At 36.6% G+C, this 57,671-nt stretch carries 50 protein-coding genes and 1 pseudogene (1 of these 51 running past the window's edge); 34 read left to right on the forward strand and 17 right to left on the reverse strand.

What is annotated here, in order from left to right:
- Positions 1-134 precede the first annotated feature (134 nt).
- The 8 genes from NSA47_RS07950 to NSA47_RS07985 all read left to right on the forward strand — a co-directional run bounded on the left by NSA47_RS07950 (position 135) and on the right by NSA47_RS07985 (position 7,938).
- Positions 135-647: a flavin reductase family protein gene (locus NSA47_RS07950; protein WP_257530727.1), complete on the forward strand. Its 513-nt coding sequence runs from the start codon at positions 135-137 to the stop codon at positions 645-647.
- A 128-nt stretch (positions 648-775) separates the two neighbouring features.
- Entirely contained in the window at positions 776-1,492 is a 717-nt protein-coding gene (locus NSA47_RS07955; RefSeq protein WP_257530729.1) for a lantibiotic protection ABC transporter ATP-binding protein, read from the forward strand.
- On the forward strand, positions 1,485-2,243 hold the full coding sequence (locus NSA47_RS07960) for a lantibiotic immunity ABC transporter MutE/EpiE family permease subunit (RefSeq protein ID WP_257530731.1): 759 nt from the start codon (positions 1,485-1,487) through the stop codon (positions 2,241-2,243). Before NSA47_RS07955 ends, NSA47_RS07960 begins: the two co-directional genes overlap by 8 nt.
- The gene (locus NSA47_RS07965; RefSeq protein ID WP_257530733.1) at positions 2,236-2,997 is read left to right on the forward strand and encodes an ABC-2 family transporter permease; all 762 of its coding nucleotides are present in this window, start codon (positions 2,236-2,238) and stop codon (positions 2,995-2,997) included. Before NSA47_RS07960 ends, NSA47_RS07965 begins: the two co-directional genes overlap by 8 nt.
- Position 2,998: 1 nt before the next feature.
- Complete coding sequence (locus NSA47_RS07970; protein WP_257530735.1) at positions 2,999-3,670, forward strand: response regulator transcription factor; 672 nt, start codon at positions 2,999-3,001, stop codon at positions 3,668-3,670.
- Complete coding sequence (locus NSA47_RS07975; protein WP_257530737.1) at positions 3,652-5,007, forward strand: sensor histidine kinase; 1,356 nt, start codon at positions 3,652-3,654, stop codon at positions 5,005-5,007. Before NSA47_RS07970 ends, NSA47_RS07975 begins: the two co-directional genes overlap by 19 nt.
- Before the next feature lie 209 nt (positions 5,008-5,216).
- On the forward strand, positions 5,217-5,984 hold the full coding sequence (locus tag NSA47_RS07980) for an ABC transporter ATP-binding protein (RefSeq protein ID WP_257530739.1): 768 nt from the start codon (positions 5,217-5,219) through the stop codon (positions 5,982-5,984).
- Positions 5,977-7,938: an ABC transporter permease gene (locus NSA47_RS07985; protein WP_257530741.1), complete on the forward strand. Its 1,962-nt coding sequence runs from the start codon at positions 5,977-5,979 to the stop codon at positions 7,936-7,938. The genes NSA47_RS07980 and NSA47_RS07985 overlap by 8 nt, the downstream gene beginning before the upstream one ends.
- Positions 7,939-8,160: 222 nt before the next feature.
- Here the strand turns inward: NSA47_RS07985 and NSA47_RS07990 are convergent, their stop codons facing one another.
- Positions 8,161-8,742, reverse strand: a complete 582-nt coding sequence (locus tag NSA47_RS07990) for a TetR/AcrR family transcriptional regulator (protein WP_257530742.1) — start codon at positions 8,740-8,742, stop codon at positions 8,161-8,163.
- Positions 8,743-8,945: 203 nt separating this feature from the next.
- On the opposite strand from NSA47_RS07990, the gene ppsA reads away from it, so the two are divergent.
- Together ppsA and NSA47_RS08000 are read left to right on the forward strand one after the other, a co-directional pair.
- On the forward strand, positions 8,946-11,573 hold the full coding sequence (gene ppsA, locus NSA47_RS07995) for a phosphoenolpyruvate synthase (protein ID WP_257530744.1): 2,628 nt from the start codon (positions 8,946-8,948) through the stop codon (positions 11,571-11,573).
- 273 nt (positions 11,574-11,846) lie between these two features.
- The gene (locus tag NSA47_RS08000; protein WP_257530746.1) at positions 11,847-12,527 is read left to right on the forward strand and encodes a uracil-DNA glycosylase; all 681 of its coding nucleotides are present in this window, start codon (positions 11,847-11,849) and stop codon (positions 12,525-12,527) included.
- A 97-nt stretch (positions 12,528-12,624) separates the two neighbouring features.
- Here the strand turns inward: NSA47_RS08000 and NSA47_RS08005 are convergent, their stop codons facing one another.
- The 3 genes from NSA47_RS08005 to NSA47_RS08015 form a co-directional block, all read right to left on the reverse strand.
- Positions 12,625-14,511, reverse strand: a complete 1,887-nt coding sequence (locus NSA47_RS08005) for an ABC transporter permease (protein WP_257530748.1) — start codon at positions 14,509-14,511, stop codon at positions 12,625-12,627.
- Positions 14,498-15,250 carry an ABC transporter ATP-binding protein gene (locus NSA47_RS08010; protein ID WP_257530751.1) on the reverse strand — a complete coding sequence of 251 codons (753 nt, stop codon included), beginning with the start codon at positions 15,248-15,250 and terminating at the stop codon, positions 14,498-14,500. The genes NSA47_RS08005 and NSA47_RS08010 overlap by 14 nt, the downstream gene beginning before the upstream one ends.
- A gap of 330 nt (positions 15,251-15,580) precedes the next feature.
- Positions 15,581-15,793, reverse strand: a complete 213-nt coding sequence (locus NSA47_RS08015; protein WP_257530753.1) for a hypothetical protein — start codon at positions 15,791-15,793, stop codon at positions 15,581-15,583.
- Positions 15,794-16,245: 452 nt separating this feature from the next.
- On the opposite strand from NSA47_RS08015, the gene NSA47_RS08020 reads away from it, so the two are divergent.
- The 6 genes from NSA47_RS08020 to NSA47_RS08045 all read left to right on the forward strand — a co-directional run bounded on the left by NSA47_RS08020 (position 16,246) and on the right by NSA47_RS08045 (position 23,944).
- Positions 16,246-17,532, forward strand: coding sequence for an MFS transporter (locus NSA47_RS08020; RefSeq protein WP_257530755.1), 1,287 nt, complete (start codon positions 16,246-16,248; stop codon positions 17,530-17,532).
- A gap of 43 nt (positions 17,533-17,575) precedes the next feature.
- Positions 17,576-18,370 (forward strand): glycerophosphodiester phosphodiesterase family protein, encoded by a 795-nt coding sequence (locus NSA47_RS08025; protein ID WP_257530757.1) that lies wholly within the window; start codon positions 17,576-17,578, stop codon positions 18,368-18,370.
- 192 nt (positions 18,371-18,562) lie between these two features.
- On the forward strand, positions 18,563-19,510 hold the full coding sequence (locus tag NSA47_RS08030) for a rhodanese-like domain-containing protein (protein WP_257530759.1): 948 nt from the start codon (positions 18,563-18,565) through the stop codon (positions 19,508-19,510).
- 90 nt (positions 19,511-19,600) lie between these two features.
- A complete protein-coding gene (locus NSA47_RS08035; RefSeq protein WP_257530761.1) occupies positions 19,601-20,866 on the forward strand; it encodes a YeeE/YedE family protein in 1,266 nt (421 codons plus the stop codon).
- Positions 20,867-20,893: 27 nt separating this feature from the next.
- On the forward strand, positions 20,894-22,594 hold the full coding sequence (locus NSA47_RS08040; RefSeq protein ID WP_257530763.1) for an FAD-dependent oxidoreductase: 1,701 nt from the start codon (positions 20,894-20,896) through the stop codon (positions 22,592-22,594).
- A gap of 15 nt (positions 22,595-22,609) precedes the next feature.
- Positions 22,610-23,944: an APC family permease gene (locus NSA47_RS08045; RefSeq protein WP_257530765.1), complete on the forward strand. Its 1,335-nt coding sequence runs from the start codon at positions 22,610-22,612 to the stop codon at positions 23,942-23,944.
- A 61-nt stretch (positions 23,945-24,005) separates the two neighbouring features.
- Here the strand turns inward: NSA47_RS08045 and NSA47_RS08050 are convergent.
- Positions 24,006-25,205 (reverse strand): annotated as a pseudogene (locus tag NSA47_RS08050) (YeeE/YedE family protein).
- A gap of 281 nt (positions 25,206-25,486) precedes the next feature.
- On the opposite strand from NSA47_RS08050, the gene NSA47_RS08055 reads away from it, so the two are divergent.
- Positions 25,487-26,383 (forward strand): LysR family transcriptional regulator, encoded by an 897-nt coding sequence (locus NSA47_RS08055; protein WP_257530767.1) that lies wholly within the window; start codon positions 25,487-25,489, stop codon positions 26,381-26,383.
- 42 nt (positions 26,384-26,425) lie between these two features.
- Here NSA47_RS08055 and NSA47_RS08060 read toward each other — a convergent pair whose 3' ends face one another.
- Positions 26,426-26,641 (reverse strand): sulfurtransferase TusA family protein, encoded by a 216-nt coding sequence (locus NSA47_RS08060; RefSeq protein WP_257530768.1) that lies wholly within the window; start codon positions 26,639-26,641, stop codon positions 26,426-26,428.
- Positions 26,642-26,980: 339 nt separating this feature from the next.
- Between NSA47_RS08060 and NSA47_RS08065 the strand changes: the two genes are divergently transcribed.
- A complete protein-coding gene (locus NSA47_RS08065; protein WP_257531032.1) occupies positions 26,981-28,390 on the forward strand; it encodes an ArnT family glycosyltransferase in 1,410 nt (469 codons plus the stop codon).
- A gap of 300 nt (positions 28,391-28,690) precedes the next feature.
- Here the strand turns inward: NSA47_RS08065 and NSA47_RS08070 are convergent, their stop codons facing one another.
- Genes NSA47_RS08070 through rffA form a run of 6 tightly spaced genes read right to left on the reverse strand, consistent with a single transcriptional unit; the run spans position 28,691 to position 34,269 of the window.
- Positions 28,691-29,392: an ABC transporter ATP-binding protein gene (locus NSA47_RS08070; RefSeq protein ID WP_257530770.1), complete on the reverse strand. Its 702-nt coding sequence runs from the start codon at positions 29,390-29,392 to the stop codon at positions 28,691-28,693.
- A 5-nt stretch (positions 29,393-29,397) separates the two neighbouring features.
- Positions 29,398-30,183, reverse strand: coding sequence for an ABC transporter permease (locus NSA47_RS08075; protein ID WP_257530771.1), 786 nt, complete (start codon positions 30,181-30,183; stop codon positions 29,398-29,400).
- Positions 30,173-31,135: an ABC transporter substrate-binding protein gene (locus NSA47_RS08080; protein WP_257530773.1), complete on the reverse strand. Its 963-nt coding sequence runs from the start codon at positions 31,133-31,135 to the stop codon at positions 30,173-30,175. Before NSA47_RS08080 ends, NSA47_RS08075 begins: the two co-directional genes overlap by 11 nt.
- 17 nt (positions 31,136-31,152) lie before the next feature.
- Positions 31,153-32,385 carry an ATP-grasp domain-containing protein gene (locus NSA47_RS08085; protein WP_257530775.1) on the reverse strand — a complete coding sequence of 411 codons (1,233 nt, stop codon included), beginning with the start codon at positions 32,383-32,385 and terminating at the stop codon, positions 31,153-31,155.
- A 25-nt stretch (positions 32,386-32,410) separates the two neighbouring features.
- Positions 32,411-33,115 (reverse strand): glycosyltransferase family 2 protein, encoded by a 705-nt coding sequence (locus tag NSA47_RS08090; RefSeq protein ID WP_257531034.1) that lies wholly within the window; start codon positions 33,113-33,115, stop codon positions 32,411-32,413.
- Positions 33,116-33,120: 5 nt separating this feature from the next.
- Positions 33,121-34,269, reverse strand: coding sequence for a dTDP-4-amino-4,6-dideoxygalactose transaminase (rffA, locus tag NSA47_RS08095; protein WP_257530777.1), 1,149 nt, complete (start codon positions 34,267-34,269; stop codon positions 33,121-33,123).
- Between the two features lie 571 nt (positions 34,270-34,840).
- Here rffA and rfbA point away from each other — a divergent pair.
- A complete protein-coding gene (rfbA, locus tag NSA47_RS08100; protein WP_257531036.1) occupies positions 34,841-35,728 on the forward strand; it encodes a glucose-1-phosphate thymidylyltransferase RfbA in 888 nt (295 codons plus the stop codon).
- A complete protein-coding gene (rfbB, locus tag NSA47_RS08105) occupies positions 35,725-36,726 on the forward strand; it encodes a dTDP-glucose 4,6-dehydratase (protein WP_257530779.1) in 1,002 nt (333 codons plus the stop codon). The genes rfbA and rfbB overlap by 4 nt, the downstream gene beginning before the upstream one ends.
- Positions 36,727-36,754: 28 nt before the next feature.
- On the opposite strand, the gene NSA47_RS08110 is transcribed toward rfbB, so the two are convergent.
- Complete coding sequence (locus tag NSA47_RS08110; protein WP_257530781.1) at positions 36,755-37,981, reverse strand: dicarboxylate/amino acid:cation symporter; 1,227 nt, start codon at positions 37,979-37,981, stop codon at positions 36,755-36,757.
- A 133-nt stretch (positions 37,982-38,114) separates the two neighbouring features.
- A complete protein-coding gene (gene phnD, locus NSA47_RS08115) occupies positions 38,115-40,016 on the reverse strand; it encodes a phosphate/phosphite/phosphonate ABC transporter substrate-binding protein (protein WP_257530783.1) in 1,902 nt (633 codons plus the stop codon).
- A gap of 529 nt (positions 40,017-40,545) precedes the next feature.
- Here phnD and NSA47_RS08120 point away from each other — a divergent pair.
- From NSA47_RS08120 to NSA47_RS08150, 7 genes are all read left to right on the forward strand, one after another.
- Positions 40,546-40,920: a Lin0368 family putative glycerol transporter subunit gene (locus NSA47_RS08120; RefSeq protein WP_257530785.1), complete on the forward strand. Its 375-nt coding sequence runs from the start codon at positions 40,546-40,548 to the stop codon at positions 40,918-40,920.
- 38 nt (positions 40,921-40,958) lie between these two features.
- Positions 40,959-41,291 (forward strand): Lin0368 family putative glycerol transporter subunit, encoded by a 333-nt coding sequence (locus tag NSA47_RS08125; protein ID WP_257530787.1) that lies wholly within the window; start codon positions 40,959-40,961, stop codon positions 41,289-41,291.
- 139 nt (positions 41,292-41,430) lie between these two features.
- Positions 41,431-42,972, forward strand: coding sequence for a glycerol kinase GlpK (gene glpK, locus NSA47_RS08130; protein WP_257530789.1), 1,542 nt, complete (start codon positions 41,431-41,433; stop codon positions 42,970-42,972).
- 294 nt (positions 42,973-43,266) lie between these two features.
- A complete protein-coding gene (locus NSA47_RS08135; protein ID WP_257530791.1) occupies positions 43,267-44,751 on the forward strand; it encodes an NAD(P)/FAD-dependent oxidoreductase in 1,485 nt (494 codons plus the stop codon).
- A 12-nt stretch (positions 44,752-44,763) separates the two neighbouring features.
- Entirely contained in the window at positions 44,764-46,029 is a 1,266-nt protein-coding gene (locus tag NSA47_RS08140) for an NAD(P)/FAD-dependent oxidoreductase (protein WP_257530793.1), read from the forward strand.
- Positions 46,029-46,382 carry a DUF1667 domain-containing protein gene (locus NSA47_RS08145; RefSeq protein ID WP_257530795.1) on the forward strand — a complete coding sequence of 118 codons (354 nt, stop codon included), beginning with the start codon at positions 46,029-46,031 and terminating at the stop codon, positions 46,380-46,382. Before NSA47_RS08140 ends, NSA47_RS08145 begins: the two co-directional genes overlap by 1 nt.
- A gap of 20 nt (positions 46,383-46,402) precedes the next feature.
- Complete coding sequence (locus NSA47_RS08150; RefSeq protein WP_257530797.1) at positions 46,403-47,824, forward strand: sigma-54 interaction domain-containing protein; 1,422 nt, start codon at positions 46,403-46,405, stop codon at positions 47,822-47,824.
- A gap of 86 nt (positions 47,825-47,910) precedes the next feature.
- On the opposite strand, the gene NSA47_RS08155 is transcribed toward NSA47_RS08150, so the two are convergent.
- Positions 47,911-48,285, reverse strand: a complete 375-nt coding sequence (locus NSA47_RS08155) for a class II SORL domain-containing protein (RefSeq protein ID WP_257530799.1) — start codon at positions 48,283-48,285, stop codon at positions 47,911-47,913.
- A 146-nt stretch (positions 48,286-48,431) separates the two neighbouring features.
- Between NSA47_RS08155 and NSA47_RS08160 the strand changes: the two genes are divergently transcribed.
- Both NSA47_RS08160 and msrC read left to right on the forward strand, forming a co-directional pair.
- Positions 48,432-48,929 (forward strand): SEC-C metal-binding domain-containing protein, encoded by a 498-nt coding sequence (locus tag NSA47_RS08160; protein ID WP_257530801.1) that lies wholly within the window; start codon positions 48,432-48,434, stop codon positions 48,927-48,929.
- Positions 48,930-48,991: 62 nt separating this feature from the next.
- On the forward strand, positions 48,992-49,474 hold the full coding sequence (gene msrC / locus NSA47_RS08165; protein WP_257530803.1) for a free L-methionine (R)-S-oxide reductase MsrC: 483 nt from the start codon (positions 48,992-48,994) through the stop codon (positions 49,472-49,474).
- A gap of 270 nt (positions 49,475-49,744) precedes the next feature.
- Here the strand turns inward: msrC and feoB are convergent, their stop codons facing one another.
- Together feoB and NSA47_RS08175 are read right to left on the reverse strand one after the other, a co-directional pair.
- The gene (gene feoB, locus NSA47_RS08170; protein ID WP_257530805.1) at positions 49,745-51,892 is read right to left on the reverse strand and encodes a ferrous iron transport protein B; all 2,148 of its coding nucleotides are present in this window, start codon (positions 51,890-51,892) and stop codon (positions 49,745-49,747) included.
- Positions 51,893-51,910: 18 nt separating this feature from the next.
- Positions 51,911-52,156 carry a FeoA family protein gene (locus NSA47_RS08175; RefSeq protein ID WP_257530807.1) on the reverse strand — a complete coding sequence of 82 codons (246 nt, stop codon included), beginning with the start codon at positions 52,154-52,156 and terminating at the stop codon, positions 51,911-51,913.
- 149 nt (positions 52,157-52,305) lie between these two features.
- Here NSA47_RS08175 and NSA47_RS08180 point away from each other — a divergent pair, with 149 nt between their 5' ends.
- The 5 genes from NSA47_RS08180 to abc-f form a co-directional block, all read left to right on the forward strand.
- Positions 52,306-52,809, forward strand: coding sequence for a metal-dependent transcriptional regulator (locus NSA47_RS08180; protein ID WP_257530809.1), 504 nt, complete (start codon positions 52,306-52,308; stop codon positions 52,807-52,809).
- 126 nt (positions 52,810-52,935) lie between these two features.
- Positions 52,936-53,550: an MntP/YtaF family protein gene (locus tag NSA47_RS08185; protein ID WP_257530811.1), complete on the forward strand. Its 615-nt coding sequence runs from the start codon at positions 52,936-52,938 to the stop codon at positions 53,548-53,550.
- 222 nt (positions 53,551-53,772) lie between these two features.
- Positions 53,773-54,903, forward strand: a complete 1,131-nt coding sequence (locus NSA47_RS08190) for an ABC transporter ATP-binding protein (RefSeq protein WP_257530813.1) — start codon at positions 53,773-53,775, stop codon at positions 54,901-54,903.
- Positions 54,904-56,487 (forward strand): ABC transporter permease/substrate-binding protein, encoded by a 1,584-nt coding sequence (locus NSA47_RS08195; protein WP_257530815.1) that lies wholly within the window; start codon positions 54,904-54,906, stop codon positions 56,485-56,487.
- A gap of 461 nt (positions 56,488-56,948) precedes the next feature.
- Positions 56,949-57,671, forward strand: partial view of a ribosomal protection-like ABC-F family protein gene (abc-f, locus tag NSA47_RS08200; protein WP_257530817.1) — the 5' end (the start) only. The gene runs 924 nt beyond the window's last position; 723 of the gene's 1,647 nt are visible here — the first part of the coding sequence; the start codon lies at positions 56,949-56,951; its stop codon lies beyond the right edge, outside the window.

Here is a 57,671-nt window from a genome sequence, read left to right on the forward strand (position 1 = left end):
TTGCAAGGAGAAAAAGCTCAAACCTTCGCTAATGTCCTATAAGGTTATTTTAGCATTAGGGTATTCTTAATAAAAATAAATAAGTTTATAGCTACGATTATTAGCTACAAACTTATTATACGAGGAGATAGTTTATGAAAAGAAAAGCAATCAAGTTTAATGAATATTCACCAGAGGCATTAGAGCAGCTAAGGAGAGGTGCATTTTTAACTGTAAAAGATGGAGATGAAGTAAATACCATGACAATTGGTTGGGGGAGTATTAGCGTAATTTGGAACAAACCCATATTTATGGTTGCCGTTAGATATTCAAGACATACTTATAATTTAATTGAGAATGCTAAGGAATTCACCGTAAGCATTCCCTTGAACAATGATTTGAAGAAGGAATTGGCTTACTGTGGAACAAAGTCGGGAAGAGATGTAAATAAGTTTGAAGAATGCAATCTAAGTTTGGAAGAAGGACAAAAGATATCTACTCCTGTAATTGGCCAATGTGAACTTCATTATGAATGTAAAGTTGTTTATCAACAGGCTATGGAACCAGCTACACTAGATGAAAAAATAAAGGATGGTTTCTATTCAAATAATGACTACCATGTATTTTATTTTGGAGAGATATTGGATTCTTATTTGTTAGAGAACTAAATGAGGAACAGTAGCCTTACTATTTTAGAGTGATTTGCTTTTAAAGCGAGTCACTCTTTTTTATCTTGCAGTAATTATATTTTAATTATATTTCTTCTTTATACTTTAGCTATAGGAGGAATGAAAAAATGAAAAATATTATTGAAACAAGCAATTTAACCAAAATATTTAAAAATGAAAAAGCAATTAATGGAGTATCCATTCATGTCAAAGAAAATTCTGTCTACGGTTTATTAGGACCCAATGGGGCAGGAAAGTCTACGTTATTAAAGATGCTCACAGGAGTTTTGCATCCCACAGAGGGAAAAATTCTTCTCCATGGACGGGAATGGAGAAGAAAAGATCTACAAAGAATTGGTTCTATGATTGAAGGGCCGGCGATCTATGAAAATTTAACCGCTTATGAGAATTTAGAAGTGTTGGCTTTATTACTGAAAATTCCAAAACAACGAATCCATGAGGTCTTACAGATCGTTGGATTAGCAAAAACGGGAAAAAAAGTTACAAAGAAGTTTTCATTAGGAATGAAACAGCGTCTGGGAATTGGGATGGCATTATTAAATCAGCCTAAAATCTTGATTTTGGACGAACCAACCAATGGATTAGACCCCATAGGCATTCAGGAACTTCGGGAATTGATTCGAAGCTTTCCTAAAAAAGGGATTACAGTCATCTTATCTAGTCACATGTTATCCGAAGTGCAGCAAGTGGCTGATGACATTGGCATCATCTCCCACGGTTATTTAGGCTTTGAAGGGAAAAATGATCAAAGTAAGTATGATTTAGAGGAACAGTTTATTGACATCGTTGGAAAAACCAATCGGGAGGTGGGGTTACGTGATTAATTTAATTCAAGCAGAATGGTTGAAAGAAAAACGTTCAGCCAATAAAAAACTTTTATTTGTCATACCCATTATCTTTATATTCTACAGTTTATTATTATCCTATCTTATGGGAGGATCTGAAAATGCAAAACTGTATTTGGTGACCACTGCTTATAACTGGTATCCTTTAATGATTTTACCAATATTTATCAGTCTATTGTCTTGTAATAGTTTGGCAAAAGAGAGAAAACATAAGAATGATCTATTTTATCAATCCTTAAATATTTCATCGGGTAAAGTCTATCTAGCTAAAGTCATTGTTGTAACTGTCGAATTCATACTGATTATGGCCGTTTCTTTTGCTCTATTATGGTTTATTGATAAAGGTTTCTTTCGTAATCCAATGGATTATAGGGAAGTTTTCTTAGCAACAATTTATTTAGTGGTTGGTAGCTTGCCACTGCTTGCTATTAGCTTTTTTATCTATCGATTGAGCAATCATTTTGTAGTTATCTTAGGAAATTTCTTACTCAGTATTATTGCTGCTGTTGTAGCCATTCAGCCTTATTGGATTATCTTTCCATGGAGTTATAGTTTACGCATGATGGCACCAGCATTAGGAATTCATCCCAACGGTACCTTTGTGGAAGCGGGCAGTTACCTATTAAATGGGAAGGCTATTCCTATAGGTTTAGGGGTAGCTGTGGGGGTGTTTTTGGTCATGAGTGCTTTGACTTATTATTTAATAGAAAGACGTGAGAAAAATGTTTAATTTACTTCATGCCCATTGGAAGAAAACAAAGAGAACCTTTCTGCGACCGATGTTGGTATTCCTTCCAGTGATTTATAGCTTAATGATTTTTACCTATTTTTTCGTTTCAAAGAATAGGACTGTTTACGCTGAAAATGAATATGCGATGTTCTTTTTATTGTTAGCTTTGAGCATTCAGTTTGTGTCGGGAACTCTCATTGTTTTATTTGTCAATCTGGATAAACAGGCTGGAAATTTTGGGAATGAGTTAACTATCGGTGTTCCTAGATCTAAGTTATTGCTATCCAAATGCCTATTTCTTTTCCTATTGTTATTAGGCGTTGAATTCATTGCCACAACTACATTTATCCTTGCTCAAATTATGGTGAGAGGAAGTTGGATTGGATTTTCCCAGCTTGGCAGCTACTTATTTTTTATTCCACTATTGATGCTTCCCCAATTGTTCATCTATTTATGGGTATCCTATCCATTCCATATGACTGGAACATTAATTGTAAGTAGCCTGTCTTTTCTAACAGCAGTATTGATGGGAACAACAGATTTAGGCACAGGTATTTGGATTTTTATTCCCCCCGTTTGGTTAACTCGAGTTGTTTTTGGCCTTATTCCTGTGACTTCAGAACTTACACAAAGTTATCAAGAAATTTCCTTACTGAAAATGATTCCCACAGCATTGATTGTGTCTTGCATCCTCTTTTTAGGCCTGTATTTTTGGTACAATAATTGGGAAGGGCAAGGTAGATTGGAGGAATAAAATGAATACTATTTTAGTCATTGATGATGATATAGACTTATTGAACTTGATCCGAAGAGCCTTGGAAAAAGACCATTATCACGTAAAGACGAGAGCAGTATTATCTGAAGTAAGTCAAAAGGATTTATCCAGTTGTGACTTATTACTGCTTGATGTCATGATGCCGGAAAAAGATGGCTTTACTTTTTTAAGAGAACATCGAGGGATAATTGATGCGCCTGTACTTTTTTTAACGGCGAAAGATTTTGAGCAAGACAAATTGGAAGGCTTTGCCTCTGGTGGAGATGATTATATTACAAAGCCTTTTTCCATAAAGGAATTGCGGGCACGGGTATCTGCTCATTTGAGACGAGAAAAAAGAGAAAAACGCATACGTTTAGTAGATGGAGCTATTAGTTGTGATTTGATCCAAAAGAACTTTTATGTAGAAGATGAGCAAATACCTTTAACAGCAAGTGAATTTGAAATTTGCTTGCTGCTTTTAAAAAATAAAGGACAAGTATTTACGAAAGAAGATATTTATGTTGCTGTATATGGGTACGATGCTATGGGAGATAGTCAATCAACTATTACAGAACGGGTAAAACAAATCCGCAAGAAATTTAAAGAAGTGGAGTTCAATCCAATACAGACGGTTTGGGGGATCGGATATAAATGGGCAGTCGAACATTAAAAGGGCTATTAACTCGATTTGTTATTACAGAATTGTTTTATAGTATTATAGTTGTATTTTTAATCCTTTTTGGGATAGCCTATTCCATTGGTACAGGTTTTACTTATCCAGCAGACTATCCAGAAAAACAATTCCCTCTTATGGAAGAAAGAGTACGGCAAGGAGAAGTTACCCTTGATGATTTTCCCAGCTTTTACGGTGTGCAAATTGAGGATAAAAACGGGGAAATTTTATCCTCAACTATGGAGACAAAAGATAGAGAATATGTCAAGAATGCTAAGGAAGAAGGAAGTGCTCAGTCTGCACATCTCTTCGCCTCTAAACAATTTATGTATTTACAAAATGAGGGACAGAACATTATTCTGAGCTATCGAATTGGTAGTGACTTTATGTCACCAGTTTTGAGAAAGTATTTGCCCAATGCAGAAGTCTTACTTTTGATTGTTTCTTTTGCACTATGGGTCCTTGGATTTTTGTTAATCCTTGGCTATTTTACCCGAGGGATATATAAAGAATTAATTAAAATCAGTGAAACTAATGATGAAATTCGCCAGATGAACCTTGATTTTCCAGTTCCCAAGAGCAAAGTAAAAGAAATCAACCAAGTCTTAACTTCACTGGATATGATGAGGCAAGAACTAGCCAGTTCTCTAAAAAAACAATGGCAAGTACAAAAAAGCCAAAGGGATACATTACAGGCCCTAACACATGATATTCGTACCCCGATCACTTTGATTAATGGAAATCTTGAGTTGATACAAGAAACCCAGCCCAGCCCAGAACAGTCTGAGTTACTTATGAACTTAGAGAAAGGGGTGACCCGTTTAAATCAATATATCCAAGAATTGAAGGAGCTCTCAGGTATCTCTAGCCACAAAGAAGAGAAGTCACCTATAACAAAACAACTGATTTCTGATTGGTGTTCCTTTGCCAAAAGTATGGCAATGAAGAATAAAATAAATATTAAAATTATCCATAAACAATCTTCTAAGCTGCTTATCCAGTCAGAAGAGCTAAGTAAAGCATTCCAAAACGTCTTACAAAATGCGGTGGATTATTCTCCGGAAGGTTCAGATATCACCCTTTCTTTTGAGGACCACCCAGAAGAATATCGCATTACGGTTATGGATTCAGGGCAAGGGTTTAGTGAAGAAGCATTGAAACAGGGAACCAGGCGTTTTTATACCTCTTCAGCAGAACGAAGCGGACATATAGGCCTGGGGCTAACAATCGTTCATGAGATTATGATGAAAAATCGGGGAAGGGTAACTTTATCCAATGAGAAAGTAAAGGATGAAATAATTGGTGGAAAAGTAATCTTAACTTTGAAGAAATAAGTAGGCGTTCTGTCTATTTGCTACCAAATCAGTTCCTATATTTTTAAATTGAGTAATACAATGTTTTATCTACAGTGTAAATTGAAATTTTAATCATTAAACTTACAAAAATGTAAGGCTAGAGGGGGAAATGTAAGCCAAAGAAATGGCGGGGGCATTTTCCTTTTTTATATAATAATGAACAGGAAGAAAAAATTGGAGGAATGAATATGACACTATTAGAAGTGAGAAATTTAAAGAAAACATATCGTACAAGATTTGGTGGCGCTCCTGTTCACGCTCTCACAAATGTTGCATTTTCTGTGGAAGAAGGAGAATATATCGCTATCATGGGTGAGTCAGGATCAGGTAAGACCACCTTGTTAAACATATTAGCTGCACTTGACAAGCCCACAAAGGGAGAAGTTTTGTTAAATGGCAAGAGTATATCGGCCATAAAGGAGAAGGAGATTTCAGCATTTAGAAGGGATAATCTAGGCTTTGTATTTCAAGATTTTAATTTGTTGGATAATTTCTCCATAGAGGATAATATCTATCTTCCCCTTGTTTTATCTGGGAAGACCTATGAAGAAATGAATCAAAGATTAAAACCCATAGCCAAGAAGTTAGAGATTGATGATCTATTGAAGAAATTTCCCTATGAGGTTTCAGGGGGACAAAAACAAAGAACGGCAATTGCTAGGGCGCTTATTACCAACCCAGAAATAATTCTTGCAGATGAGCCTACAGGGGCTCTTGATTCCAGGTCTTCAGAAGGATTGTTAAAGATTTTTTCTAATATTAATAACGAGGGGCAGACCATTGTCATGGTCACTCATAGTACAAAGGCTGCCAGCCATGCCAAGAGGGTTTTATTCATTCGAGATGGAGAGGTATTTCATCAACTTTACAAAGCATCCCAGACCAATGAACAAATGTATCAGAAAATATCCGATACCCTTACGACGATCGCAACAGGTGGTGCAAGAGATGAGTAAATCATTCTACATTAAACTTGCATGGAATAATATAAAGAAGAATTCTAAGAGTTATATCCCTTATATATTAACCTGTATAGGTATGATTATCATGTTTTATAATATGTGTTATTTACTAATTGCTAAGGAAATAGGATATGATGATGCAAGCTTAAGGAGCATCTTGGGTTTTGGGACGATCGTTACAGGTGTATTTGCCTTTATATTCCTGTCCTATACCAATAGATTCTTAATTCGACAAAGGAAGAAGGAATTTGGATTATTTAACATACTGGGTATGGAGAAAAGACATATCTCAAGGGTTATGTTATTGGAAACTTTGATGATATCGACCATTAGCCTTGTAATAGGGGTTCTGGGCGGAATAGCCATTAGTAAACTTTTAGCGCTATTGCTTTTAAGAATTATAAACTTTGATGTGGTATTTGGATTTGAGATTCCTATAAATGCCGTTTTAATTACCATGGGCGTATTTATCTTAACCTTTACAATTAACCTGATATACAACATCCTTCAGGTACATCTATCAAAACCTATTGAGTTGTTGAGGGGTGGTAATGTAGGGGAAAAGGAACCAAAGACAAAATGGCTTTCAGCAATTATTGGTGTAATAAGTTTAGGGATTGGGTACTATTTGGCTTTGACCATAGAGTCTCCCCTGGCGGCATTGAGTAGGTTTTTTATTGCCGTAATACTTGTGATTTTAGGAACACATAATCTATTTAAAGCAGGCAGTATTGCCCTATTAAAATCCCTTAGGAAAAATAAAAACTATTATTACAAGACAAATCACTTTATATCGGTATCGGGTATGATCTATCGTATGAAACAAAATGCAGCAGGTCTTGCAAATATTTGTATATTATCCACTGCAGTCATTCTTACACTGTCCACTACAGTGTCATTATATGTCGGGGTTGAGGACGTCTTACGTGCCAGATATCCTAGAAATATAACCATAAGCGGTGATAATATTTCCAATAAGGATATTCAAGAAATAGAGGATATCATCAACCAACAAGTAGCAAAGGCCAATCTTACAAAGGAAGACGTATATAGCCAGAGAAATATGAGTTTTCTAACATCCCAAGAAGGTGAAAAATTTAATATTGCTAAGGAGTATGCAGGGGAGAATTTAGCCTTATTGGTATTTCTCACTGTAGATAATTATAATGAGATAGAAGATCAAGATGTGTCCTTAGAAGAAGGAGAGGCTTTCGTATACGAGCTAAATGGTAAAATTCCTGGGGATAAAATTGTTTTAAATAATTTTGAGCTGAATATAAAGGAAAGATTGGATTCCTTTGAATATGAGGGAGAGAGTACAGCAATTATCGCGGATAGTCATTATATCGTTGTGGATAGTTTGGAAACCATCGAAAAAATCTATCGTTCATTGGAAGACAGTGAAGATGTTCCGGAACTCTCCTATTATCATGGATTCGATATTAATGCTGACAGTGAAACGCAAATAAATTTAACCGCATCATTGAAAAGTGCGTTAGATAATACGGAGTTTGATTTATTAGTAGAAGATGTGGAAGGCTCAAGAACAGGTTTTTATTCCACTTACGGCGGGCTACTTTTCTTAGGGATATTTATAGGTCTATTGTTTATACTTGCAACGGTGCTTATCATCTACTATAAGCAAATTGCAGAAGGCTTTGATGACAAGGATCGGTTTGAAATCATGCAGAAGGTTGGAATGAGCCACAGAGAGATTAAAAAAGCAATCCACAGTCAGATATTGACGGTATTTTTTCTCCCCCTTGTGACGGCAGTAATTCATATAGCTATTGCTTTCCCTATGGTAACGAAATTACTATTGTTATTTGGTTTGACCAATACACCTTTATTTGCAATCTGCACCGCTGCAACAATTATAGTTTTCGTTTTCTTCTATACAATAATATATTCTATGACAGCTAGAACCTATTACAAGATAGTTCAGTAGATTGAACGAGATTATACTTTTAAGAAAAATATCAATAGCTTCCTGTATATTTATTTACAGGAGGCTATTTTTACGTCTTCTAAATATTTAATCGATATTCACAGAGGATCTTTAAGAGTTTTTTCCTTTACATTCATTGCTTTTATATTCGTTAGTTTTATAGAAGACTATTGTATCAGAGGTTTTCGTGGCTCCCCAAGGGGATAAAGTAAAGCATTCTATTCATTCTTTTCCCAATAAGCCATAAAAAAACAATCTTAATATTCCGTTCTTGTATTCAGGGCTGGTTTTAAGATAATCAGACTGCTCAATAATAGAAACTGACGAAAGAAGAAAGGCCAGAATTGCATCAGTTGGAATACTTTCATCAATAGCTCCTTCTTTTTTACCCAATTCAATAAATTTATTGTACACTGAGATTGCTTTGGAATTGACAGCTTCCTTATATACCTGTTGAAAGGTTTTATCCTCCCATGCGTACTTACTAAAATCTGAGCGGCTGAGCTCATTTGTTACCTTATGTTTTTTATCCATAATGAGGGTAAGCTTTTCAGAAAAAGGAATCTCTCTTTCTAATATTTCATCATACCCTTTAATCGCTTTATCTAAGTAGGAAACAAGTATTTCCTTAGCAAGAGTGTTTTTATCGCCAAAATAATTATAGATAGTAACCTGAGAAACTTTAGCCTTTGAGGCTATTTCACTTATACCAACATCAGTTATGCCTCTCTCAGAAAAAAGTTCCCATGCAGCACGAATAATGGAATCCTTTTTTATTTTTGTTCTTTTTTCATATCCATTCATTTATATCACCGACATCCATTATAACATAGTTTTGAAATTAAATGAATTATATTTCAAAATAATATTGACAATAAAATTCCGTAGATATATTATGAAATATAAGAGGTGATATTACAAAACTAAGCTAAATACTCTTTCTTAGACAGGGATGGAGCATGGAATAACTGAGAGATTAAGGATTATAAAATTTGTGGAGGGATATTATGAAACCATATATTTTAACGTTTAATGAAATAGATAAAATAAAGCTTATGATCGTCGGAGGTAAAGGTGTAAATCTTGGAGAGCTATCAAGAATTGAAGGAATAAGAGTGCCAGATGGCTTTTGTGTAACAACGGAGGCTTATAAAAAGTATATTGAAAACAGTGTTGAGCTTGAAATGCTCATTGAAAAGCTAACAGAATTAAAACCTGATGATAAAGATAAAATTTCGGATATTGGCAAGAAAATACGTTTAGGTATTGAAGGACTAAGCATAGAAAGAGATATTGAAAATGAAATAATAGGTGCCCTTGATTTATATGGTCAAAATGAAGCCTATGCCATACGATCAAGTGCCACAGCAGAGGACCTTCCCCATGCATCCTTTGCAGGACAGCAGGATACGTATTTGAATATCAGGGGAAAAAATGAAGTTATACGACATATAATAAAATGTTGGGCATCACTTTTTACCGATCGTGCAATCACATATCGGATACAAAATGGTTTTGATCATAAAAAAGTATTATTATCTGTAGTAGTACAAAAGATGGTTCTGTCAGAAGCCTCGGGTATAATGTTTACAGCAGATCCAATGACTTCTGATAGAAAGACGCTTACAATAGACGCAGGATTTGGACTTGGTGAAGCATTAGTGTCTGGATTGGTGAACCCAGATATTTATAAGGTAGTAGAGGGCAGGATTGCTAGGAAAGATATAGGAACAAAGGAGATGGAAATTAGGATTGAACAAGATGGAGGGACAAAAGAAAAATGGATTGAAGATAGCAGACAGCAAAAACAGGTGTTAAGTGATGAGCAGATAGAAAAAATTGCTGAAATGGGAAAGAAAATTCAAGACTATTTTGGCTCTCCTCAGGATATAGAATGGTGTTTTGTTGATAACGAGTTTTACATTGTTCAAAGTCGCTCTATTACTACTTTATTTCCCCTTCCAAAGGGAACAGACTCCAAGAAGCCTCGTGTATATATGTCCATTGGTCATACCCAAATGATGACCGATGCCATTAAGCCATTGGGTATGTCATTTTTTGAAATGATTTCTGAAATCTCAATGGAAAAGATAGGAGGTAGGTTTTTCACGGATATTACTCATGATCTGTCATCAACTATAGGACGTAGTCGTTTAGTAATGGCAACTGGGAAGCAGGATCCACTAATACAGAGTGCTATAAAAAATCTTCTGATGGATAAGAAGTTCATGGCATCTATCCCAAAGGGCAAGAGAAATGTACAAGGTGGGATTTTTACCCTAAATTCCATTATGGAGACATTAAAAATAAGCAGAAAAAATGATCCTTCAATTATTGGCAAACTAACCAATGAATTTGAGAAGGAAGTTAGGGATATGGAACAACAACTTTCCAAGCTTTCAGGAGACCAGGTTTTTGATTTCATAGTTAAAGATCGTGAAAAACTATTAGAAATGGCCTACAATCCAAAGATGCTGGGGGCCATAATTGCAGCGATCTTGGCGAACGACTCTCTAAATAAGAAAATTGAAAAATGGTTAGGAGATAAGAACGTAGCGGATACGCTAACTAAGTCTTTGGATCATAATGTTACTACCAATATGGGATTAGCTCTATGTGATGTGGCAGATACTATCCGCAAATATCCAAGGGTGATAGAATATATTTCCCAGAATCCTAGTGATGAGAAGTTTTTTGAAGAGATGGAAAAGATGACTGGAGGAAAAGAGACCAGTGCAGTGTTTAGAGAATTTCTAGATAAGTACGGGATGAGATGTCCTGGAGAGATAGATATTACGCGAGAACGTTTCGAAGAAAAACCTACGCAGCTTATCCCTATGATTCTTAACAATATCCATGTGTTAAAACCAGGTGAACATAGAAGCAAATTCCAAGAGGGAATACAAGAAGCAAAGGAAAAGGAAGAGGACATCATCAGACGCTTAAAGAATCTGGCAGGGGGCAATAGGAAGGCTAAGAATATTAGAAAGAGTATTGATTTACTTCGTAATTTTTCAGGATGTCGTGAAGATCCTAAATATTATATTGTTCGTCGCTACCAAGTTTATAAGAAGGCGCTTATGAGAGAAGTAGATAAGCTTATAGAAAAAGGCATTATTAAAAATGCTGAAGATATATATTATCTATATTTTGATGAACTTCGTAAGCTAGTGAAGACAAATACATTGGACTACTCAATCATTGAAGAAAGAAAAGAGAATTATACTTGGTATGAAAAACTCACACCCCCACGTATATTTACATCCCAGGGTTTTGTACCATCATCTAGTATTACAACAGGCAATATACCAAAGGGAGCAATTACCGGTATTCCTGTTTCCACGGGTATAGTGGAGGGCCGTGCCAGGATAATCTTGTCAGTGGATGAGGCTAATCTAGAAGAAGAGGATATTCTTGTGACGCAGTTTACAGATCCAAGTTGGACTCCGCTATTCGTTACGATAAAGGGATTAGTAACTGAAGTAGGAGGATTTACTACTCACAGTGCGGTTATTACAAGGGAATATGGTCTTCCAGGAGTAGTAGGTGTTGAAAATGCAACAAAGCTTATAAAAGATGGGCAGAGGATTAGAGTAAATGGAACCGAGGGATATGTAGAGATATTAGGAGAATAAGTGTGTTTTTATTAAATAGTTATCCATTTTGGATGGCTATTTTTTATTGACAATAGGACTAAATTTCACAGTGGTGCATACCGTAAAGGCCGCTTAAAATTATAATATTTCCCATTTACATCGAGGACAGCATAATGGGAAATTCTCAAGTTGTATGGCAAAAGGAACCATGCTTGAAGAATTCCTGAATCAAGTATATAATACAGGTGAAATTAGGAAAAAGGTGGTAAAACGACCAGAAAACTAAAGAGTAATCAAGAATAGGAGGAGCTTATGAAAAAGATACTAAAAAATGATTGGGCAGATTTACTAGAGGGTGAATTTGAGAAAGAATATTATTTAAAATTAAGAGCTGCCTTAATTCGAGAATACAAGACGCATACTATATACCCGGATATGCATGATATCTTCAATGCCCTACATATGACAGCTTATAAAGATGTTAAGGTTGTAATACTAGGACAAGACCCCTATCATGGAGAAGGGCAAGCTCATGGGTTGTCCTTTTCAGTAAAACCAGGAGTGAGAACCCCTCCATCTTTATTGAACATATATAAAGAATTAAAGTCAGATTTAGGATATGATATACCAGATAATGGACATTTAATTAAATGGACAGAACAAGGGGTGCTATTACTTAACACCATATTAACCGTAAGAAAATCTACACCAAATTCCCATAGGAAAATTGGATGGCTAAATTTTACAGACAGGGTCATAGAGGTATTAAACTCAAGGGAAAAACCAATTGTTTTTATGTTATGGGGAAGTAATGCTAGAGCTTATAAAAGGTTTATAACCAATGATCGACACTATATAATAGAATCCCCTCACCCAAGTCCTTTTTCAGCTGATAGAGGATTTTTTGGCTCAAAACCTTTTTCAAGGGCAAATAACTTCTTGAAAAAGAACAATATTGAACCTATAGAATGGGCAATCCCAAAATTCAAATGAGTAAATAAGTCAATAAAAAGTAAAATTATAACCGCCGGCTCAGCCGGCGGTTTGTTCTTCTCCTATAAAAGATTGTTAGTGCTTCATGAGTAAAAGTCTACCGCAAGGTCATTTTTATTTGTCTTGTATAGTAAAAACGAACAATGAAGAAATAGATTATTTGAATGACTAAAAAGATACTTAGAACCATCGCGGATTCTTTAAACAGGTTGTAGTAAAATAGGTGGGATAATGCAGTGAGTGCTACTGCACCATGAATCAATGCTACTACAATTGGTGCAAAGAAAAGAAGCAGCGTTTGCCTATTTATGACTTTCTTCAATTCCTTTTCGGTTAATCCTATTTTTGTGATTGCTTGGAATTTTCGCTTATCTTCATCGACATCTGAGTACAATCGGAAATACAGAAAACTTCCTGCTGATACGAAGAAGACAACACCGATAAATAAACCTACAAACAGAATTGGCCCATATGCTTTATTGATTTGATATTCTAGGAAACTAGGAATGATTATTTGGGATTGAGGGAATTCATCAAAGAATGCCTCGGATAACTCCAGTGGAATGGTTTTTCCATTGACCTCCTGCCATGCATAGAAGTTGAATTGATTTACGGCAGCAGGCAAGTTTTCAAAATCACGGTCAGAAACAATATGATATGAAGCTCCACCAGGCAATGCATTAGATTCTACCACTTCTACTGGCTCTATTCTAGTACCGTCTTTTAGTTCGAGTAAAGCATCTTTTAGGATATTCGCTTCATCTTTATTTGGATCTTCACCCATTATTACCGCTTCTCTATTCGCTAATACAGGTTCTCCGTCTCTTATATCAAGGATTTCTCCATTGCTTAATCTTGCAAATCGGTTGTAGTCCGATGCTTTGACAATAAGAACTTCGGAGTCATCCATCCTTTGATAATAGTGTAATAGCATCTCTTCCTTTTCCAATTCCATCGGAATGTCTTGTAATGCTTCTTCTATTTGTGCAGGATGGCCATCATTCTTGTCATCCCATTGGGTATAGGACATTGTATAAGGGGACGACTGTTTCATTCCGGCAGTAATATAGGATTGAAAGCCGTATAAGGTGCCAATTGCACTAAAAGCAACTGTGGAAATAATCGCAACAAGGAAAAAGGTTCTTGCATTATCTTTCATACGGAAAGCAAGGTCTGATAATAAAATCATATTGGTTTTATTCCAGAAAAACCCCTTTCGTTTCTTTAAGCGACGGATAATAAATACACTTAATTGTGTAAATAAGAAGTAGGTGCCAATAATGACTACCAATATAACAGGAACCATCGCTGCAATAACCCCTAAACCATTGACCGTCAATGCAACGCTATATCCTACTCCTAGTAAAACAATAGCCAGTAGGGTTAAAAAGATATTTGCCTTTGGTTCTCCCTTTGATTTTTTATCTCCTTTGATTAAATCAATTAATTTTCGGCTTCTTAAGATATAAGACACGAATAAAGATATCAGGAAAAATAGTACAATAAAGCAGCCAAAGGTCAACAAAATGGCTTGTGTTGGAAAATAGAAGGGTAACCTATTTTTGATAATGAGTACATTCTCAGCAATCAGTAAAATTCCTTTGGCAAAGACTAGACCCAAGCCGATACCGCTAATGGTGGCTAAAAATCCAATAAACATATTTTCCAAGAAAACCATCGAGCGAATTTGTTTCATACTCATTCCCTGCATCATCAACAATCCAAATTCTTTTTTTCGGGATTGGAGAAAAGAACTCATGGAATAGAGTACAAAGAAAAAAGAAAATACATAGATAATTCCCGCTGCAACATTCATTCCAAAACTTACATAGGAATTCATATCATCACCGGTCAATTGCGGGTGAGAAGCAAAAATAGAAAAGGTAAAAAACACCATCACCGTAAAAAGACTAGCCAGGAAATAAGCAGCGTATAATCGTTTGTTCCGAATTACATTGTTAAAGGCAAATTTACGAAAAGTCATTGAAATCCCCTCCCATTAAAGAGAGTGTATCAATAATTTTTTGGAAAAAGGCTTGTCGATTATCTCCTCGATGAATTTCCGAATAAAACTTTCCGTCACGAATAAATACCACGCGATTGCAATAGCTGGCAGCTTGTGGATCGTGGGTTACCAGTAGCATGGTTGTCTGTTCCGTCCGGTTAATGGACTCTAACATTTCCATAACATCTTTTGATGATTTAGAATCCAGATTGCCTGTGGGCTCATCTGCCAGAAGTAATTTAGGAGAATGAATCATTGCTCTTGCAACGGCCGCCCTTTGTGCTTGACCGCCAGAGATTTCATAGGTTCGTTTATTCATAATTTCTGTAATCCCCAGATTTTCGGCAATTTTCTTTGCCTTCTCTTTCATTTCCTTTACTTTCTTTCCATCAAGGGTTAGAGGCAATACCATATTTTCTTCTATCGTTAAAGTGTGCAGTAAATTAAAATCTTGAAAAACAAAGCCTAATTCTCTGCGACGAAATTTTGCCAGATTATCTTTCTTGAGATGATGAGGATTCTTCCCATTGATTAAAATCTCACCTGTCGTCGGCTCATCAATGGTAGCAATCATATTTAGCAATGTGGTTTTTCCACTTCCAGAAGGCCCCATAATACCAACAAATTCATTGTCTTCCACAGTTAAATCAATATCTGACAAAGCACGACAGGCGACTTTCCCTTGGTATATTTTACTTACTTTCTTCACATTTAGCATAACATTACTTCCTTTCCTTTCTTAACATTAAATTTGAGATTAGTATACCACTACCTGCAAGGAAGAAACTATCGAATTATCTTTCAATCACCTTACAACACTGTAAGGTTTTGTGTTTCTGAAAAGATGCTTCAATAATAGGAGAAGTTTAACAGTCTTCCTCAAAATTGATGCAGCACGTAGTTATGGGAAAGGTTGGATAGAAGTTATGGAAGAAGCATTATTGTTTTTAGAGTAGAAAACAACCAGTAGTCTTTAAAAAATCGGATTCATCCGTATAGCATAAAAATATACGAATGAATCCCACTAAATAACTTTAATAGGAATTTCTTATTTCATTGCCCCAAAAAATTCTTCTTTGGTGTCATATGAAACAAAGTTGCCATCGATTAGACCAAAATATTTATCAGCTAATTCAGGATGCCTTGCTCCACACCTTGCTACACAGCCAGTTTTTAACTTGCAATTTATTTGCTGGGTATATTCTTTTAATTCTTTCGTATCAAATCTTGAACATCTTTTACACACTTTTACTTTTTTCATCAACCCTTTTCTCCTTTCATCTGAGAAATTTTGTGGTTATCCATGAGGCTAGCCCTATGATGGGAACAAATTTTATAAGCTTTACTATGAGTTCCATGCCTTTATATTTATTTCAAGAAAAGTTGATATAAAATTAGGCAGAGCAAAAAAAATTATATTCTAATCATCTAAGTAGTATTAAAGGTTATAAAGTATAAAGGGATTGTGTTGGATTGACGAAGAAAGTTTGGATCTATTATAATATATGAACACAATGTAGCAAAGTAGGGAGTTGTTCTTGATGATAGGCCACCCTACTTTGCTATTTCACTGGAGAGGATATAGCCATTTTTGTCAAAAAAAGCACTTATTATATAAGGGAAGTTTTTCCTTTCAAATAAAGACAAAAATAGTATCTGGTGATACAATGGAGGTGCTTTAGCATAAAATGGGTTATAAAGGAGGGAATTAAATTGAAACTAAACTATAAAAGAACCTTTTTGTTAAGTTTGGCATTTTTATCTATTTCGGCTTTTTGGCAATTATACGATAATCTTATTCCTTTGATTTTGAAAAACACTTTTGGCTTAGGAGACACCCTTACAGGAGGTATTATGGCAGTAGATAATGTGCTGGCCTTATTTTTATTGCCCCTATTTGGTGCTTATTCTGACAAGGTAAATACCAGATTGGGTAAGCGCACCCCCTTTATCGTTGTGGGAACTATATTTGCGGTAATTTTCATGATGCTTATTCCCTTGGCTGATCAGATGCAGAGCTTTATCTTGTTTTTCGTTGCCTTAGGGATTACTTTAATTGCCATGGGGACTTACCGATCACCTGCTGTAGCACTAATGCCAGATTTGACACCCAAGCCTTTAAGGAGTAAGGCTAATGCAATCATCAATCTTATGGGAGCGGTAGGGGGTATTTTTGCCCTGGCTATGATTAGTCTACTGATTCCCAAGGGAGAACATCCTAATTATACTTATGTATTTTTGGCTGTGGCTTTATTGATGGTTATTTCTGTTATTGTTCTAGTGATGACCATTAAGGAAAATAAGTTTGCAAAGGAAATCGTAGAGGATGAGGAACCAGCCACAGAAACAGGAAGTTCTTTAGTAGATACTCCAGAAGAAAAAGAGATGTCTAAGGATGTCAAGAGGAGTTTATACTTTATTCTAGCTTCTATATTTTTATGGTTTACTGCCTACAATGCTGTAACTACAGCATTTTCAAGATATGCAACAGAAGTATGGGGACTTCAAGGAGGAAGTTTTGCCAATGCCCTTATGGTAGCCATGGCAGCCGCCATTGTCAGTTTTATTCCTGTGGGTATAATATCCAGTCACATAGGTAGAAAAAAGACTATCCTCATAGGGATTGTACTGATGAGTCTTTCCTATTTTTCAGGATTTTTATTTGTCCACTACTCTCCATGGATTAACTTGGTATTTGTCTTTACAGGCATTGGATGGGCATCCATCAATGTCAACTCCTACCCTATGGTGGTAGAGATAAGTCGTAGCGGAGATGTAGGAAAATATACGGGTCTTTATTATACTTTTTCTATGGCTGCGCAGATATTTACCCCTGTATTTTCTGGATTTTTATTAGAAAATGTATCCTATAGGACGCTTTTCCCCTATGCGGTAATATTTTCTGCTCTATCTTTTTGTACCATGCTTTTTGTAAAACATGGGGACTCTAAACCTCCTAAGAGGGAAAGTGCTTTGGAAAACTTTGACGTAGAAGACTAACGTAAAAGGAGTAATTGTAGTGATAATCTATATAACATTAGGAATGATACTAGGGATAATGGTCCTTTATTTATGGATGATTATGCCTAAGATGATTAATCGTCCTGATATGAGAGCGTTTAAGAAATATTTTGCTCACCGGGGGCTTCATCAGGACAATTCTATATCCCCGGAAAACTCTATGACAGCCTTTGCCTTAGCAGTAGAGAAGGGCTATGGAATTGAGTTAGATGTCCAGTTATCAAAGGATGGTCTACCCGTAGTTTTCCACGATGAGTCTTTAAAAAGGGTTTGTGGAATAGACAAAAAGGTGAAGGATCTTACCTTTCAAGAACTAAGGAAATTATACCTATTGACCTCCCAAGAAACCATTCCTCATCTACAGGAGGTATTGGATTTGGTGGATGGAAAGGTTCCCTTGATTATAGAGTTAAAGGGGCAAACTAGAGATATTTCTCTTTGTACTGTAGTCGCCCACTATTTAGATCAGTACCCGGGCAGATACTGCATAGAATCCTTTAATCCCTTAATGCTTCGATGGTTTAAAAGAAATAGGCCCCAGGTTATACGAGGTCAGTTGTCTAGTGATTTTGTAAAATCCGGGGATACAGGAGGGGATAAGAGACTATACTTTTTACTCAAACATTTGCTATTAAACATTTTATCTAAACCCAATTTCATTGCCTATAATCATTTATACCACCACTTACTTTCTTTTAAAGTATGCCGCGGGTTGTATAAAATTCCTACCGTAGCTTGGACCATAAAATCTGTAAAGGAATTGCAGGAGAGTAAAAAAGACTTTGATCATTTTATCTTTGAAAATTTTATACCCTAAGGGGAACAAAGGGGCAGGACAGTAAGGTTGAATCTAGAATCAATCTTTCTATCCTGCCCCTTATTTATTTTTCAAGATGATCTCCTATCAAAATCTCTTATAAAGCATAATGATCTCTTAGAGTAGGACAAGGGAAATGTTTGTTATAATGAAGACGTTAATTAAATAACAAACATAATAGGGGGTAAGAAAATGTTGAAAAAGAATCGGGTTTTGGTATTGCTTTTAGTATTATTATTTGTTGCATCCTTTGCATTTACTGCTTGTAGTGGTGGAGAGACACCAAGTGCTACAGATGAAGAAAATAAGGGAGCTCAAGAAACAGTAAAACCTGAAGAAAATGTAGTAGAAACTGCTGCCAATAATTATTTTGACACTATGGAAAATAGTCATATGATGAAGGCTGACGAGTTTATCGAGAAAGTAAAAGCTGGGGCAGAGGATGTCCTTATTTTAGATATTAGACGAGCAGAAGATTATGATCAAGGTCATATCAAAGGAGCCGTAAATCTTCCCTTTGGTACCGATGTAAGTGATAATCTTGAAAACATTCCCAAGGATAAACCTCTTTTAGTGTATTGTTATAGTGGTCAAACTGCATCCCAAACCATTGCACTACTTCATGTAGCAGGTTTTGATGCCACCAATATTACTTCAGGATGGAATGGTGGAATTTCTCAAGTAGAGGGCTATGAAGAAGCAGTAGAAACCACTAAAAATGAATTGCCTGAGGCAAAAACAGAGATAGATCCTGAGATCAAAAAGGCTATTGCCGACTATTATGCAGGATTTGAAACGGTACAAGACACCGATTTTGCTATTAATAAAGTAAGTGTAGAAAATACGAAAAAAATGCTGGATGAAAAAGATGAAAGCATATTCTTACTAGACATAAGAGCAGAAGAAGATTATAAAGAAGGACATATAGAAGGGGCTGTAAATATTCCCTATGGAAAGGGAATGCAAGAACAATTCAATACCCTACCCAAGGATAAGACCATTGTAGTCATTTGTTACTCTGGCCAAACAGCAGACCAAACCAATGCTATTCTTCGATTATTAGGTTATAAATCTGTTGGGATGAGTGGCGGAATGAAGGGCGGCTGGGAAGAAGCAGGATATCCAGTTGTAACTGAATAATTTTTTACAAGGCAGGCATGGCTCAGTTATAAACTGGGCTCATGTCAGTTATAAAGGGTAAAGTTGATATTCATAAGGAGGTTTAAAGAAATGCCATCACAGGGAAAAATAAATAAAACCCAATCCATTATTGCCCTGGTTATGTTAGCGGCTATAGGGATATTTGGAGCTTATTTAAGTAAAATCAATAGTCAATCCACATTATTTCTCATTACTGGAGTGGCCTTAGGATATATTTTAACCCGGTCTAGATTTGGGTTTGCAGGGGGGATTAAAAGGATTTATATTACGGGGGAAGGAAGTTTGAGTAAGGCACTTTTGGTGATGTTTTCTATCTCCATTGTAGCATCGGCGGCCATTCATTGGAATGCTGCAGCCAATGGAGCGGCCATCCCTGGGGTGAGTTCAGTACATTTTTTTAATATTTCAACCATCCTAGGTGGATTTTTATTTGGTATTGGAATGATGATTGCTGGAGGCTGTGCTTCAGGAACTTTGAGTGATTTAGGAGAAGGGGCTGTAAGGGCCGCGATTGTACTGATATTTTTTATTTTTGGCTCCATTCCAGCTTTACCTGTAAAAGCCATAATGGATAATTCAGCAATAGGAAAAATAGGGATAAAAGTTTATCTTCCAGATGTTATGGGGTATGTAGGAGCGGTATTGTTTTCCCTAGTGCTTCTTGGGGGATTGTATGTAGTAGTAAGAAAATATGAAGAGTTTAGGAAAAATGAAGGTTTTTATGAGGAAATGGTATATGAGTCTGTGGAAAGGCCTCTTTCTAGAGGAAAGGATACTCACTTTCTTAGCTATAGAACCTATCACAAACTTTTCATTGAAAGATGGAGTTTTCTAAAAGGCGGAATATTATTAGCCATTATGTTTGCTTTTATCCAGATTTCTACCGGTCATAGCTGGGGAGTAACCGCAGGTTTTACAAACTGGGGTGTGGCCCTTTTACAAAACCTAGGCGTAAAATTTACTTCACCTGCCCTTGCTACCACAGTAAAAACAGTGAGCAATGGCCTTTTGAAGGATACTGTGGGGCTGAGAAATCTTGGAGTTATCTTAGGAGCTGCTATTGCTTTTCTTTTCGCTGGTAGATTTAAATTTGATTTTGATTTTAGCTTCAAGGATGTTTGCATTTATGCCCTAGGGGGACTTTTTATGGGCTTTGGGGCAAGATTATCCGGTGGCTGTAATATTGGAGCTTTATATTCAGGAATCGGTAACTTTTCCTTGGCTGGATGGGGATATCTTATTTCTCTTTTCCTAGGGGGAGTTATTGGATTGAAGGTGTTTGCAGGCAAAGTCAATACTGTTCCACCAAATAGATATGAAAGAAAACAGGCGTAGAAGATTAAATGAAAAGGAGGAAAAATGATGAGTAAAAGAATTTTAGTGGTTGGAGGCGTAGCAGGGGGAGCTTCTGCTGCAGCTAGAGCTAGAAGATTGGATGAATTTGCAGAAGTGATTATGTTTGAAAAAGGACCCAATGTTTCTTTTTCTAATTGTTGCCTGCCAAACCATTTAAGTGGGATGATCGCAGAAAGTCAGGACTTGGTCTTAATGGACCCAGTGGAATTCAAAACAAAGTACAATATAGAAGCTAGGGTAAATAGTGAAGTAGTAAAAGTGAATAGGGAGCAAAAGACCATTAGGGTAAAAGATTTAGAAACCGGGAAGGAATATGAAGAAAACTATGATAAATTGGTTTTATCCCCTGGGGCTAATCCTATTGTGCCTAAAATTGAAGGATATGATGCTGATCATGTCTTTACGGTAAGAAATGTGGTAGATATTGATAAACTAAATCGATATGTTCAAAGTGGAAAAATAAAGGATATTGCTGTTATTGGCGGAGGATTTATTGGGGTAGAAGTAGCGGAGAATTTACAATTAGCTGATGCAGATTTTAATGTAACTTTAGTGGAAGCAGCAGACCAAATTATGGCCCCCTTTGATTATGATATGGTACAAATCCTTCATAAGGAAATGCTAGATAAGGGCATAAATCTTATTGTAGGAGATGGAATTGCAAAGGTTTTAGAGGATCATATTGAATTAGCTTCGGGTAAGAAGGTATCTGCCCAGGCCGTAGTTATGGCCATAGGGGTTAGACCAGAAATTGCTTTAGCTCAGGAAGCTGGATTGGACATTGGGGAAACCGGTGGAATATTGGTTGACCATAATTATTTAACCAGCGATAAAGATATTTATGCCGTAGGAGATGCCATTGAAGTATATCATAAATTGGCGAATGCTAAGACAAGACTTGCCCTTGCAGGACCAGCCCAAAGGCAAGCAAGAGCAGCAGCAGATCATATCTATGGTATTCCCCATAGAAATACTGGGGTTATTGGTTCCTCTTGTGTAAAAATATTTGATATGAAGGCAGCCTCTACCGGTTTAAATGAAAAAATGGCAAAGGCTGCGGGCATTTCCTATGATTTTGTATATATTATTCCGGGGGACATTGTTGGACTTATGCCTGGAAACAGCCCACTTCATTTTAAGCTGATTTTTGAAGTGCCCACAGGAAGAATCCTAGGAGCTCAAGCCATAGGAAAGGGCAATGTAGATAAGAGAGTGGATGTAATTGCCACTATGATTATGATGGGGGGAAGTCTAGAGGATTTAAAGGAATTAGAATTGTGCTATGCACCAGCCTTTAGTACGGCAAAAGATCCCGTAAATCATGCAGCACTTGTGGCCTTAAATATTTTAAATGGAGAATTTAAACAAGTGCCTGTGTCCCAGGTAAGAAAGTTAGTAGAAGAGGGATCCTACATTATTGACGTAAGGGAAAAGGATGAATATGCTCTAGGCCATCTGAAAAATGCGGTAAACATTCCTTTAAGTGAATTCAGAGAAAGACTTGACGAGATTCCAAAGGACAGACCTGTATATCTTCATTGTCGATCTAGCCAGAGAAGTTATAATGCAATTATGGCATTACAACACATGGGCTATGATAATTTATACAATATTTCTGGCTCTTATTTAGGGGTTTGTAATCATGAATATTTCAATGACAAAACCATGAACAGAGAAAAAATCTTAACAGAATACAATTTTGGCTAGATTAGGGACAAGAAAATGACGAAAAAATTAAATCGCATAGATATATTTAGTTTAGTTTTGGGATCAATTATCGGGTGGGGTTCCTTTACCCTACCCGGAACAAAATTTCTTCAGGAAAGTGGAGTTATTAATACCGCCATAGGATTTTTAATAGGTGGCATAGCTGTAGTGTTTATTCAAAAGGGTTATCATATTATGATGCAAAATCATGGAGAAGATGGAGGAGAATTTTCCTATACGTACAATCATCTCGGGAGCACCCACGGCTTTATTGTGGGATGGGGACTCATTCTATGTTATTTAAGTTTAGTTCCCTTAAATGCCACCGCTTTTGTATTGGTAGTAAAAAAGATATTAGGTCCTAAAATCGAGATTTTATATTTATATAGTGTGGCAGGATACCCGGTATATTTATCAGAGGTATTTATTGCAAGTTTTATCATTATTTTGTTTGCTTACATCAATATTAAGGGACTTAAAGCAAGTTCCTGTACTCAGAATATCATGGTGTTATTTTTAATCTTAAATATTATCATTGTTTTTGTGAGCATGCTTTTTCTTACCGACAAAACTATATTTTTGGACAATTATATCTTAAACTATCAGTTTGATTTGGGGGAAATCTCTAAGGTATTAGCCATTGTTCCTTTTCTCTTTGTAGGATTTGATGTCATTCCCCAGGTTTCCACTGACTTAGATTTCAAACCCGAGAAGGCTACTAGGATTGCGATAATCTCTATATTTAGTGGAGTCCTGGGTTATAATTTATTAAATATGACTACCTCTCTTGTTTTTTCACCCCAAGGGGCCCTAAAACAGGAGTGGGCATTGGGTACAGCGGTTATGGATAATATAGGGTATGTAGGATTTTTGCTATTGTTAGTTGCCTTAGCCGCTGCGGTTACAGGGGGAATTAACGGATTTATGCTAAGCAGCAGTAAGCTTATAGCTGCCCTAGCAGATTATCAATTTCTTTCTCCTAAGTATAGAGAAAAAAATGAAAATGGTGTTTATGCAAAGGGAATTAAATTTGTTGCAATGATTAGCCTCATTGCCCCTTGGGTGGGGAGAGAAGTAATTATCTATATTGTAGATATGTGCTCCCTATCTGCAGCCCTAGCATACTTTTATGTATGCTATATTAGTTATACCATTGCTGTGGAGAGGAAAGAGAAGGTGTTATCTTCCATAGGAGGGTTGGTAAGTCTTATCTTTATTTTACTTTTGATCTTTCCTTGGTCACCAGGACGTTTAAGTATTCCATCCCTAATATTTACAGTGCTATGGGCAGGGGCTGGATATCTGTATTATAGAAGATATTGTGTTAATACAGGCAAGGTTGTTTATTGATGAGTTAGACTGACCTGTTGTACTAGCGGAATGGGGAATTCCACTAGTACAACAGGTCAATCTACATCAAGAATCTAACCAATAACTTACTTCCTATAATCACTCCTACAAATAAAAAGATGCCAAAAACCCAACCTGATAGGGAGAGGGAAGAAATGCCGCTGTATAAAGCGCCTATATTACATCCTAAAGCAATTTTAGAGCCATATCCCATAAGTAGACCACCAATGGCTGCAGCTAGGACATGCCTTAAGGATTTAATCTTTCTTATTTTAAATTGGGAGGCCAGTAGACTTGCCAGTAAGGCGCCTACAATAATCCCTAGATTTCTAATGGATACGGGATCTTTTAAAAAGCCCCCTTGTAAAATAGATTGGGCAGTGGGAGAGGCAAACATTTTCCATTTGGATACATTGATCCCTAAGCTTTGAAGGATCCAACCTGCCCAATAGCTAAAGGCCGAAGTAATTTTTAAGGGTTCTCCTGTCACCGCGAAAGTAATGATTTGAAATAAGGATAGAAGGACAGCCCCTGTAATATAGGTCCAGGAGTTTTTAAACCATTTAGAGTAATATTTATTATGATTTAAGTTCAATTTTACCCCTCCTGTTTATTCCCCAGAAATTTAGAAATCTTGGGATTTTTTTGACTCCCATTGATCCACCATAACGTAAAGAAAGGCGATAACAAATAGTTGCACCGCCAATGCGCCAAACCAACCTAGTATATCCGGTAGAAATATGGCCTTGCCGCGGGAAATAAATACTTTTTCCCACCATCCCATATCATGTTCTGCCCATAGAGAACCGATAATAAAGAAAATAAGGGCAATAAATTGCATTTGAAAGCCTTCACCAGTTCTCATCATGGTACCAGATGCACAGCCCCCTGCTAAGACCATCCCCATGCCAAAGAAGATAGCGCCTATTATAGTAGCTACACTAATAGGTACAATAAAATTTTGTCCTGGAATAGTTTGACCTTGAAGGTAGGCTCCATACTTTATGGCTGAAAAACCGAGGGTAGTAATGGCAAAGGCAATAAGCATAGCCTTAGTAAGGGCTACACCACCAATTAAATAGGGATCTCTTAGAGCTGCAACAAAACAAAATCTTGATTTTTGTAAAATAAATCCAAAGGTTATGCCTGTTATCCAAAAAAATCCAAGGAATTTTGATATTGTGGTAAAAAATATAGCCATAAGAAGAGTTAAAATAAAGGCGAGGATTCCTATGGGGATTTGATTTTTTACTTTATACATAGCCACACCTCATTTCGTCCTTGGATGCTATTGAAATCATAGGTTTTAGCAAGAAATTTCCATTATCATTTTCTATCTCTTATTGATTATAATATCATTATAACATAGGCAGAGATGGAGTTGAATTATTAATAAGGAATATTCAATTAATCCATGGAACTGGTTCAATGAAGTATTTGCCTTGGAATAGGGGCAAATGGGAATGTAACCAGTACAGCACATTAAATTATTCTTCAGTTATGATATAATGATGCCATGATTAAGGAAGGAGCCGATTAGGGTTGAATATAGAATACCTAGATTATTTTTATAAAGTTGCCATGGCGGGAAGTATATCAAAAGTGGCGAATAAATATCATATCTCTCAATCTGCCCTAAGTCAGCAGATTTCTAGGTTAGAGGATATGTTAGGATACAAATTATTAGAAAGAAGCAATAAGGGTGTGGAATTAACAGAGAAAGGTATGATTGTTTTTAAATATACCGACAACATTATAAGAACCTATGAAACCATGATAGAACAACTACAATCTGACGATGAAAGTGCCCAAAATATTAAAATTGAAGCCTGTTGGTCTATAGCCACATATTCCCTGCCTTGTGTTATCTATAAAGTGAAAAAAAAGTTCCCAAAACATAGTTATGAATTAAAGGTAAATGAATCGAATCTCATTGAGGAAAATGTGTTAAATAACATTTGTGATTTAGGAGTGATTTATAGCAAACCTCAAAATCAGGAGTTATTATATCATAAGATCGGCAGTGACAAACTGGTCTTGGTTTCGGCACCGGATTTTAAAATACCTGAAGAAATGATTTTTAAGGATCTGGTCAACTATCCATTTATTTTACTAAACAATAATGAGCATTTAATAGGTGCTATTTCAGAAAAATTGAAAGAGTCAGGAAGGGGAATAGAGGATTTGAAGATCTTATTTAATAGTGATTCCGCAGAATCTATAAAATCCTCAGTACTAAATAAACATGGGATAGGATTTTTACCCTATACCTCGATTAAGAAAGATATTTATAATAAACAATTAAAGCTCATAAACATCTTGGACTTTTCAATGGAATATGAGATGTATCTCATCTATGATAAAAAAACCAAGGAAAATAAATTTCTTCATGAGTTCATTAAATACTTTAAGAAAATCGCCCACAACAGCCTTTGCTAAGGGGAATTTCTAGAAAAGAGGGCAAGAGTTTTAAGATATTTTCTAGTCCCTCTTTTCGATAAAAATCTCCCATACGCCATTGATGACTTCTTCAGATGTTATTTTGTGTTTTCTAAAATTGCTTTGCATTTCTTCTAACACACAACTATGATCAGAAACAACTTTTACGATATCCCCAACGTTCATGGATTTTAATTCTTTTCGGGCCTTTAAGATGGGAATAGGACACATGTCGCCCAAACAATCTATTTTTTTCATCAAAACAACCACCTTAATAAAACATGATCTTATCTATTGAAATATATAGAGGGCTCCAAATCCGATTCTTAATAAAAATATTAAGAGACTGTAATCAAGGGAACGTATATTTTTTATTAAGATTTCAATTTGTTTCCCAATATATTGAATAAATTTAATTATACCATAAAACACTTTGTATAGGAGAGACTTTGCATGATTGCTCATAGGACTAAATTTCAAGCAAAAAAAATAATAATTTTCTATTTAATCTGTTATTTTCTCCTGAACCTTTTATTCCTAGAGAACTTTCCCTTTATTCATTCTGATGAGCCATGGTTAAGTGGCTTATCCCGGTCTATGTTGACCCAGAGGGACTTTTCAGTTACAGAGCCTTTTTTTGATACCTATGAAAGACATCCCCATGCCATTAAGCTAGTATTTCATTGGCTTCAAATGATTTTCATAAAAATTTTTGGATATCACATATTTTTCCTTCGGCTATTATCCTTACTCTTTTCCCTAGCAAGTCTTTATGTATTTTTTTTATTGGGGGAGAAGATATTTTCATCTTCTAAAATAGCCCTTTTTATAACCATAATTTTGTCTTTAGACCTTCAATATATTTATGCCTCCCATTTTGCTCGACAGGAAGTTATGATTTTATTTATTATGATGTTCTCTTTATATATCCTGTTGAGGAAGGAAGGGCAGCATACATATACAATAGATTTAATCATTGGGACTACTCTAGGCCTTGGGATTGGCATCCACCCCAATAGCTTTATCGCCGCCTTAGCTATTGGCTCCTTTTATTTAGTCCTACTTTGGAAGGGAAAAATCCGATGGAAGAATTTACTACTACTTATTCTTGTGGTGGCTCTATTTGCTTCTTTATTTATTGTCTTAAGTTTTTCTATGGATAAAAGTTTTCTAGGTCATTATCAGGAAAGTGGACAAAAGTTTGGTGTCCATAAAAGCATTTCAGAAAAATTGTTGAACATAGGGCGTTTTTATAAAAATATTTATTTAGGCAAGAGTGTGACCTATTATATGCCCCATGTAAAATTTCAACTGATTTTATTTGCTCTCTGTTTTATCTTGACCCTTGCATGGTTGATGAAAAAGAAGAATCATAGGGATTTCCACATAAAAGGAATTACTTTGGTATTACTCTTTATTCATCTAGGCATGGTCATCATTGGGCGATATAATGTTACCAGTATTTTATTCATCTTTCCCTTTATCTACTTATTAGTCGCCCATGTTTTTATTCATATTACTCGACATACATCTAAACTTTTTCTATTACTTATGATCATCACCCTGGCAGGTACCAGCCTGCACATTCCTAGATATTCCAGTACCTATGATCAATACATAAATAGTATTGCGCCTTATGTTCCTAGGGAGGAGAAGGTATTATCTAATCTAAATACCCAATATTATTTTAGAGGGGATAATTTATTTGACTATAGAAATCTCCAATTTATGAAAGAGCAGGGAATAAGTTTTGAGGACTATATCGCTTCGAGGAAAATAAAATATATCCTTTATTATGATGAAATAGATTATATTTATGAAAAAAACCCCATTTATAATGGGGTATATGGAGATGTATCTTCCTACTACCAAGATATGCAGGATTTTTTGCATAAAAAATGCCAAAGAGTCCATTCTTTTACCAATAGTACCTACGGCACAAATATTTCACGCTTGATAGATAAAAAGCCCTGGGGGATATCTATTTTTAAGGTCGTTGGAAAGTAGAAAAAAGAAAGAGAGTAAACTTTTAATCTACAGAGATCCAATGTGAAAACTTAACTTGTGTGCTAATTAAATGGAGAATTTGCTTTGTGCAGGGGGTAGACAATGCGCATAAAGCTAGACAGGCGTTTAAAATCAATTGTTTGAGCAGAGCGAGTTTTTGATGCTGCCTATCACCAAATTTACAAACTCTTAGCCCAAAGACTGCGGCAAATCGGAATTTAATTAGCACACAATAGATTATAAGCTATCCTGTTGCTTCCCTATAGATTGGAAAATTCTTCTCTTGATAGAATAAGCTATTTATAGAAAACTAGTAATTTCCTGTACCTTATTCTCTGAAACAGATTTATCTTGATTATGAACTACCTTACTAATCTCTCCATTTTTCATAATTACAATTCTATCTGCAAGGATGAGGGCTTCTCTGACGTCATGGGTGATAAAAACGATGGTGGTTTTGGTTTTTTTCCAAATGTCCAGTAAGGTTTTATGCAATTGATTTTTGGTTTGACCATCCAAACTTCCAAAGGGTTCATCCATTAATAAGACCTTGGGCATGGTCACTAAAGAGCGGGCAATAGATGTTCTTTGTTTCATCCCCCCTGATAGTTGGTGGGGATAATATTCTTCAAAACCCTGTAGTTTAACCATATTTATATAGGTAGAGGATTGTTTCCTTATTTCTTCTTGGGTATATTTTCTCTTGGCATTTTTCAAGGGGAACTCGATATTATCTCGGAGAGTCTTCCAAGGAAATAGCTGATCAAATTCTTGAAAGATCATAATACATTCTTTGGCAGGGTGAGTAACTTCCTTATCCTTTAGAGTAATTTTACCCCCGTCCTTTTTTATAAATCCTCCTATAAGATTTAATAAAGTTGTCTTCCCTTCACCAGAGGAACCAAGGATACAAACAAATTCCCCCTCTTCTATCGTTAAGTTGATGTGATTAAGAACCTTTATACCATTATAGAATTTTGAAAGATTTTCTATTTTAATCATAGTGCTCATGACGATATGCCCCATTTTCTTATTGTAAGTTTTTCAATTTTATCAAAGACTAAATCATCTATTCCTATTCCAATGATAATAATGAGGATTAGACCTGCGAAAAGACCAGGAGTATCCATAAAGACTCTTTTATTAAAAAGATACCAGCCAATACCCCCCTGCCCTCCTGTGGCACCAAAAATCATTTCTGCACTAATGGCTGCTCGCCAAGCTCTTGCCCATCCTATTTTTAATCCAGCAATAATATAGGGAAGGGAAGCAGGGATGTAGATTTTAGTAACAATTTTTAACAGGCTAAATTCATAGTTTTGGCCTATCTTTTTATAGACGGAAGGAATAGATTTAAATCCAGCCGATAGATTTAAAATCATTGGCCATAACACAGAATGAACAATAATAAAGACCACTGCCTTGCTTCCTGTGCCTATCCAAAGGATAATTAAGGGAAGTAAGGCGATACCCGGTAAGGGATGAAAGATAGACACTAAGGCATCCATAAGACTTTCAAATATAGGATGCAGTATAGCCAGGAAGGAGAGAATAAGAGAAGAAAATACTCCTATTATCAACCCCAATAGGATTAACCCTAAAGAATATAAAATCTGATAGACAATTTCCCCTGAGAATATAGAAGACAATAGAGACTGCCCAATGAGTTTTAAAGAGGGAAAGGATAAAGCATTGACTAGGGAAGAATGAGCCATGATCTCCCATATCCCTAAGAACAACAGAATCCATATCAATCTTAAACAAAAGGGGGTAAGGATGCTTTTATTCTTCATATTCAACATTTTCCCACAGGATTTCTTCAGGGTTTTTATAAGCCTTAGAAATATATTTTGTTTTGTACATAAATTCAGAAAACTCTTTGGTTCCCTTTACCTTTGTACTATAATGGGTATCCTCAGAGGTGAGATATTCCAAGATTTCCTCCTGGGGAAGATCATAATATTGGGTTAAAATCTTTGCGGCCTTTTCAGGGTTGTTATTGATGAATTCTATAGCTTCCCTTACTCCTTCATTTAAGGCCTGATAGAGTTCTGAATTTTGATCATGGAATTTTTTTGTGGTCACTCCCACTATAAAACTAAAATCTCCTCCAAAGGCTTCCTTTACATCTAAGATTTTATGGAATTCTTCATTTTTTAGTTCAGATTCCAAGTAGGGTGTAGCTGTAAAATGAGCTTTAATCTCATTTTTAGAGAATAATGCATTCATTCCATCAGGATGGGAGAGGGTGACTAAAAGATTGTCCATTTTTTGAGGATTATTAAACTCCCGATCACAGGCCATGGAAAGAAGGATGTGCTGTACACTTCCCGGCTGGGGTAGGGCAATTCTATCCTTTTCTGTAATGTCTTCTAGGGATTTTATTTCCTTTGGCACGACCAATCCTCCAGGTACTGAAGATAAACCGGTAAAGATTTTCCAATCCATCCCCTTGTCCCATCCAATATAGAAAGGGGGGATGGCCATGAAACCAACATCTAGTTTATCGGCCACCATGGCCTCTCTAATAGCGGCGGTGTTAATCATTTGCTCCCAAACCACCTTTACCCCAGGCAATTTTTCTTCTAATAGACCTTGATGTCTCATGATTTGTACGGGAGCATAGGCAATGCCATACTGTTCAGCGATTCTAATCTCTGTATTTCCACTGGTTTCCTTGGAGGCTGCACAGCCCTGGAACAACAATAAAATAAATAGGATGAAAATAATTGCTGGCTTTTTCAATATTTTTACCTCCTTTACTAGTAGATCTTATATTGAAGGGTAAGATTTTCATTTTTTTCATTGAGGATTTGTAGATGGGTAAAGGCATGATTGATATTCCTGGAGAGTTCCTCCTTATTGGCCCCTTCAATAATCATAAAGCCCGCCCTGGCTGTGGCGTTTTCAATGACGGGAAGCTCTTTACCTTCTACAATATTGTAACCAGCATATAAGAGCCCTGGTAATTTTTTTAATTCCTTTACAGGAGTGATTTGCTTTACCCTACCAGCCCGGGCAAAAAATAGTTGGGTAGAAAGATACTTATTATTCTCTAAGATGCAGTAGGGTTCTATAGGGGAAGGCATTTTCCCCTTGAGGGAAAAATCAATGACCCTATCCAAAATATCCACACCTGTTAAATAGGGAATGAAAAGATCCTCATAGGCTCCTCCAATTCTACAGGCAATCTCATTAATAAGGATACCCTCCGCTCCTACTAGCAGTTGCACATATAGGGGGCCTTCCTTGATGCCGAAGGCTTTGGTGATATTGTCAACAAGGTTCTTCATGGTTGGGTATTCTTCCATATGCTTTGAAGGGAAGGCATGGGCAAAACATATGCCAATGTGCTTGGCTCTTTGGAAGGTTTCCCTATCGGTGATGGTCAAAATATGAGGAATTCCTTTTTCAACCCAGGCACTTATGGTGATTTCATCACTTTCATAAAACTCCTCTAACAATGCTTCCCTTTGTCGAGAAAAGCTTAGGGTACTTTGGATATTGTCCTTTATTTCTTGAGAACTATGGAGTTTATAAACTCCCCTTTGTCCCTGACTATCCAAGGGCTTAAGTACTACGGGGAATTTCATCCCTTCCCAATCCTTTTCCGTACAGTCTTGGTTGAGAAATCGGTACTTTACCGTGGGAAGATTGTGTTTTGTAAAGATGCCTTTCATGATTTTTTTATTGGTAACAGCCTCGGCAGTATCTATGTCTAAAAATTGAGGCAGATTTAATGCTGAGGCTACTCGGGAAACGGTATAGACAGGTTGGTCGGTGCCTAGGGTCATGACTCCATCTACTGAGTATTTTTTTGCCACTTCTATATTTCCTTCTACATCGAAGGTACTCACTACCTCATTGTACTTTGCATAGGCTCTTCCTGGTGCATCGGGATAATAATCGGTTAGCACCACCTCGTGACCCTTTTGTACGGCTCTTTTAATGCCATTTAATTGATTATTTCCTCCACCTAAAATAAGTAATCGCATATCCGTCCTCCTCTAGTGTAAGAGATTAAGTTAGTTCACTCGAAAGTCCTTTGGACTTTCCTGCTATTCTATAATAAAAAAATAATTTCATAAAAAGTTTTGCTAATTTTACAAAATTGTAATTAGACTTGCCATATTTTCTTTCCACATGCTGTACAGATACATTGCCTATATTTTTGGTAAATTTAAGGGTTATGGCTGTTAGGTAAACAAAGGGAGTATGGTCCGATAATATTCTGTCTACAGTTTTGCGATTAATCATTCGATAGCTTCCTATTTTAATATTTCTCGGCTTATTAAGACCTACCGTAAAGAAGACATCAACTAATTTGGAACCTAATTTTCTGTAAAAGGGATACTTTTTATTTTCCGGGATGCCATAGACCACATCATAGCCCTTATTGATTTCAGAGATGAGTAAAGGGAGATCCTCTGGTTGATGTTCTAGATCATCGTCCATGGTGATAATGAAGCTTCCTTTAGAAGCCCCCATCCCAATTTTAATGGCCCCTTGTTGACCATGATTTTCTTGAAGGGCAATGACATGAACTCTACTATCCCTTTCATTTAATTCTTTTAGTTTTTCCAAACTATTATCCTTAGATAGGTCATCTACTAGAATGATTTCAAAGGTTTGGTCTAAGCTTTCCAGGGTTTTAATGATCCTGAGCACAACTTCTTCTATGGAATGATGACTATTGTATACTGGTATGACTACACTAAAGCGCACATCTTTCAAGATATCTCCCCCAAAATTTCATGTAATTTTTCTACAACATAATCTAATTCTTTTTTCTCCATATCTGTATATAAAGGTAGCCTAAGCAGTGTGTCTCCAACTTTTTTGGTGGTAGGTAAATCTAAAGTTTGATACCCTAGGGAAAGGCCCATGGGAGAATGATGTAAAGGGACAAAATGGATAGTGGACTGAATATGATTTTCTTTTAATCTACTCATAACATCATCCCGGGTTTTTTTATCCTTAAGAAGAATATAAAAGTTATGATAATTGGACTGAAAATCAAGGGGAACATTTGTCATAGAAAGAAAAATGCCCTTATCTATGTATTGCTGTAAATGATGGGTATAAAATTCTACAATGATTTTTCTTTTTTTTATAATTTCATCGATATTCTGTAATTGGGCATAAAGCATGGCCATTAAAATGTCTGAGGGTACATAACTTGAACCCACATCAATCCAGGTATAACGACTAACTTCTCCTCGGATAAATTGATTGCGATTGGTCCCCTTTTGCCGTAGAAAATCTGCCCGCTTCAATAGAGCGGGATCTTTGATATTTATACTTAGGGCTCCCCCTTCCCCGGAGATATAATTCTTTGTACCATGAAAACTATAACATCCTATGTGGCCCCATGTTCCCAAGGGTTTGCCCCTATAAGTGGCACCCAATACCTGGGCGGCATCTTCGATAACATATAGATTATACTTTTCAGCTAGATGCATAATTTTATCCATTGGACATCCAATACCCCCATAATGAACAGGAAGGAGGGCTTTGGTATTTTCAGTTATTTTTTTCTCCATTTCCTCTAAATTCATAGTCAATGTATTTTCATCAATATCTACAAATACAGGTATTCCCCCCTGTAGCATTACTGCATTGGCTGTAGAGGAGAAGGTGTAGGAGGGCATGATGACCTCGTCACCAGATTTAATATTAATTAGCATCATAGCTAATTCTAGAGCATGGGTACCAGAGGTAGTGGTCAATATTTTGATACTTTTTAATCTGTTTTCCAATAATCGGGTTACTTTTTTGTCAAAAAAACCATCTCCGACTACACTACCCATTTCCAGTGCCTTAGTAATATATTCAACTTCATGACCAGTTAAATGTATTTTATTAAATGGAATATTCATAAATGAGGACTCCTAAAAAGTTGTTTTTGATGGATAATATGATGGGGCATTCCCAGCAATTTGAGTTTATTATAACATAAACTATTATTCGCGATAGGATTTATATAGAGCTATATTCTTAAGCTGGATTTCTTATACACCCTTGAAAGCTATATAAATCAATAGAAAGCTGAGAGTCATCCATTTATTGTCATAAGTTTATTTAATCTTCTATTAGTATTTGTGATGGCAATATAGGCATAAATCACCTTGATTTAGCCCACGTTTAGTTATAAAATTCACGATATATAAGAGTTGTACTCCTTAAATGGAGAGTTTGCTTTGTGCAGAGGTTTAGAGTTTGTTAATGCAGCCTAAAGCGTTTTAAATCAAGTGTTTGAGCGTAGAGAGTTTTTGATACTGCTGAAGGCAAATTTACAAACTCTTGACCTTGGAACATGAGAAAATCGGAATTTAATTAGCACAACGGACTAAGTTATGATGGTGCTTATCTATAAAAATTCATTGTAGTAAAATGATAAGATTGAAAGTCATGAATATGACCCATAAAATAAGTAGAGGAGAGATTAGGTTGAAGGGGATAATTTTAGCAGGAGGAGAGGGTTCCAGACTTTACCCTATTACCAAGTGTATGAGCAAGCAATTATTACCGATTTATGATAAACCAATGATTTATTATCCTTTATCTGTCCTTATGCTTTCCAGGATTAATGAAGTTTTAATTATTTCTGATTCTAAATATATAGGCTTTTATAAGGATCTTGTAGGGGATGGTTGCCATTTAGGGATGAAGCTTGAGTATAAGGCTCAGGAACAGCCAAGGGGGCTGGCCGATGCTTTTATTTTAGGAGAGAAATTTATTGGAGAAGATAATGTATGTCTTATATTGGGAGACAATCTATTTTATGGACAAAATTTTATTTCTAAACTCTTAAAGCTTTCCAGCATGAAAAAAGGAGCTGTAATTTTTGGGTATTATGTATCCTCGCCCAGGGACTTTGGAGTTGTGGAATTTGATCAAAATAATCGTGTGATATCCCTAGAGGAAAAGCCAGAATATCCAAAATCTAATTATGTGGTGCCAGGATTGTATTTTTATGACAATAGTGTAATAGAAAAGGCAAAGAATTTACAACCCTCTCCTAGGGGAGAATTGGAAATTACTGATTTAAATAATGCCTATTTAAAGGAAAATCAGCTTCATATAGAACTTTTAGGACGGGGCTTTGCTTGGTTTGACACGGGAAGTTATGATGGCCTGATGAATGCTTCAAATTTTGTCCAGACCATGCAAAAGAGAACAGGCCTTTATATCTCCTGTCCTGAGGAGATTGCCTATAGAAATGGCTGGATTGATAGGAGTAAGCTTGCTGCCCTTGGTCGGGAATATGAAAAGACAGATTACGGGCAATATTTACTTACTGTTGCTGGAGAAAAAGAAGAAAGGAGTAGGCCATGAATATTTTAGTGACGGGTGGAGCTGGTTTTATCGGCTCAAACTTTATCAAATATATGTTTTCGCATTTTGATTATTCCATTATCAACCTTGATAAGTTGACCTATGCAGGAAATTTAAAAAATCTAGAGGATGTTGCCCTGGATAAAAGATATCATTTTGTACAGGGAGATATTTGTGATAGGGAGTTATTAGAAGATGTTTTTAATCGCTATGATATAGAGGTGGTGATTAACTTTGCAGCCGAATCCCACGTGGATAGAAGTATAGAGGATCCAGAAGTATTTTTAAAAACCAATATTCTAGGAACCCAAGCCTTACTTGATACTGCTAAAAAGCATTGGAAGGTCGACCCTGATAATCAACACAGCAGAGAATTTAGACCCCATGTTAAATTTATTCAGATATCTACAGATGAAGTATATGGAAGTTTAGAGACTAAGGGGTTTTTCGTGGAAACTACCAATCTAGCCCCCAATAGCCCCTATTCGGCCTCAAAGGCTGCTGCAGATATGCTGGTTAGAGCTTATTTTATGACCTATGGTTTACCGACAAACATCACAAGGTGTTCCAATAATTATGGACCTTACCAATTTCCTGAAAAGTTAATCCCTTTAATGATTAACAATGCTCTGAAGGACAAAAGCTTGCCTATATATGGAGACGGGAAACAAGTTCGTGACTGGCTATACGTAGAGGATCACTGTAGGGCTATAGAGGCTGTGCTCCATAGGGGGAGAATAGGGGAAGTGTATAATATTGGGGGAAATAATGAAAAACAAAATATTGAGATGGTAGAGATTATTCTCAAGTATTTAAACAAAGGGGAGAAACTAATTACCCATGTGAGGGATAGACTGGGTCACGATATAAGATATGCTATAGATAATACGAAGATAACTACAGAACTTGGTTGGAGTCCTATGTATAGTTTTGAAGAAGGAATAGATAGAACCATTAGCTGGTATATGAAAAATAAAAATATCTTCCTAGGGCCCTAGGAAGATATTTTTATTGTGGAGCAAAATCTTAATAACTTTCTGCTATTTCAATATCTTCTATAGAAACTAATTCTCCTTCAGAAGCTGCTACCACTACAGAGGCAGAGGCATCCCCGACAATATTGACCGTGGTTCTAGCCATATCCAGAATTCTGTCAATACCTGCTAGAAGAGCGATCCCCTCTAAGGGAAGATTTACCGATTGAAGAACCATAGTGAGCATAACCAGTCCAGCACCAGGAACTCCTGCTGTGCCAATAGAAGCCAAAGTGGCTGTCAGTACAATAGTCAATTGTTGGGCTAAGGAAAGATCTAAGCCATAGACCTGGGCTACAAACAAAGCACATATCCCTTGGTAAAGAGCCGTACCATCCATATTAATGGTAGCCCCTAGGGGAAGGACAAAACTAGATATACTTTCGGATACCCCAAGGTTTTCTTGTACATTTCGCAGGGTTACCGGTAAAGTACCGGCACTACTACTGGTACTAAAGGCTACGGTAGCTGCTTGGGAAATACCCTTAAAGAACCTTAAGGGACTCATCTTAGCAAAAAGCTTTACTGCAGAGGAATATACTACCGCCGAGTGAATAATAGCCCCTATATAGACGGCTGCAATTACCTTAATAAGAGGAAGAAGGACTGAAGGCCCATTGGTTGCCACTACAGGTACAATTAAAGCAAATACACCATAGGGAGCTAAGGTCATAATAAACCCAGTAATCTTATACATTACTTCTGCCAAGGAGTCAAAAAAATTGTACAAGGGTTTGCCCTTTTCCCCTAGGACCGCAATAGCTATCCCAATAGATAATGCAAAGACAATAATTTGCAGCATATCTCCGTTGACTAGTGCTGCAATGGGGTTAGTAGGCACCATATTCAGTAAAGTTTCAGTCAAAGAAGGAGCTTCTACCGCTTCCACAGAGGCGTCTATGGGTATAGTTAGTCCAGCACCGGGAGTAAATAAATTTCCTAATATAAGTCCGATGATTACAGCTACACAGGTGGTGGCTAAATAATAAAGCATGGTTTTTCCGCCAATTCTTCCCAATTTTTTGGGATCACCAATACTGGCCGCTCCTACAACAAGAGAAGAAAGCACTAAGGGAACAATAATCATTTTAATAAGGTTTAAAAATAGTGTCCCAAAGGGGTGGATATAATCGGTAGCAATATGGGGTGATCCAGTTAGGAATAATCCTAAAATAATACCGGCTATTAAACCGAGCAATATTTTCGTTGTCAGTTTCAAATAAAATCCCTCCTTTAATTGAAATATAATTCAATTTATACCCGCCTATTAACAAAAAAATTACATATTTTATCTATTTAATCATATTTTTTTGTAAAAAACAACCTAAAAGTTTTGCTCTTAAACAATATTTCTAAAGATCATTACTGATATTTCTAATAATGTCATAATTGGAATCTTTACTTTCCACAAAGGCTTCAACAGGGGTCTTTATATTATCCTCATTATGGAAATTTACTAAGGTGTTTTTTAGACTTTCCCATAAATCTTTGGGCATATTTTCCCGAGCAGCGATAACATCCTTTGGTATGGGATCTGTTTTTATAATGATTTCCAATTGATCCATAGGTAACCCTTGTTTAACAGCCAGATCAAAGGCTTCACTATAGGTTGCACCGGCCTCTACCTCTCCTGAAAGCACAGCTTGAATGACCTTATCATGGCTTCCTAAGAAAATAGTTTTTGATAAATCCTCATCAAAAAGATTGTTCTCTGCCATGATGTTTTTGGCAAAAAGATAGCCTGATGCACTATTTTTATCTACGTATCCAAAGGCCTTACCCTTTAAATCATTTACCCTATGAATGCCACTATTTTTCCTGGCTATGATATATCCCAGGTAAGAATCTTTACCATTTACTACAGGGGTAACCAATGGGATAATATTGCTTTTTTCCTTTGCTTTTACATAGGCAAAGGGGGAGAACCATCCTATATCAATCTTGCTATCCCTTATCCAATTATTTAATGTCTCATAATCTTTGACAATAATGGTACGGGCTCGACAGCCAATTTCTTGACAGGTTTTGGATAGAATAGGTGCATACATGTTTTTTATGTTTTCTGGTGAAGTAAAGGGGTTAACCCCAATAATAATTTCGTTATTCTCTTTTACTTTGACGATATTTTCTTGGAATTTCTCAGAAACAACTTCTAGTTTATTGCCATAATCAATGATTTCCTTATTTTTGCTTTGCTGCATTTCTACAATTTTTAAAAGTTCAAATAACATATTATGGGTTTCTTCAACGGCAGCTGCTGTTGAACGGGATTCCCCATTGATCTCTTTAGCGGAAATAAGCTGCCTACCAGAGATCTTTTTCACATCATTAAAGGAATTTTTTATATTATTAATAATTTGTTCGATATCCGAAACCACAGCTGAAGATTCCTTAGCGATCGCCTCTGTTTGATGGACTTCTCTAATCATTTTCTCGATAGATCCATGGGTTGTATTGATATCTTTATGAATCTGATTAACCACATTTTCAATTTTTTCAGTAGCCATATTGGTTTCTCCAGAGAGCTTTTTAATTTCCTGTGCTACGACAGAAAAGCCTCTTCCGGCATCACCGGCTCGGGCTGCTTCAATAGATGCATTAAGGGATAACAAATTAATCTGATTGGATATTTCTTGTATATACTCAATAATTTTGTTTATCTCCTGGGAAGATCTATATAGACTTTGGTGACTTGAGGAAGTTTCTTCTATAGATTGTGTAAGGTCCAACATAGATTCTTGAATACTCCCTAAAGTGTTTTTATTTTCTCCCAGCATAGTATAAGATTTATTGGATTCTGCTTCTGCATCCAAAATAATGTTATTTAAATCATCAGAATGGACAACAAACTCTTCCATAGTGGCGGTTATTTCCTCTGCACTGGCAGCATTTTGTTCGCCATATTCTTGAATTTTATAGAAAAACTTTGCAAGGTTTTCAAATGCTTTTATATTATTAATAGATAGCCATAATAATTGTTGAATATCAAAATTCATGGATTCAGATAGATCGAAAAGTTTGCCGATAACTTTTCGATTGGTTACGGAAGATTTATCTTTTTCTGGGTCGGGCTTGTCCAAAGTTGTTCCCAGATCCATGAAACCATCTAACTTTAAAATGATGAAGGTAATGAAGAAGGTTCCTATTATAGAGAGTAGTAAATATACCCATCCAAAAGGAATAAAAAAATAAAGACCCATTTGCAAAAGCAAAACCCCAATACAAAAAATTACTTTACTCATTAAACTATTCAAAGCGATTCCCCCATCCCTAAGATTGAATAAATGTAAAGGCATAACATCATTAATTTGAATGAACCCTTTAAGCATAACTTTAGATAGACATGTTTTTTCCTCCCTCCTTTAATTTTTAAAAGCACGATTTTATTTATCCCCAAATAGAAGATTTGAAATTATATTATTAAACCCTTCGATATAAATATTCAAAGTCCTCTTGGTTAAAAATAAAATTTTCCATTATGTAACAGCTAATGTTAGAAGTAAAAATAATCCCTAGAATAGATTGGTAAAAAGGATCAAGTGCAAATAGTTTTTTAAACTAAAATGGGAAAAAGTATCAAGTAATTAAATACTTAACAAAGTTTGCACCAAATTTAAACGTTTACATTTTGGCATGATATTTGCAATAATTTATGGCAGGAGTGGAACACAAGTAAATTCATTTTATCAATTAGATGGATGGAAATTAGAAATACCCATAGTTTAATCCAGACAATCCTGTCTGTTGATTAAAATAAACACAAAATATTAAGGAGGTGGAACAATGAAACATCTTGGTACAATTATTGGAACGGCAATAGCAGGTATTTTTGTTATGAGTGTTTGGGGAGCCTTTGCCGATGCTTATGGAATTGGAGGTGGATGGTTCGCAGGATTTATTATCATTGGCACCATGTGGTTCTTAAACCATTCTGTAGGTCTATTAAACAACGGAGGAGCCTTTGTAGACATGGCAGCAGGTATAGGAATGGCAGGAACCATGAGAGACGTATTTATGCAAGGCGGAGAAGCCTTTACATCATGCCTACCAACTTTGGTTGTTGTATTAATTGGGGGTATGGCTGGGGGTTTTGTAGCTGCAAAATGTGAGCAATATTTAGAAAAGAAAAAGGCTGAGCCACAAAAGGCAGAGGCATAGAAATCAAAAATTAAATCGAAATGAAGGGGGGATTATCAGTGACATTTCAAAATATAGTGGCAACCTTTGCAGGAGCATTTATTTTCCCATTTCTTATCAGAATGCTATGGGGAAAAATGGTTGAAAACTGGGGAAATATCGGCGGATGGATGGCAGCGGGCTTTATCGTTGGAACCACATGGACGCTAAACCATGGTTTAAATATGATATTCCAAACAGGAGCATGGATAGACATGGCTTGGGCAGCAGGAATAGGACTTTTCGTTGCATCATTGGTTAGTGGAGATAGCTTTTCCAAAGGTTTCCCAGATTATATTTCTGCATTAGTTGGCGGTACTTTAGGCGGATTTATCTTATCCTGTTTTCTGTAATATAACGAAATTATATTAAAATTTATACCACCAAGTAAGATCCACTACCATTTTAAATAAGATAGAATCATGGTATTGTACTATAGGATGATACACTTCAAATATCGTAGAAACAAGAAAATAAACAAGGGGGATAATTATGGAGAAAAAGTTTATCATGGCGTTAGACCAAGGCACTACCAGTTCAAGGGCTATATTATTTAATCACGAAGGTGAAATTGTTAGTGTTGCTCAAAAAGAATTTACCCAAATCTATCCAAAGGCTGGATGGGTAGAGCACGATGCAATGGAAATATGGGGAAGCCAAAGTGGAGTAGCTAGGGAAGTTTTAGAAAGAGCTGGGGTTAGTCCAAAGGAAGTGGCTGCCATCGGTATCACAAACCAGAGGGAAACCACTGTAGTATGGGATAAAAATACAGGAAAACCCATATATAATGCCATCGTTTGGCAATGTAGAAGAACAGCTTCCACCTGTGACGATTTAAAAGCTAGGGGACTTGCAGAATATATTAAAGATAATACCGGATTAATTATCGATGCCTATTTCTCAGGAACAAAAGTTAAATGGATTCTTGATAATGTAGAAGGGGCTAGAGAAAAAGCCGAAAAAGGGGAATTATTATTTGGTAATATTGATACTTGGCTTATTTGGAACCTTACTCGGGGGAAAGTACATGTAACGGATTATTCCAATGCTTCTAGAACCATGCTTTACAATATTAAAGATCTCAAGTGGGACGAGAAGATATTAGAAGAATTAAATATTCCAGCATCTATGTTACCAGAAGTTAAACAATCCAGTGAAGTTTATGGATATACTGATGAAGCTACCTTTGGCGGAGCTATGATACCTATCGCAGGTATAGCAGGGGATCAGCAGTCAGCATTATTCGGTCAGGCTTGTTTTGAAGCGGGTATGGCAAAAAATACTTATGGAACGGGCTGCTTTATGTTAATGAATACAGGGGAAGAAATGGTACCCTCCAAAAACGGCCTTCTTACCACTATTGCTTGGGGAGTAGATGGCAAGGTTGAATATGCCCTAGAAGGAAGTATATTTATAGCCGGAGCCGTTATCCAATGGTTAAGAGATGAGTTAAAATTAATTGACCATGCCAAGGATAGCGAATACTTTGCCACTGAAGTTGAAGATAATAATGGGGTATATTTAGTCCCTGGTTTTGTAGGATTGGGAGCCCCCCATTGGGATATGTATGCGAGAGGAACCATGGTAGGATTAACTAGAGGGGCCAATAGAAATCATATTATCCGAGCTGCTTTGGAGTCTATTGCCTATCAAACTAGAGATGTTTTAGAAGCTATGCAGGAAGATTCAGGGATCAATCTTCAAGCCTTAAAGGTAGACGGTGGAGCCGTTGCCAATAACTTCTTAATGCAATTCCAGTCTGATATTTTAGGTGTTTCAGTAGACAGACCTGAAGTAACAGAGACCACTGCCTTAGGTGCTGCTTATCTAGCAGGGTTGGCTGTTGGATTCTGGGAAAGCAAAGAACAAATCGGTAAGAAGTGGGCCATTGATAGAACCTTTAAGCCAGAAATGGGCGAAGACCAAAAAGAAAAATTATTTGCTGGCTGGAAAAAAGCAGTAAGCAGAGCTATGAAGTGGGAAGAAGTAGAAGAACAATTAGCCGTAGATGAGGCAGCAGCTTCTGAAGAATAGAAATCTATGAAAACATTTACAGTAAATTGTAAATATGATAGAATGAATTAAAAGTTAATTGAGGGCTTAGAGAAGATGGAAAGCCACACTAAAGTTTACCTATGGGGAGATAGGTAAGACTTAGTGTGGCTTTTTTTCTACAATAAAAAAGTTGGTTTTCAGCGCAAGAGACCAAATTTTGCTATTTCATCAGAGCGGCGTTAGCCGCTTTCTTGTACTATTTTTCAAGGACTTTGAGGAAGAGAAGATCGGAATCTAGGGAATACAAATTTTCATAGGAAAGAGAGGGTTTTCATGTACGATATCGTTATTATCGGAGCGGGAATTATAGGGACCTTTATTGCAAGGGAATTATCTAGATATAAATTAAATATTGCATTAATCGATAAAGAAAATGATGTGGCTAATGGTACCACTAAGGCCAATAGTGCCATAGTACACGCAGGATTTGATGCTAAGCCAGGGTCAAAGATGGCAAGATTTAATGTAGAAGGTAATGCAATGTTTGACAAAATTTGTAATGATCTTGATGTAGAATTTAATCGAATAGGATCTTTGGTTATCGGTTTTAGTGAAGAAGAGATGAAGGAACTTCAAAAGTTATATCAAAGAGGATTGGAAAATCATGTTCCAGATATGGAAATTATAGATAAAAAAAGAGTAAAAGAGCTAGAACCCAATATCAGTGACAATGTAGTAGGGGCACTATATGCTGCTACTGGTGGGATTGTTGGGCCCTGGGAAATGGCCATTGCCTTAGCTGAAAATGCCATAGAAAATGGAGTAGAGCTCTTGTTGAATCATGAAGTAAAGGATATACAGAAAACCCAGAAAGGATATGAACTTTTAACCAGTGAAGGGCCTATGCAGGCTAAGTGTATTATAAATTGTGCTGGGGTATATGCAGATCATATCAATAATATGATAGCAAAACCGACCTTTAAGATAAATCCAAGAAGAGGACAATATTTTGTGTTGGATAGAGATGCAAGGAATATTGTCAATACCGTAGTATTCCAATGCCCCACCAAACTAGGAAAGGGTATATTGGTCACCCCCACTGTTCACGGAAATATCCTAGTAGGCCCAGATGCTGAAGATTTAGATGATAGGGAAAACCTGAGTACCACAGCAGATCGGTTGGAATATATCAAGGAGATTGCAAAACTGACTATGGAGAAAATACCCTATCATATGACCATAACAACCTTTGCAGGATTGAGGGCAGAGCCTAGTACGGGAGATTTTATTATAGAAGAGTCTAAGGATGCAAAGGGTTTTATCAATGTTGCGGGCATTAAATCTCCTGGCCTAACCTCTTCCCCTGCTATTGCCCAATATGTTGTCGGTCTGGTGGGGAAAATTCTAGGCAACTTAGAAGAAAAAGCTGAATTTAATCCTACAAGAAGAAAACTAATAAGATTTGATCAGCTTAGTCAAGAGGAAAAAGAGGAGACCATCAAAAGAGATTCAAGATTTGGCAGAATTATATGTAGATGTGAACATATTACAGAGGGAGAAATTGTCGACATCATCAAAAGAAAGGCTGGAGCCACTACAGTAGATGGGGTAAAAAGAAGAGCGAGACCAGGAACGGGAAGATGTCAAGGAGGCTTTTGTGGCCCCAGAGTTGTGGAAATATTGGCAAGGGAATTAGGCAAGGATATGGCTGAAATCCTAAAGGACGGGAGAAATTCCAATGTTCTGACAGAAAAGACCCATAAGGGAAGTGACGGTAGCGATGTAAAAGAGTGGGCAGCCGTTTCAATAGAAAAATAAGGGGGGAGTCAAGTGCTAAATTATGATATTGTTGTGATCGGAGGCGGTCCAGCTGGGCTGGCAGCGGCAATAGAAGCAAAGAAAAGTGGGATAGATAGTATTTTGGTTATTGATCGAGATAGGGAACTGGGAGGCATACTTCAACAATGCATACACAACGGTTTTGGACTTCATGAGTTTAAAGAAGAACTTACAGGACCAGAATATGCAGAGAGATTTATCGAGCAATTAAAGGAGCTTGATATTGAATGCAAGTTAGATACTATGGTAATCGATATTACCCAAGATAGATTGATCCATGCCATTAATACAGAGGATGGCTATATGACCATTCAGGCAAAAGCCATTGTCTTGGCTATGGGTTGTAGGGAAAGAACAAGGGGGGCCATCGCCATACCTGGTTCTAGACCAGCAGGGATATTTACCGCAGGGACAGCCCAGAGATATATCAATATGGAAGGTTATATGGTTGGTAAAAAGGTGTTTATTTTAGGCTCAGGGGATATTGGACTAATCATGGCCAGAAGACTTATCTTAGAAGGGGCAGAAGTAAGTGCCGTAGCAGAAGTTATGCCCTATTCCGGAGGCCTTACTCGAAATATCGTTCAATGTCTAGAGGATTTTAATATCCCCTTGCTTCTAAGTCATACCATTGTTGATATTAAAGGAAAGGACAAGATTGAAGGGGTTGTCCTATCCAAAGTAGACAGCCATAGAAAACCTATAGCTGGAACAGAAAAATATTTTGAATGTGATACCTTACTTTTATCTGTAGGATTAATACCAGAGAATGAACTTTCTAAAAGTGCAGGTATAGAAATGGATCCAGCAACCAATGGTCCCATAGTCAATGAGTCCATGGAAACTACTGTGGAGGGGATATTTGCCTGTGGAAACGTAGTACATGTTCATGATTTAGTAGATTATGTCAGTCAAGAGAGCAGACGGGCAGGAAGTAATGCAGCCAAATATGTAAAGGATATGCTTATAAGAAACGGAAGTACCCTACAAGCTAGGCCTGGTGATGGAGTAGGTTACATTGTTCCCCAGATTATCCGTACCGATAACCTAGAAAAGAATTTGGATTTATTTATGAGGGTAAAGAATGTATATTCCCATGGAAAATTAGTCATAAGAGTAGACGGTGTTCCAGTGAGAGAGATTAAAAAGAAACACATGGCCCCTGGTGAGATGGAAAGAATTAAATTGGATTTAGAATTGCTTAAAGATAAAAATGACTCTATATTATCCGTTGAGGTAGAAAAGGAGGTGGTATGATGGAAAGGAAAAACATGATTTGTATAGTTTGTCCCATAGGCTGTCATCTTGAAGTGGAGCGTATCGATGAGAAAGTTATTGTCACGGGCAATCAATGTAACCGAGGTCAGGCATATGGAATCAAGGAGCTAACTAATCCAACCAGAGTTTTAACTTCCACAGTAAAAGTAAACAATGCCCACCTATCGAGATTACCCATAAAAACAAAAGGAGGGGTACCTAAGCATAAAATCAGTCAATGTATAAAAGAAATAAACAGTGTAGAATTAAATGCACCTGTAAAGTTAGGACAAGTTGTTATAAAAAATATCCAAGGAACTGGTGTTGACGTAATTGCTTCTAGAAGCATATGAATAAACACAGGAGGGATAGGATGAAAATAATAGAGATTGGAACCAAAGGGGAAACAAACAGGGGGCTGCAAAAAAAGTATAATGAGCAGCAGATACCCCATGGATTAGACTATTCTCTCTTATTTGAGTATTGTGACCAAGGGATTTGTGTAACAGATGAATTTGGAAATATTAAATACATCAATGATCATTATTATAGACTATTTTATCCTAAGGGTGTTCCTATGGAGAAGAAAAATATACTAAAAGATAATCATGATAAGATCATAGTCAATGCCTTCAGGGATAGAAAAAGCACACAAGGTACCCTTGTCAATCAAGCAGGACTCATTATTTCCGAGGTACAGGCTTGGCCTATGTTTTCCAAAAATCAATTTAAAGGCGTAGTAGCAAGTTATGGAATTAGGGAAAGAGATGCAAATAGATCAACTAAGATATATGAATTGAAAGGAAATGAGATTATGGGTTTAAAGGGGCCCTTTAAAGAAATCATTGGGGAAAGTGAAAACATCAAAAAAGTTTTGTTAATGGCACAAAGAGCTTCTCAAATCACTTCCACTGTTTTGATTAGAGGAGAAAGTGGTACAGGCAAGGGATTGGTAGCGGAAGCCATCCACAAATATAGCCAAAGAAAAGATCAGCCCTTTGTGGTGGTTAATTGTGGTGCCATCCCCTCTACTTTGTTAGAATCTGAATTATTCGGACACGAGCAGGGAGCCTTTACAGGTGCTATAAGAAAGAAAATAGGAAAATTTGAATTGGCCCAGGGTGGAACGATATTTTTAGATGAGATAGGGGACCTTCCTTTAGAAATGCAGGTTAAACTCCTAAGAGTTATTCAGGAAAAAAGATTTGAACGGGTAGGAGGCAATGAGACGTTAGAGGTGGATGTAAGGATAATTTCTGCCACCAATAAAGATTTAGAAAAAATGGTGAAAGAAGGAGATTTTAGAGAGGATTTCTATTATCGTCTAAATGTTATTCCTCTATGCCTGCCTAGTTTGCGGGAAAGAATGGAAGATATTTCTCGACTGACCAAACATTTTGTCTGCAAAATCTCTCAGGAGATGGGAAAAAGCCCTGTGGAATTTAGTAGAGAAGCCTTAGAGGCCATGAGCCAATATCATTGGCCTGGCAATATAAGGGAGTTAGAAAACCTAATTGAAAGAATTATCGCTTTATCGAGTAAAGAGATCGTAGAGATATATGATTTGCCTGATTATATCTCTAATATCTATGAGTTTGTAAGTTCGGAATCCCCTGAAACTGGACTGATCAATATGAATAATAAGGGCTGTATAGCTACCCTTGAGGAATACGAAAAGGAAATTATTGAGTCGGCTATCAACAAGTTTGGCAGTTTTAATGCTGCAGGGAAAGCCTTAGGCATAACCCATAAAACCGTGGCCTTTAAAGCACGAAAATATAAAATAATAGATTAAAAAAAGAGATGGGGCACGATATCCCGTGCCCAAGGAATCTCTGACGGTCAAACTCTAGGAAGAATATGTAAGAGCTTCTAGAGTTATTATTTGACTTCCAATCTTTGGGAATTTTCCCATAAACCATGAATATTGCAATAACTTAGAGCATAGAAAGTACCAGATTCTTTAAGAGCTAATTCAGTCTTTCCAACATAGTCAGTATATACGTCATACTCTCCGTTAGCGCTAAAATTAAAGTCAGCAACTTCTACAGGGAATTTTACACTATCTGGCTTAAAGAATACCTTAATCCATACAATATGATGTTCCAAAGTATTTGGATGGGAAATTTCATCTCCGATAGAAATCCCTAACTCAAATTTTTCATCGGCTCCAACACTTTCAGGTACGTGAATAACAGGAACATGTTTTTCACCCTTCCAATCTCCAGTTTGTAATAAGCCTGCTAATTTTTCCATACTATATTCTCCTCCTAAAATCAATTTAATTACTAATATAGAATATACCCAGAGAGGAAAAAATAAAACATAATATAAATATTGAATCGATAATCTTTGTATAATATAATAGTCTTGTTGAAATCAAGAAATGAAGGAGACGAGACATGAGCCTATATCAAGAGTGGAAAAAAACGATTACTGGTCATACAACCCAAGAGGAACAAATGGAATTTTGGGATGTTTTTTGCAAACAGGAACAAGGAATATACCAAAGTATCTTAGATAAATCTCAGAAAAACATCCAAGGCAAGGTTAGTGAATTAGCCAAAGAGTACAATATGAGCGAGGTATATTTTTTAGGATTTTTAGATGGCATAAATGATAGTATCCTAACTCCAATGGATGTAGAATCCTTAGATGGGGATTCAACCATTGATATTGAAATAGATTTTGAAAAACTATATTACAATATGCACGCCGTTCCAGCTGAGTGGCTATATACTTTGCCAGAGTGGGACAATATATTAAGTGAGGAAAAAAGAAAAGAGATTGCAAAACAACAAAAAAGAGATAAAACCATTGTGAAAGAACAAAAGATAGGGAGAAATGATCCCTGTCCCTGTGGTAGTGGGAAAAAATATAAGAAATGTTGTGGAAAATAATAGTAAGGGCTATAAAAGATAATCTTTTATAGCCCTTCTTGTAAAAAAGGAGAGATTAACAGATGAATATTGAAAATAAAAAACAGTATTATGATATCACCCTAAGGCAATTAAAGGGCTTAGTCCAAGGGGAAAGAGATTGGCTAGCCAATAGTGCCAATGCTGCTGCTCTTCTCTTTAATACCATGAAAGATATTAACTGGTCAGGCTTTTACTTTTATCGAGAAGACCAATTGATCCTAGGCCCTTTCCAAGGGAAACCCGCTTGTATCCGTATAGATCTAGGAAAAGGAGTATGTGGTACAGCCGCCCAGAAAAGGAAAACCATTATTGTAGAAGATGTACACAAATTTCCAGGGCACATTGCCTGCGACAGCGCCTCCAACTCCGAAATTGTAGTCCCCATTATAAAAGAGGATAAATTAATCGGAATATTAGACATTGATAGCCCAGTCTTTAATCGATTTGATGAAGTTGATGGGAAGTATTTAGAAGAATTTGTGAAGATATTTAAGGAACATTGCCATTGGGATGTTTTCTTGTAGGGGAAGATCTATGTGTCTGCCCCTACAAGAAACCATTCAATGGTTTAAAACAATGACAACAGATGAATAGATAAGAGGTGATAAAAATAAAATTTATCCGCCTTTTTGCAAAAAAGTTTGGCAATGGGGATACTACGACCACATCATTAGAAGTAGGAAAAAATATTTGAAGATATATGGATACATAGAAACCAACCCTTTAAAATGGGAGGAAGATAAATATTTTACGCTATGAGTTGGTTTATGAACCGCCTCTATTAGACATTATTTTTATACTAATCCCAGTAGCCTTGCCCCCTGGGCAACCACAAAACACACTACTATACCCGTTATAGTGGGTACCAAGAAAGACATTCCAGTCCATTTCCAGCTCTGGGTTTCCTTACGAATAGTAAAGAGCGTAGTGCCACAGGGCCAATGATTTAGGGCAAAGAGCATAGTACAAACAGCGGTTAACCAAGTCCAACCATTATCTAAAAATAATTGCTTCATCTGATGTAGACTATCTAATTCCAACATAGCTCCCTGGGACATATAACTCATAATCAAAATAGGAATGACAATCTCATTCGCTGGTAGCCCTAATATGAAGGCCATTAAGATATACCCATCCATACCTAAAAGCTTCCCAAAGGGATCTAAAAACTGGGCACAATAGGTAAGCAAACTTACATTCCCTACGGGCACATTAGCCATCCCCCAGATAACTAACCCAGCGGGTGCTGCCACTACGATTGCCCGGCCTAGTACAAACAAAGTACGATCAAAAATAGAGCGAACAATGATTTTTCCTACTTGAGGCTTTCTATAGGGAGGTAATTCTAAAGTAAAGGAAGAGGGCAGTCCCTTTAACAGCGTTTTAGATAGTACTTTAGAAATGACTAGGGTAATCCCCACTCCTAATAAAATTGCCAATAATACCGCGCCTGTAGCCCCAAAGGAACTCATAAGACCAGTGCCCCCTACAAAAAACATACTTGCTAAAGCAATTAAAATAGGAAATCTACCATTACAGGGGACAAAGTTATTGGTGATGGTAGCAATTAGTCTTTCCCTAGGTGAGTCAATGATTCTGCAGGCGATAACCCCTGCAGCATTGCATCCAAAACCCATACACATAGTCAAGGCTTGTTTTCCATGGGCACAGGCCTTTTTAAAATAATGGTCTAGATTAAAGGCCACCCTAGGCAAATATCCTAAATCCTCTAATAGAGTGAAAAGAGGAAAAAAGATAGCCATAGGGGGAAGCATGACAGAGACTACCCAAGCCAAGGTACGGTAAACTCCTAATACAAGGAGGCCATGGAGCCATTGGGGAGCATTTATCCCATGGAAAAAGGTAGTTAGATGATCTTCAATCCAAAACAATCCCTTGGCCAACAGCTCAGAGGGAACATTTGCCCCTTCAATGGTGATCCAAAAGACTACGCCTAAAAGGGCAATCATGATGGGAATGCCAAATAATCTAGAAGTAAGGATGTTGTCAATTCGATGATCTAAGGCATTATAATGTTTATTTTCAAAGGATACTACTTTTTTACTCATATCCTCAGCGGTTTGAACAATACTGGACACAATAAGATCTCTTAAACTTTCTCTTTCAATTCCTTCGGTTTCTAAGTTTTCTCTAGCCTGAGTAATTTTTTCTTTTAGCCCATTATCTTGAGATAAATCCAGATCAAGATAATCTTTCATAGAAGCCAATAGGGCCTGATCTCCATCCATTAAACGCAGGGCAGCCCATTTGCTATTTATTTTATGATCGACCACATCATTTATATAGATTTCAACTTCTTCCACTGCCTTTTCCAAGTCTTTAGGATAGGAAATTTTAATAGGCTTAGTTTCTATCTTACCTAAAGCTACCTTTTCCACGGTATCTTTAAGCTCTTCCAAACCCTGGCCACTTCTTGCCGTGGTCCCTACCACAGGAATGCCCAAAAGGCTTGAAAGCTTTTTTAGATCTACGGTGATTTTTTTTCTTTTGGCCTCGTCTAGCAGATTTACGCAAAGAACCACCTTATCAGTGATCTCCAAAATTTGAAGTACAAGATTTAAGTTTCTTTCTAAACAAGTAGCATCGGCTACGATTACTGTGGCGTGGGGATTGCCAAAACAAAGAAAGTCTCTAGCGACTTGCTCTTCTACAGAGTTAGCCAATAAGGAATAGGTGCCAGGTAGGTCAACCAATACATAAGGCCTATCCCGGTGAGCATATCTCCCTTGAGCATTGGTCACGGTCTTGCCAGGCCAGTTGCCAGTATGTTGATTTAGACCGGTAAGACTATTAAATACTGTACTTTTTCCTGTGTTGGGATTGCCTGCCAAAGCAATGACAATATCGTCTGGGGATTCTAATTGGATCTCAAACATTTGATCTAAAGCCCCTAAACCAGTAGATTGGTTCGTTAAACCCATTTATACAACCTCCTAATTTTATGATTCAATTGATTCTACAAGAATTTGAGAAGCTTCTTCTGATCTCAAGGCAATAACAGCTCCCCTAATGCCATAGGCTACAGGATCACCTGCAGGACTTTTCCTTATGGACTCTACAGTTGTGTTATAGATCAACCCTAAATCCAACATTCGTCTTCGAGCTACCCCCTCTGAAACAAGCTTTTTCACCTTGCCAAAGGAACCAACGGGTAATTGGTGTAATGGAATTAAATTTATATTCATAGAATAAACTCCCTTCTATTAATTTTTTTGTTATTGATCACATAAATTAGTCATAGGAAACTTTGTTTGCCGTAGCTAATAATAAGATATGAAGAATAGGGTAAATTTGTTACACAATGAAAGGTAAACAAAAAAAGGAGATGGGATAAATGAAAAAGGATAGAGAATTTCATACCGTGCGAGGGTATCAAATGCTAAACGTAGAAGACAAATTGCTCACTTCCAGTATGGAGGATTATCTGGAAATGATTTATAGAGTATGTCAAAAAGATGGATATATACGAGTGAATGAATTGGCAGAAAAACTAAATGTTCGTCCTTCCTCCAGCACCAATATGGTCAAGAAGCTAAGGGAATTGGAATTAGTGGATTATCAAAAATATGGCATTATACAATTGACCAAGGAAGGGAAGGAAATCGGAGGCTTTCTCTTGAAAAGGCATCAAATTATAGAAAAATTTTTGAAAAATCTGGGTATAAGAAAAACCCTCCTTAAAGATACTGAAATGATAGAACATGATGTGAGCCTGACAACCTTAGAGAGTATGTATGTTATGAATCAATTTCTAGAGGACAATCCGGATGTATTGGATAAGTATATAGCCTTTAAGGAAGATTTTGATAAAGAGATTGATTTACCCAATCAGCTATAAGTACAAAAAATAAATATATATTACCTGTCCATGAGGAACCAATAGGAAAGTTTACGCATATTTATATATAAAGTGGCCTACTGAGTAGAAAATCAACAATAGTAGGAAACAAAGGAGTATATAAATATGAAAATAATATTACCCGCTTTATTATTTAGTATATCTGCTTGTCTGGACAATGTTGTTGTGGGTATAGCTTATGGGATAAAAAAAATTAAAATAGGAATCTCTGTAAATATAATGATTGCTTGTATCACAACCTTGGGGACATTTTTGTCCATGGTTTTTGGAACCTATATATCGAAACTTTTTCCTCCCTTTGTAGCCAATCTTCTTGGTGGGGGTATGATTGTATTTTTAGGAATATACTTTATTGTGGAAAGTCTAGTGAAGCTAGAAAGAAACACCCCTGCCAGGACCATGGCTCTTAAGGATATCGAGGATATGAAAAATTATGCAAGAAAGTCTGATGCAGATTGCTCTGGCCATATTGATATGAAGGAATCCATCTTTGTGGCACTGGGATTAACTTTGAACAATATAGGCACGGGCATAGCTGCCAGTATCACAGGAGTAAATATTCATATAACTCTTGTGGCCACCTTTGTCCTAAGTATCCTTACCATTATGTTAGGCAGAGGTATGGGAAATAGAGTATTAGGTAGATTTTTTGGTAAATATGCGCCCTTAATCGCGGGGGCATTGCTTGTTCTACTAGGAGGAATAGAAATCGCTCTATAATCAGAAAACACATACAGAGAGGGAAAAGACAAAGGATTTTAAAGAGATCCTTTGTCTTTTTAAATGAAAATATGTATCTTAGCTTTGAAATACCTAGATTTTTACTTTGATGGGATAAAATTGAAATAATGATGCCAACAGTAGTCATTTTCTTGACTAACTAAAAACATAATATTATAATAGAGTTGGCAGATTCTATTTTTAAATGGAAGGAGGACGTTAATGATCAAATTTAATGACATAACAAAAAGATATAAAGATACAACTATTCTATCGGACATTTCCTTTGAAATTGAAGAGGGACAGTTGGTTGTACTCATTGGTTTAAGCGGATGTGGAAAGACCACAACGCTAAAGATGATTAATAGATTAATCAAACCCACCTCTGGCAACATCTTCATCAATGGGGAGGATATTTCTACAAAAGATCCTATTGAACTCCGCAGAAGAATAGGATATGTTATACAACAAACTGGTCTTTTCCCCCATATGACCATAAGAGAAAATATTGAAGTTATCCCCCGCGTCGAGAAATTACCTCAAGAAAAAATTAATAATCGTACCCTAGAACTGATGAAAATGGTAGGGCTAGAAGAAGAGTTTTTAGATCGTTATCCTACTGAATTAAGTGGAGGGCAGCAACAAAGAGTAGGAGTGGCAAGGGCCTTTGCCTTGGATCCGGATATTATTTTAATGGACGAGCCCTTTTCAGCTCTTGACCCTATTACAAGAAATCAACTGCAGGATGAGTTGGTAAGCTTGCAAAGAAAAGTGAAGAAAACCATTGTTTTCGTCACCCATGATATGGCAGAAGCCATAAAAATTGCAGATAAAATATGTATTATGAATAAGGGACAAATTGTGCAGTATGATACACCAGAAAATATTTTAAAATACCCTGCCAATGATTTTGTATTGGAGTTTGTAGGGAAAAACAGAATTTGGGGATCCCCCAAATATATTAGGGCAAAGGACATTATGATTGAAAATCCTGTGACCTGTACCCCTGATCTTCCTCTATCGAGATGTTTAGAAAATATGCGCATGAGAAATGTCAACAGCCTTATGGTGGTAGAGGGAGAAAACCAAAAACTGCAGGGCATCATTAAAGCAAAGCAAATCGCTAAGCAAAAGGATCGTTCTATAGAAGTCAATCATATTATGCTGAAAGACTTTATCACCACCCATCCAGAGGATACCATTATTAATATTCTCAAAATGGTCAATACAGATGATGTATCTGAAATCCCTGTATTAGATGAGAGAGGCATGCTAATTGGACTAATTACCCAAAGTAGCCTTGTCAATACACTGAGTCAACAATACATTGTTCCGGATGGGGAGGTGGAATAGATGATGGCTTTCTTGTCTTATTTTATAAATAATATACAACAAGTGATTTCCCTCACCACAGAGCATATCATTCTGACAGCCATTGCAGTGGGATTGGCGGTACTCATTGGTGTACCCTTGGGTATTTTTATTAGCTATTTTCAAAAAGCCAGTAGAGCTGTAGTAGGGGCAACAAATATAGTACAGGCTATTCCAAGTATGGCCCTACTAGGCCTTATTATTCCCCTATTGGGGATTGGTTCTGTACCTTCTGTGGTTATTGTCATATTATATTCTCTTTTGCCCATCGTAAAAAATACCTATACGGGCATTACCAGCATTAATGAAGATACCTTAGAATCTGCAAAGGCAATAGGACTTACTAGATCCCAAGTACTCATTAAGGTACAGATTCCCCTAGCACTACCAGTGATTATGGCGGGTGTCCGTATCTCAGCCGTTACTGCTGTAGGCTTGATGACCATGGCGGCTTTTATCGGGGCCGGAGGCCTTGGATTTTTGATTTTTTCGGGTATTAGTACAGTCAATACTCATCAAATATTAGCAGGGGCCATACCAGCATGTATCTTGGCATTGCTTGTGGACTTTATATTTGGGCTGATCGAAAAATTAGTTACTCCTATAAGTTTACAAAATACAAAGGGCGTTTCTAAAAAAGCTTTGTATAAAACAAGGAAAAATCAAAAAGGAATATTAGCATTGACGGCAATAATTCTTATAGCCATCATGATTTCTACTGGCTTAGGCAATATCAATACAGCAGATAAAGTCATCACCATTGGAGGAAAGGACTTTACCGAACAGCGCATTGCTACCGAGCTTATGGCAGAATTAATTGAAGATAGAAGCGATATTAAGGTGAATCGACGATCAGGCTTAGGAGGTACTCAAGTATGCTTTAATGCCCTGAAATCAGGTGATATTGACATGTATCTAGAATATACCGGTACTGCCTATGGGGATACCTTAAGTTACCCACCCATTACTGATATGGATGAGGTATATGATACAGTGAAAAAGGATTTTAAAGAAAAATTTGATCTGGAAGTCTTAGAGCAAATGAACTTTAATAACACCTATACACTAGCCGTTAGTCAAGAAATTGCTGGGAAATACAACTTAGAAACCATCAGTGACTTAGCAAAGGTTGGAAATCAATTGACCGTTGGTTCCACCTTAGAATTTTTAAATAGGGAAGACGGCATTGTGGGACTTGCTAAACATTATGGCTTTAGCTTTAAAAATGAAATAGGCATCAATGGTTCAAATCGGTATATTGCAATAGAGAATAAAGAAATTGATGTAACAAATGCCTTTTCCACCGATGGCCTTTTGAAAAAGTTTAATCTTCAAGTACTAAAGGATGATCAAAACTTCTTTCCCCCCTATTATGCTATTCCTATCATTAGAAGCCAAACGCTAAAGGAATATCCTGAAATTCAATCCATCCTGGCAGAACTAGGAGAAGTATTAACTGATGAAGTTATGATGGAACTAAATTATCAAGTAGATGAATTGCAACAAAAACCCAAAAATGTTGCCCATGATTTTCTAGAAGAACAAGGAATGCTAAAAAATCAATAGAAATATGAAAAATGACAGGGGATCCTCCTCTGTCATTTTTATTAATATTTTAAAAAGAAAAGGAAAGTAAGTGAGGGTTGTAGATTGATGTGTCATCCCATCATGTATCTGCTACCATCTAGTCTATTTTTCCCTTATCCTGTCATTTGTTGACAGGATAGGAGGATTATAGGTATAATGATGTTAAATCTAAAATATTAAGAAAGGGCAAGGTATTTACAGAATGATTATATAATTCACTTTAAAGATTTGTGTAAAATGAAGGATTAATAGAAAGCCTTTGTACCTGTGCATTTTTCTAAATTTGTGAGTGGATAGTGTTTGAAATCTGTAATAGCTTGTCTATAAAATATTATTGGTACACGTAAAATAGAAGGCTCTGTCTATTTATATTTTATGTTGATCCAATTCTATTAGAGTGACGCTATCCTCTCCACTACATTATAAGGAGAGGTTTTTTTATGTTATTATTGGAAGGAAATCAAATAAAAAAGTATTTTGGAGATCGATTAATTTTAGATATCGAGAATTTAAAAATTTATGCTGAAGATAGAATAGGAATTGTAGGCCCCAATGGAGTAGGGAAAACTACGTTAATGAATATTTTAAGTAAAAAGGTACAGTCTGATGAGGGAACTGTTAGGTTGTATGGAGGGTACTCTTATATCTCTCAACTGGAGGAAGCGGAGAGTATACAAATAAGTGAAGAGATGGCTTCAAAGTTTAGAGTATCAACGACTTGGAAGCAAAATATGAGTGGAGGAGAAAAAACCAGGTTTAAATTGGCCCAGGGTTTAAGTAAAGATAGTTCAATAATATTTGCCGATGAGCCTACTAGTAACTTAGACATGGAGGCTATTGAACTGGTGGAAAAAAGATTTCAAGAATATAGGGGATCTTTAATGATCATCTCCCACGATAGAAGCTTTTTGGATAAATTATGTAATAAAATATGGGAGCTAGAAGATGGTAAGATAAATATCTATAATGGAAATTATAGTGATTATGCCCTACAAAAATCCAAAGAAAAAGAAAGGGCTCAATTTGAATACCAGCAATATATCAAGGAAAAGAAACGTTTAGAAGGGGTTATTGAGGACACAAAACAGAAGGGAAAAAGTATAAAGAGGCCGCCTAAAAGAATGGGAAATTCTGAAGCTAGACTTCACAAAATGGGAGGACAA

The organism is Irregularibacter muris (genome assembly GCF_024622505.1).
Taxonomy (GTDB): Bacteria; Bacillota; Clostridia; order Eubacteriales; family Garciellaceae; genus Irregularibacter; species Irregularibacter muris.

What these genes read in the sequence shown, in the direction of transcription:
- NSA47_RS08190 (WP_257530813.1), top strand. Translation starts at nt 53,773, where the DNA reads ATGATCAAATTTAATGACATAACAAAAAGATATAAAGATACAACTATT.
- NSA47_RS08065 (WP_257531032.1), top strand. Translation starts at nt 26,981, where the DNA reads ATGTTGACCCAGAGGGACTTTTCAGTTACAGAGCCTTTTTTTGATACC.
- NSA47_RS07965 (WP_257530733.1), top strand. Translation starts at nt 2,236, where the DNA reads ATGTTTAATTTACTTCATGCCCATTGGAAGAAAACAAAGAGAACCTTT.
- rfbB (WP_257530779.1), top strand. Translation starts at nt 35,725, where the DNA reads ATGAATATTTTAGTGACGGGTGGAGCTGGTTTTATCGGCTCAAACTTT.
- NSA47_RS08180 (WP_257530809.1), top strand. Translation starts at nt 52,306, where the DNA reads ATGAAAAAGGATAGAGAATTTCATACCGTGCGAGGGTATCAAATGCTA.
- NSA47_RS08010 (WP_257530751.1), bottom strand. Translation starts at nt 15,250, where the DNA reads ATGCTAAATGTGAAGAAAGTAAGTAAAATATACCAAGGGAAAGTCGCC.
- NSA47_RS08060 (WP_257530768.1), bottom strand. Translation starts at nt 26,641, where the DNA reads ATGAAAAAAATAGATTGTTTGGGCGACATGTGTCCTATTCCCATCTTA.
- NSA47_RS07985 (WP_257530741.1), top strand. Translation starts at nt 5,977, where the DNA reads ATGAGTAAATCATTCTACATTAAACTTGCATGGAATAATATAAAGAAG.
- NSA47_RS08075 (WP_257530771.1), bottom strand. Translation starts at nt 30,183, where the DNA reads ATGAAGAATAAAAGCATCCTTACCCCCTTTTGTTTAAGATTGATATGG.
- NSA47_RS08085 (WP_257530775.1), bottom strand. Translation starts at nt 32,385, where the DNA reads ATGCGATTACTTATTTTAGGTGGAGGAAATAATCAATTAAATGGCATT.
- NSA47_RS08035 (WP_257530761.1), top strand. Translation starts at nt 19,601, where the DNA reads ATGCCATCACAGGGAAAAATAAATAAAACCCAATCCATTATTGCCCTG.
- NSA47_RS08045 (WP_257530765.1), top strand. Translation starts at nt 22,610, where the DNA reads ATGACGAAAAAATTAAATCGCATAGATATATTTAGTTTAGTTTTGGGA.
- NSA47_RS08025 (WP_257530757.1), top strand. Translation starts at nt 17,576, where the DNA reads ATGATACTAGGGATAATGGTCCTTTATTTATGGATGATTATGCCTAAG.
- NSA47_RS07980 (WP_257530739.1), top strand. Translation starts at nt 5,217, where the DNA reads ATGACACTATTAGAAGTGAGAAATTTAAAGAAAACATATCGTACAAGA.
- NSA47_RS08040 (WP_257530763.1), top strand. Translation starts at nt 20,894, where the DNA reads ATGAGTAAAAGAATTTTAGTGGTTGGAGGCGTAGCAGGGGGAGCTTCT.
- NSA47_RS07955 (WP_257530729.1), top strand. Translation starts at nt 776, where the DNA reads ATGAAAAATATTATTGAAACAAGCAATTTAACCAAAATATTTAAAAAT.
- NSA47_RS08195 (WP_257530815.1), top strand. Translation starts at nt 54,904, where the DNA reads ATGATGGCTTTCTTGTCTTATTTTATAAATAATATACAACAAGTGATT.
- NSA47_RS08070 (WP_257530770.1), bottom strand. Translation starts at nt 29,392, where the DNA reads ATGATTAAAATAGAAAATCTTTCAAAATTCTATAATGGTATAAAGGTT.
- msrC (WP_257530803.1), top strand. Translation starts at nt 48,992, where the DNA reads ATGAATATTGAAAATAAAAAACAGTATTATGATATCACCCTAAGGCAA.
- NSA47_RS08150 (WP_257530797.1), top strand. Translation starts at nt 46,403, where the DNA reads ATGAAAATAATAGAGATTGGAACCAAAGGGGAAACAAACAGGGGGCTG.
- feoB (WP_257530805.1), bottom strand. Translation starts at nt 51,892, where the DNA reads ATGGGTTTAACGAACCAATCTACTGGTTTAGGGGCTTTAGATCAAATG.
- NSA47_RS08185 (WP_257530811.1), top strand. Translation starts at nt 52,936, where the DNA reads ATGAAAATAATATTACCCGCTTTATTATTTAGTATATCTGCTTGTCTG.
- NSA47_RS08015 (WP_257530753.1), bottom strand. Translation starts at nt 15,793, where the DNA reads ATGAAAAAAGTAAAAGTGTGTAAAAGATGTTCAAGATTTGATACGAAA.
- ppsA (WP_257530744.1), top strand. Translation starts at nt 8,946, where the DNA reads ATGAAACCATATATTTTAACGTTTAATGAAATAGATAAAATAAAGCTT.
- NSA47_RS08120 (WP_257530785.1), top strand. Translation starts at nt 40,546, where the DNA reads ATGAAACATCTTGGTACAATTATTGGAACGGCAATAGCAGGTATTTTT.
- NSA47_RS08005 (WP_257530748.1), bottom strand. Translation starts at nt 14,511, where the DNA reads ATGACTTTTCGTAAATTTGCCTTTAACAATGTAATTCGGAACAAACGA.
- NSA47_RS07970 (WP_257530735.1), top strand. Translation starts at nt 2,999, where the DNA reads ATGAATACTATTTTAGTCATTGATGATGATATAGACTTATTGAACTTG.
- rffA (WP_257530777.1), bottom strand. Translation starts at nt 34,269, where the DNA reads ATGAATATTCCATTTAATAAAATACATTTAACTGGTCATGAAGTTGAA.
- NSA47_RS08000 (WP_257530746.1), top strand. Translation starts at nt 11,847, where the DNA reads ATGAAAAAGATACTAAAAAATGATTGGGCAGATTTACTAGAGGGTGAA.
- NSA47_RS08160 (WP_257530801.1), top strand. Translation starts at nt 48,432, where the DNA reads ATGAGCCTATATCAAGAGTGGAAAAAAACGATTACTGGTCATACAACC.
- NSA47_RS07990 (WP_257530742.1), bottom strand. Translation starts at nt 8,742, where the DNA reads ATGAATGGATATGAAAAAAGAACAAAAATAAAAAAGGATTCCATTATT.
- NSA47_RS08175 (WP_257530807.1), bottom strand. Translation starts at nt 52,156, where the DNA reads ATGAATATAAATTTAATTCCATTACACCAATTACCCGTTGGTTCCTTT.
- NSA47_RS07975 (WP_257530737.1), top strand. Translation starts at nt 3,652, where the DNA reads ATGGGCAGTCGAACATTAAAAGGGCTATTAACTCGATTTGTTATTACA.
- NSA47_RS07950 (WP_257530727.1), top strand. Translation starts at nt 135, where the DNA reads ATGAAAAGAAAAGCAATCAAGTTTAATGAATATTCACCAGAGGCATTA.
- NSA47_RS08145 (WP_257530795.1), top strand. Translation starts at nt 46,029, where the DNA reads ATGGAAAGGAAAAACATGATTTGTATAGTTTGTCCCATAGGCTGTCAT.
- NSA47_RS08030 (WP_257530759.1), top strand. Translation starts at nt 18,563, where the DNA reads ATGTTGAAAAAGAATCGGGTTTTGGTATTGCTTTTAGTATTATTATTT.
- NSA47_RS08135 (WP_257530791.1), top strand. Translation starts at nt 43,267, where the DNA reads ATGTACGATATCGTTATTATCGGAGCGGGAATTATAGGGACCTTTATT.
- glpK (WP_257530789.1), top strand. Translation starts at nt 41,431, where the DNA reads ATGGAGAAAAAGTTTATCATGGCGTTAGACCAAGGCACTACCAGTTCA.
- NSA47_RS08155 (WP_257530799.1), bottom strand. Translation starts at nt 48,285, where the DNA reads ATGGAAAAATTAGCAGGCTTATTACAAACTGGAGATTGGAAGGGTGAA.